Source organism: Chryseobacterium limigenitum (genome assembly GCF_900114875.1).
Classification (GTDB): Bacteria; Bacteroidota; Bacteroidia; order Flavobacteriales; family Weeksellaceae; genus Chryseobacterium; species Chryseobacterium limigenitum.
In genome coordinates this window covers 1-57,671 of sequence record NZ_FPKW01000003.1, presented here as the reverse complement: position 1 = coordinate 57,671, position 57,671 = coordinate 1, and the positions used below count along the sequence as shown (strand labels likewise).

57 protein-coding genes and 1 rRNA gene (1 of these 58 running past the window's edge) are annotated in these 57,671 nt (G+C 34.0%); 14 read left to right on the top strand and 44 right to left on the bottom strand.

All coding sequences use genetic code 11. The features are described from left to right. The 19 genes from BT156_RS05180 to BT156_RS05085 all read right to left on the bottom strand — a co-directional run. Positions 1-675: the 5' portion of a hypothetical protein gene (locus BT156_RS05180; protein WP_139255413.1), read on the bottom strand. It extends 393 nt beyond the left edge of the window; the window shows 675 of its 1,068 coding nt (coding positions 1-675); the start codon lies at positions 673-675; its stop codon lies beyond the left edge, outside the window. Between the two features lie 70 nt (positions 676-745). After that, a complete protein-coding gene (locus BT156_RS05175) occupies positions 746-1,927 on the bottom strand; it encodes an aspartate aminotransferase family protein (RefSeq protein ID WP_394332854.1) in 1,182 nt (393 codons plus the stop codon). Positions 1,928-2,357: 430 nt separating this feature from the next. After that, on the bottom strand, positions 2,358-3,074 hold the full coding sequence (locus tag BT156_RS05165; RefSeq protein WP_072407867.1) for a hypothetical protein: 717 nt from the start codon (positions 3,072-3,074) through the stop codon (positions 2,358-2,360). A gap of 70 nt (positions 3,075-3,144) precedes the next feature. After that, positions 3,145-5,241 (bottom strand): peptidase domain-containing ABC transporter, encoded by a 2,097-nt coding sequence (locus BT156_RS05160; protein WP_072407865.1) that lies wholly within the window; start codon positions 5,239-5,241, stop codon positions 3,145-3,147. After that, positions 5,228-5,749 carry a peroxiredoxin family protein gene (locus BT156_RS05155; protein ID WP_072407864.1) on the bottom strand — a complete coding sequence of 174 codons (522 nt, stop codon included), beginning with the start codon at positions 5,747-5,749 and terminating at the stop codon, positions 5,228-5,230. Before BT156_RS05155 ends, BT156_RS05160 begins: the two co-directional genes overlap by 14 nt. Continuing rightward, on the bottom strand, positions 5,749-6,393 hold the full coding sequence (locus tag BT156_RS05150) for a hypothetical protein (protein ID WP_072407862.1): 645 nt from the start codon (positions 6,391-6,393) through the stop codon (positions 5,749-5,751). Before BT156_RS05150 ends, BT156_RS05155 begins: the two co-directional genes overlap by 1 nt. 46 nt (positions 6,394-6,439) lie before the next feature. Beyond that, on the bottom strand, positions 6,440-6,661 hold the full coding sequence (locus BT156_RS21860) for a hypothetical protein (protein WP_139255412.1): 222 nt from the start codon (positions 6,659-6,661) through the stop codon (positions 6,440-6,442). Positions 6,662-6,672: 11 nt separating this feature from the next. Then, positions 6,673-6,837 (bottom strand): hypothetical protein, encoded by a 165-nt coding sequence (locus BT156_RS22020; RefSeq protein ID WP_170857270.1) that lies wholly within the window; start codon positions 6,835-6,837, stop codon positions 6,673-6,675. A 709-nt stretch (positions 6,838-7,546) separates the two neighbouring features. After that, a complete protein-coding gene (locus BT156_RS05135; protein WP_072407856.1) occupies positions 7,547-8,323 on the bottom strand; it encodes a hypothetical protein in 777 nt (258 codons plus the stop codon). Positions 8,324-8,325: 2 nt separating this feature from the next. Then, positions 8,326-9,153 carry a hypothetical protein gene (locus tag BT156_RS05130; RefSeq protein WP_072407854.1) on the bottom strand — a complete coding sequence of 276 codons (828 nt, stop codon included), beginning with the start codon at positions 9,151-9,153 and terminating at the stop codon, positions 8,326-8,328. 4 nt (positions 9,154-9,157) lie between these two features. Further along, positions 9,158-10,060, bottom strand: coding sequence for a hypothetical protein (locus BT156_RS05125; protein ID WP_139255411.1), 903 nt, complete (start codon positions 10,058-10,060; stop codon positions 9,158-9,160). Between the two features lie 350 nt (positions 10,061-10,410). Next, entirely contained in the window at positions 10,411-12,159 is a 1,749-nt protein-coding gene (locus BT156_RS05120) for an OstA-like protein (RefSeq protein ID WP_072407850.1), read from the bottom strand. Positions 12,160-12,162: 3 nt separating this feature from the next. Continuing rightward, a complete protein-coding gene (locus BT156_RS05115) occupies positions 12,163-12,636 on the bottom strand; it encodes a Fur family transcriptional regulator (protein WP_047399628.1) in 474 nt (157 codons plus the stop codon). 68 nt (positions 12,637-12,704) lie between these two features. Beyond that, the gene (locus BT156_RS05110; RefSeq protein ID WP_072407848.1) at positions 12,705-14,699 is read right to left on the bottom strand and encodes a KUP/HAK/KT family potassium transporter; all 1,995 of its coding nucleotides are present in this window, start codon (positions 14,697-14,699) and stop codon (positions 12,705-12,707) included. A 116-nt stretch (positions 14,700-14,815) separates the two neighbouring features. Beyond that, complete coding sequence (locus tag BT156_RS05105; RefSeq protein ID WP_072407846.1) at positions 14,816-15,796, bottom strand: pyruvate dehydrogenase complex E1 component subunit beta; 981 nt, start codon at positions 15,794-15,796, stop codon at positions 14,816-14,818. 106 nt (positions 15,797-15,902) lie between these two features. After that, on the bottom strand, positions 15,903-16,505 hold the full coding sequence (locus BT156_RS05100; protein ID WP_072407844.1) for a hypothetical protein: 603 nt from the start codon (positions 16,503-16,505) through the stop codon (positions 15,903-15,905). A 1-nt stretch (position 16,506) separates the two neighbouring features. Then, entirely contained in the window at positions 16,507-17,004 is a 498-nt protein-coding gene (locus BT156_RS05095) for an RNA polymerase sigma factor (protein ID WP_072407842.1), read from the bottom strand. Positions 17,005-17,107: 103 nt separating this feature from the next. After that, a complete protein-coding gene (locus BT156_RS05090; RefSeq protein WP_072407840.1) occupies positions 17,108-17,524 on the bottom strand; it encodes a DUF2147 domain-containing protein in 417 nt (138 codons plus the stop codon). Between the two features lie 152 nt (positions 17,525-17,676). Next, entirely contained in the window at positions 17,677-19,608 is a 1,932-nt protein-coding gene (locus tag BT156_RS05085) for an LTA synthase family protein (protein ID WP_072407839.1), read from the bottom strand. A 115-nt stretch (positions 19,609-19,723) separates the two neighbouring features. Here BT156_RS05085 and BT156_RS05080 point away from each other — a divergent pair, with 115 nt between their 5' ends. The 5 genes from BT156_RS05080 (at position 19,724) to BT156_RS05060 (ending at position 23,105) form a co-directional block, all read left to right on the top strand. After that, complete coding sequence (locus tag BT156_RS05080) at positions 19,724-20,437, top strand: CDP-alcohol phosphatidyltransferase family protein (protein ID WP_072407837.1); 714 nt, start codon at positions 19,724-19,726, stop codon at positions 20,435-20,437. 91 nt (positions 20,438-20,528) lie between these two features. Next, positions 20,529-21,293 carry a 3'-5' exonuclease gene (locus BT156_RS05075; protein ID WP_072407835.1) on the top strand — a complete coding sequence of 255 codons (765 nt, stop codon included), beginning with the start codon at positions 20,529-20,531 and terminating at the stop codon, positions 21,291-21,293. A 3-nt stretch (positions 21,294-21,296) separates the two neighbouring features. Then, positions 21,297-21,695: a putative signal transducing protein gene (locus BT156_RS05070; protein ID WP_072407833.1), complete on the top strand. Its 399-nt coding sequence runs from the start codon at positions 21,297-21,299 to the stop codon at positions 21,693-21,695. A 301-nt stretch (positions 21,696-21,996) separates the two neighbouring features. Further along, positions 21,997-22,602: a fumarylacetoacetate hydrolase family protein gene (locus tag BT156_RS05065; RefSeq protein ID WP_072407831.1), complete on the top strand. Its 606-nt coding sequence runs from the start codon at positions 21,997-21,999 to the stop codon at positions 22,600-22,602. A gap of 59 nt (positions 22,603-22,661) precedes the next feature. Beyond that, positions 22,662-23,105, top strand: coding sequence for a universal stress protein (locus BT156_RS05060; RefSeq protein ID WP_072407829.1), 444 nt, complete (start codon positions 22,662-22,664; stop codon positions 23,103-23,105). Positions 23,106-23,180: 75 nt separating this feature from the next. Here the strand turns inward: BT156_RS05060 and BT156_RS05055 are convergent, their stop codons facing one another. Next, positions 23,181-23,414: a DUF6341 family protein gene (locus BT156_RS05055; protein WP_072407826.1), complete on the bottom strand. Its 234-nt coding sequence runs from the start codon at positions 23,412-23,414 to the stop codon at positions 23,181-23,183. A gap of 42 nt (positions 23,415-23,456) precedes the next feature. On the opposite strand from BT156_RS05055, the gene BT156_RS05050 reads away from it, so the two are divergent. Both BT156_RS05050 and BT156_RS05045 read left to right on the top strand, forming a co-directional pair. Further along, positions 23,457-24,362: a DUF6427 family protein gene (locus BT156_RS05050; protein ID WP_072407824.1), complete on the top strand. Its 906-nt coding sequence runs from the start codon at positions 23,457-23,459 to the stop codon at positions 24,360-24,362. Between the two features lie 9 nt (positions 24,363-24,371). Next, entirely contained in the window at positions 24,372-24,956 is a 585-nt protein-coding gene (locus BT156_RS05045; RefSeq protein WP_072407821.1) for a DUF3109 family protein, read from the top strand. A 60-nt stretch (positions 24,957-25,016) separates the two neighbouring features. On the opposite strand, the gene BT156_RS05040 is transcribed toward BT156_RS05045, so the two are convergent. The 12 genes from BT156_RS05040 to BT156_RS04985 all read right to left on the bottom strand — a co-directional run bounded on the left by BT156_RS05040 (position 25,017) and on the right by BT156_RS04985 (position 38,418). Further along, entirely contained in the window at positions 25,017-25,703 is a 687-nt protein-coding gene (locus tag BT156_RS05040) for a hypothetical protein (RefSeq protein WP_072407819.1), read from the bottom strand. A gap of 118 nt (positions 25,704-25,821) precedes the next feature. After that, on the bottom strand, positions 25,822-27,156 hold the full coding sequence (locus tag BT156_RS05035; protein ID WP_072407817.1) for a trigger factor: 1,335 nt from the start codon (positions 27,154-27,156) through the stop codon (positions 25,822-25,824). Between the two features lie 137 nt (positions 27,157-27,293). Continuing rightward, on the bottom strand, positions 27,294-27,863 hold the full coding sequence (locus BT156_RS05030) for a hypothetical protein (protein WP_072407815.1): 570 nt from the start codon (positions 27,861-27,863) through the stop codon (positions 27,294-27,296). A 52-nt stretch (positions 27,864-27,915) separates the two neighbouring features. After that, positions 27,916-30,300, bottom strand: a complete 2,385-nt coding sequence (locus BT156_RS05025) for a TonB-dependent receptor (protein ID WP_072407813.1) — start codon at positions 30,298-30,300, stop codon at positions 27,916-27,918. Positions 30,301-30,597: 297 nt separating this feature from the next. Next, positions 30,598-30,954: a hypothetical protein gene (locus BT156_RS05020; protein ID WP_072407811.1), complete on the bottom strand. Its 357-nt coding sequence runs from the start codon at positions 30,952-30,954 to the stop codon at positions 30,598-30,600. A 250-nt stretch (positions 30,955-31,204) separates the two neighbouring features. Continuing rightward, a complete protein-coding gene (locus BT156_RS05015; protein ID WP_072408388.1) occupies positions 31,205-33,127 on the bottom strand; it encodes an ABC-F family ATP-binding cassette domain-containing protein in 1,923 nt (640 codons plus the stop codon). Between the two features lie 246 nt (positions 33,128-33,373). Continuing rightward, positions 33,374-34,705, bottom strand: a complete 1,332-nt coding sequence (locus BT156_RS05010) for a T6SS phospholipase effector Tle1-like catalytic domain-containing protein (protein WP_072407808.1) — start codon at positions 34,703-34,705, stop codon at positions 33,374-33,376. A 165-nt stretch (positions 34,706-34,870) separates the two neighbouring features. Continuing rightward, the gene (locus BT156_RS05005) at positions 34,871-35,548 is read right to left on the bottom strand and encodes a response regulator transcription factor (protein ID WP_072407806.1); all 678 of its coding nucleotides are present in this window, start codon (positions 35,546-35,548) and stop codon (positions 34,871-34,873) included. After that, the gene (locus tag BT156_RS05000; protein WP_228429988.1) at positions 35,517-36,350 is read right to left on the bottom strand and encodes a sensor histidine kinase; all 834 of its coding nucleotides are present in this window, start codon (positions 36,348-36,350) and stop codon (positions 35,517-35,519) included. Before BT156_RS05000 ends, BT156_RS05005 begins: the two co-directional genes overlap by 32 nt. Further along, positions 36,296-36,910 carry a hypothetical protein gene (locus tag BT156_RS04995; protein WP_072407804.1) on the bottom strand — a complete coding sequence of 205 codons (615 nt, stop codon included), beginning with the start codon at positions 36,908-36,910 and terminating at the stop codon, positions 36,296-36,298. The genes BT156_RS05000 and BT156_RS04995 overlap by 55 nt, the downstream gene beginning before the upstream one ends. Before the next feature lie 26 nt (positions 36,911-36,936). Next, on the bottom strand, positions 36,937-37,671 hold the full coding sequence (locus tag BT156_RS04990) for a hypothetical protein (RefSeq protein ID WP_072407802.1): 735 nt from the start codon (positions 37,669-37,671) through the stop codon (positions 36,937-36,939). Positions 37,672-37,797: 126 nt separating this feature from the next. After that, positions 37,798-38,418, bottom strand: coding sequence for a DUF5715 family protein (locus tag BT156_RS04985; RefSeq protein ID WP_072407800.1), 621 nt, complete (start codon positions 38,416-38,418; stop codon positions 37,798-37,800). A gap of 220 nt (positions 38,419-38,638) precedes the next feature. On the opposite strand from BT156_RS04985, the gene aqpZ reads away from it, so the two are divergent. Continuing rightward, positions 38,639-39,367 carry an aquaporin Z gene (aqpZ, locus tag BT156_RS04980; protein ID WP_072408385.1) on the top strand — a complete coding sequence of 243 codons (729 nt, stop codon included), beginning with the start codon at positions 38,639-38,641 and terminating at the stop codon, positions 39,365-39,367. Between the two features lie 54 nt (positions 39,368-39,421). Here aqpZ and BT156_RS04975 read toward each other — a convergent pair whose 3' ends face one another. From BT156_RS04975 to aceB, 7 genes are all read right to left on the bottom strand, one after another. Beyond that, on the bottom strand, positions 39,422-39,967 hold the full coding sequence (locus tag BT156_RS04975) for a hypothetical protein (protein ID WP_072407798.1): 546 nt from the start codon (positions 39,965-39,967) through the stop codon (positions 39,422-39,424). Between the two features lie 95 nt (positions 39,968-40,062). Further along, positions 40,063-41,046 carry a long-chain-fatty-acid--protein ligase gene (locus tag BT156_RS04970; protein WP_072407796.1) on the bottom strand — a complete coding sequence of 328 codons (984 nt, stop codon included), beginning with the start codon at positions 41,044-41,046 and terminating at the stop codon, positions 40,063-40,065. A gap of 173 nt (positions 41,047-41,219) precedes the next feature. Further along, entirely contained in the window at positions 41,220-42,023 is an 804-nt protein-coding gene (locus BT156_RS04965) for a UDP-2,3-diacylglucosamine diphosphatase (RefSeq protein ID WP_072407794.1), read from the bottom strand. Positions 42,024-42,047: 24 nt separating this feature from the next. Beyond that, positions 42,048-42,494 carry a 6-pyruvoyl trahydropterin synthase family protein gene (locus BT156_RS04960; RefSeq protein WP_072407792.1) on the bottom strand — a complete coding sequence of 149 codons (447 nt, stop codon included), beginning with the start codon at positions 42,492-42,494 and terminating at the stop codon, positions 42,048-42,050. Positions 42,495-42,587: 93 nt separating this feature from the next. Then, a complete protein-coding gene (locus BT156_RS04955; RefSeq protein ID WP_072407790.1) occupies positions 42,588-42,977 on the bottom strand; it encodes an acyl-CoA thioesterase in 390 nt (129 codons plus the stop codon). A gap of 131 nt (positions 42,978-43,108) precedes the next feature. Then, positions 43,109-44,389 (bottom strand): isocitrate lyase, encoded by a 1,281-nt coding sequence (gene aceA / locus BT156_RS04950; protein ID WP_072407788.1) that lies wholly within the window; start codon positions 44,387-44,389, stop codon positions 43,109-43,111. 111 nt (positions 44,390-44,500) lie between these two features. Beyond that, positions 44,501-46,075 (bottom strand): malate synthase A, encoded by a 1,575-nt coding sequence (gene aceB / locus BT156_RS04945; RefSeq protein ID WP_072407786.1) that lies wholly within the window; start codon positions 46,073-46,075, stop codon positions 44,501-44,503. Between the two features lie 90 nt (positions 46,076-46,165). Here aceB and BT156_RS04940 point away from each other — a divergent pair, with 90 nt between their 5' ends. From BT156_RS04940 to BT156_RS04925, 4 genes are all read left to right on the top strand, one after another. Next, positions 46,166-47,677 (top strand): helix-turn-helix domain-containing protein, encoded by a 1,512-nt coding sequence (locus BT156_RS04940; RefSeq protein WP_072407784.1) that lies wholly within the window; start codon positions 46,166-46,168, stop codon positions 47,675-47,677. 293 nt (positions 47,678-47,970) lie between these two features. Then, entirely contained in the window at positions 47,971-48,633 is a 663-nt protein-coding gene (locus BT156_RS04935) for a ComF family protein (RefSeq protein WP_317047190.1), read from the top strand. 22 nt (positions 48,634-48,655) lie between these two features. Next, the gene (locus tag BT156_RS04930; protein ID WP_072407782.1) at positions 48,656-49,297 is read left to right on the top strand and encodes a hypothetical protein; all 642 of its coding nucleotides are present in this window, start codon (positions 48,656-48,658) and stop codon (positions 49,295-49,297) included. 134 nt (positions 49,298-49,431) lie between these two features. Next, positions 49,432-50,121 (top strand): alpha/beta fold hydrolase, encoded by a 690-nt coding sequence (locus BT156_RS04925; RefSeq protein ID WP_072407780.1) that lies wholly within the window; start codon positions 49,432-49,434, stop codon positions 50,119-50,121. Position 50,122: 1 nt separating this feature from the next. Here BT156_RS04925 and upp read toward each other — a convergent pair whose 3' ends face one another. From upp to katG, 4 genes are all read right to left on the bottom strand, one after another. Then, on the bottom strand, positions 50,123-50,776 hold the full coding sequence (upp, locus tag BT156_RS04920; protein WP_072407778.1) for a uracil phosphoribosyltransferase: 654 nt from the start codon (positions 50,774-50,776) through the stop codon (positions 50,123-50,125). A gap of 83 nt (positions 50,777-50,859) precedes the next feature. Beyond that, on the bottom strand, positions 50,860-52,170 hold the full coding sequence (gene der / locus BT156_RS04915; RefSeq protein ID WP_072407776.1) for a ribosome biogenesis GTPase Der: 1,311 nt from the start codon (positions 52,168-52,170) through the stop codon (positions 50,860-50,862). A gap of 137 nt (positions 52,171-52,307) precedes the next feature. Next, positions 52,308-53,564, bottom strand: coding sequence for a hypothetical protein (locus tag BT156_RS04910; protein WP_072407775.1), 1,257 nt, complete (start codon positions 53,562-53,564; stop codon positions 52,308-52,310). Between the two features lie 136 nt (positions 53,565-53,700). Beyond that, positions 53,701-55,974, bottom strand: a complete 2,274-nt coding sequence (gene katG, locus BT156_RS04905; RefSeq protein ID WP_072407773.1) for a catalase/peroxidase HPI — start codon at positions 55,972-55,974, stop codon at positions 53,701-53,703. 345 nt (positions 55,975-56,319) lie between these two features. On the opposite strand from katG, the gene BT156_RS04900 reads away from it, so the two are divergent. Beyond that, on the top strand, positions 56,320-56,781 hold the full coding sequence (locus BT156_RS04900; protein WP_072407771.1) for a heme-binding domain-containing protein: 462 nt from the start codon (positions 56,320-56,322) through the stop codon (positions 56,779-56,781). A 9-nt stretch (positions 56,782-56,790) separates the two neighbouring features. Further along, the gene (locus BT156_RS04895; protein WP_072407769.1) at positions 56,791-57,204 is read left to right on the top strand and encodes a thiol-disulfide oxidoreductase DCC family protein; all 414 of its coding nucleotides are present in this window, start codon (positions 56,791-56,793) and stop codon (positions 57,202-57,204) included. 208 nt (positions 57,205-57,412) lie between these two features. Here the strand turns inward: BT156_RS04895 and rrf are convergent. Beyond that, positions 57,413-57,520: ribosomal RNA gene (rrf, locus tag BT156_RS04890) — 5S ribosomal RNA — on the bottom strand. Between the last annotated feature and the right edge of the window lie 151 nt (positions 57,521-57,671).

Genomic DNA, 57,671 nt, shown 5'->3' with positions numbered 1-57,671 from the left:
TTTGAAATCTTTGCTCGTTACTCTCTGCCAAACGATGTTTTGCGTTAATGGTGCAGAATAGATCTGAACATTTGCACTGATCGGCATACTGAAGTTTGTACTGTTATCAAACGTTACATTTGATAAATTCATGCTGAATACAGTATTTCCGCTTCTTTTTAAAGTAATATCAAATGTTTTTGGCAACCAGATTGTCTCAGAGTTATAACTTGTCTGGATATCTGTGTAAGAAGTAAGCGTTAATTCACTATCAACAGCAATTTGATTTTGCACTGACGGAAACTTCAACACTACTGCGTTAGCATTGGCAACTTTAGTCCATGTACCGCTTACTGGGTTATAAGTGTAAGTCCCTAACTTGTTAGCAAACTGTAATTTATTATCAATTAAAGCATCTCCGAATTGAGTTTCCCACTTTTCTACAACGTTGTTCAGGTAACTGTCATCATACTCCTGAGCCGTATTATTGAACATTGTGTACAACACATATTTTGAGAAATCTCCATCATCAATTACATTAAGCTTATCGTAAAAACCATTGATTGTCTTTTTGATATTTGCTTTGTCTTCTGCTACGGAAGTTGTGTGAGCTGTATCCTCAACCGAAGTACTACATGCCTGAATTCCAAAGATAGTTGCGACGCCCATCCCAACGAATAGAATAATTTTTTTCATAGTTATTATTTTTTGTGGCGCGAAAATATATCTTTTTTTCGGTTTATTCAAAACTTTAACATTCAAAAAACTATAAATCATTTAAAACATCAAGAATAATCTGGCACCCTTCCTTTATCTCTTCAAGAGAAAGCGTCAATGGCGGGGAGATTCTTAAATATTCATTTCTGTATAATTGCCAGAAAACAATTAACCCTTTACTCATGCATCTTTTTGCAACGTCCAAAGTATATTCTGGTGAGCTCAGATTTACGGCTAGCATCAGTCCTTTCCCGTTAATATTTTTAATTTTCGGATGCACTAAAAGTTCCCGGAATAATTTTTCTTTTTCTTCCACTTCATTCATTAAACCACTCTCTAAAACTTCTTTTAAAGTTGCATGACTTGCAGCTGCAATCAGCGGATTTCCCCCAAAAGTTGTGATATGGCCCAATTTAGGAGAGTGTGACAGTGATTCCATAATTTCTCTGGAACTCATGAAAGCGCCAACGGGAACTCCGCCTCCCATTCCTTTTCCCATCACCAGAATATCCGGAACGATGCCAAAATGTTCAAAGGAGAATAATTTTCCGGTTCTTCCAAATCCGGGCTGAATTTCATCTAAAATTAAAAGAGCTCCGACTTCTTCACATCTTTTTTTCAGTTTAATTAAATAATCCTCTTTTGGAACTAAAAAACCAGCTGCTCCCTGAATTGTTTCCAGCATTACACAAGCGGTCTTTTCTGTGATTTTACCGAAATCATTTTCATTATTAAATTCAATAAAAGAAATCATAGGCAATAACGGACGAAATTCTCTTTTGTGAGTTTCATTTCCTGAAACACTTAAAGCTCCGTGCGTATTTCCGTGGTAAGAATCTTTAAAGGAAACAATCTCCTCTCTTCCTGTATATCTTTTGGCCAGTTTTAAGCTTCCGTCGATGGCTTCGGCTCCACTGTTAACCAAATAAGTAATTTCTAAAGGATCCGGAGTAGCTTCGGCTAATAATTTACATAACGCAACAGGTTTTTCCTGAGCATATTCACCATAAACCATTACATGAAGATATTTATCCGCCTGTTCTTTGATTGCATTGACAATTTTAGGATGAGAATGTCCTAAAGTGTTGGCAGAAACTCCTGCCACGAAATCAAGGTATTTTTTTCCGTCCTTTCCAAAAATGTAGCTGCCTTCCGCCTTCTCAACTTCAAAACCTGCAGCAAATTTTGTCGTCTGCGCCTGATATGTAAAAAAATCTTTTTGTATTTCCATTGTAGTGAAAAATTTCAGCAAAGCTAAAGAACATTCGTTAAACACCGAAATTATCCTGATAGAATAATAGGTTCTTCTTATTCATTATTAGAGTTTGCGGATGTGTTATTAGGATTTCAGGATACGATAATAGGAACTTGGGATGTGTTATTAGGCTTTTCGGATTCAATAATAGAAGTTTCAGATACATTATTAGACTTTCAGGATGCGTTATTAGGAATTAAGGATGCGTTATTAGAGTTTCAGAATACAATAATAGGATTAGATGCTTCGACTTCGCTCAGCATGACATCGCTAATACTAAATGTCCTATTTTTAGCAACATTATTCTCAGCTTGACATTTCTAATATTATCCGTTTTATTATAACGTATGTTTTTAGCGATGTCATGCTGAGCGAAGTCGAAGCATCTGTGTAGTCATTATTTTTATTATGATTCTGTAAATTTCAGTTTTACGACTGCGTTGTAATATGGTTTTCCTGTTTCGCCTAATGATTTTAAATAAGCTTTAATATCTTTTACAAGCTGTATCACATTAATTGAATTTTTATATAAAATCTCATCTCTATTTTTACGAGCTGTAATCAATGCATTTCCTGCTACATTTACGGTATTGCTTAGGTTGGTTAAATTAGAATGAAAGGCTTTCAAGTGTGTGATCTGAATTTCAGCTTCATTGGGAGAATATTTGGCGTATGACTCTAGCTGGTCAGTAAAGGCACGTAAATTAGCAATGCGGTTGTCATAACTCATTTGTGAAGTTGAAATACTTTCTACCGTTGTAGTAACAGCACTTACTTTTTTAGCTTTTTGGTCACCGCGAATTTTTTTCGCCTGTGCAGCAATATTTTCTTTGTCTGTAACGGAAATATCTAATGATTTGGCATAGTTAAGTGCTTTTGTCATTAGCTTACCCAAGGGCTCGATTGCCGTTTCTCTGGCAGCAACAGCATTTTTGTAGACGGGTTGTTTTGCATTTAACTCTGTTATCACTGTTTGTAACGAATTACGAATAGGGTCTAGGTTTGAGAGTTTAATTTTTGAATTTGTAGGACTATATAAAGCTCCCATTTCTTCTAAGATCTGATAAACAGTATTGAAGTTTGCAATGTTTTTATTATGCCCCGTTTCGCTTGTACTTGCCATAATGTAAAGGTTTATAGGTTATTGAAACAAATATAATTAAAAACTAATGTATCAATATAATTGAAATAATTTAATTAGTAAACTTGGACAACTTCATGTCTTCTAGTCTTAGAATTTCATCTGAAATCTCAGTAAGATTTTCTAAATAATGACTAATAATTAAAACAATTTTATAGGGTTTTAATTTTTTTATTAAATCATAAATAAAGTCTCTATTCATTTTATCTAAAGAAGATGTTGGCTCATCGAGAATCAAAAACTGAGGATCATGATACAAAATTCTCATCCATCCTAATAGTTGCTTTTGTCCTCCTGACAAATTAATTCCTTCTTCCCCAACTAATGTCATGAGCCCATGAGGTAATGCATTAATAAATTTATCAAAACCTAATGCAACGATATTCTTTAACTGCAATTCATTAACTTGTTCATCCAATATAATATTATCAAGTATACTACCATTAAAAATCTGAATATTTTGAGGAACGATACCTATACATTTTCGCCAACTTTGAAAAGAAACTTCATTTAAGTTTACATCTTCATTAATTTTAATTTCTCCATTTTCCGGAATGTAGTTTTTTTGCAATATTTCAGAAAGGGTCGTTTTTCCGCTTCCACTTTCCCCTATCAAACAAGTTACTTTACCTTTTTTTAATGAAAATGTCATGTGATTAAAAAGTTTACTTCTTCCCTTAAATCGAAAATCAATCGCATTTATATGAATACTATCCAAAGAAAGAATATCAATTCCTGTAATGGGTTCTTTTTCTAATGAAGAATACTCAAACATTCTATCAAAAGCAACCTTTGCTTCCTGAATAGGTATAAATGCCAAAGCTAAATTTGTAATTGATGATAGCAAAGAACTTGAAATACCTAGTATTGCCATAAGCTCCCCTATCTTAATTTCGTTACTTAAAACATTATAAGAGGAAAAACTAAGAATACTTATAAGAAAAATCACAAGAAGTCCTCCCGAATATAATGTGATTTTTAAATTTAGTTTACCAAGCTCCGCTATTTTTGATTGAAAGTTTCCAAATGCATATTCATTTTTTTTTGAAAATATATTCTGTTTTGAAAATCCTTTTATAACATCAATACCTTGAATGCTATCTATATAGTTTGATTCATTAAAGCTGTAGGATTGCATAACATTTTTTTGTGAAGCAATAACTCTATTATTAAATCTAAAAATAATATAGAAAATAATCGGTGAAATGATAAGACACAGAAGAGCTAATTTCCAAGAATAATAGAAAAGAAAGCTTATAGCAATGAGAGCTCCTAAAACATCTACTATAGTATTTGTTATAAGAAGCTTTATTACGTTTTGGATACGTTGAGTATCATTAAGCCTTGCAACAAAATCTCCAGTTTTTCGGGTATCAAAAAACATCTTCGGAAGTCGAAGTAAAGAAGAGTAGAACTTTTCATTAATTCTTTCATTGAAAGTTTTACTCTGTTTAATAATATATATTTCTCGTAAGCCCTGAATCATTACCCTCGCAAGCAAAAGAAACCCCAGAAAGCCAATACTTAAAAATAATATTCCCAATTTTCTTTTGGGAAGTATGTCATCTATTAATTTCTGTAAAAAAACTGACATTGACATCCCTAAAAGTGTAAAAATTACCCCTAGAAAAATTATAGTATAAACAGATTCCTGATCTTCTTTGATAAGATTCCTGAACCATTGTTTTTTTTCTTTATTAGTATGCTGTATTTTTTTGAAACTTTGGTTTGGAGCTAGAGTAAGGCATGATTTTGACACCCATACTTTCTCTAATTCTTCTTTTGTCCAATATTCTATCCCTTTTGCAGGGTCTCCAATAACAAATTTAAAATCATTATAAAAATAACATATGACATAGTGCTCGTATTTATTCTCTAAAATAACATGCAATATTACAGGTTCCCCATGTTCTATTAAAGCCTGTATGTCTGCTTCACATCCCTCCGCATCAAAACCTATTTCATTAGCAGACTGATAAAGACCTAGTAAGGTAGTCCCTGTTTTGAAAGTCCCACTTTTTTCCCGTAAACTTTCTAAAGTAATATCTCCGCCATAATACCTTACCAAAGATTGAAGACATCCTACTCCACAATCGGTTTGGTCTTTTTGAAGGGAGAACGTCTTTTGAATTAACTTATTCTTTTTCATTAAAATCAGCTAAAATTTTTTCAATTTTTATGGCTCCTGTACTTCTGTGAATTAATTTATTTTCAGAATTATAGCCTAAAAAATAAGGCATCCCTTTCATAGCGAACTTTGTGTAGACTTTTGCCATTGGATCTTGGCACCAACTTATGTTTTCGGTATTTTCCAGTTTGTATTTTCGGGCAAAATCTGCTATCTCCTTCATAGAACTACTGCTAAACATAATCCAGTGGATATTTTTATGATTACTATTTATTTTAGAAAGAGCTTCCATTTCTGCCTGACAAAACTCGCAATCTGGGCTGAAATAGACTAATATCTTATTTCCTTCAGGCAAATTTTGGTTGGTAATTGTATTACCATGAATATCTTTTACGGAAAAAGTCGGGATATTTTGTAAAGCTTTTACTCTAGCTTTTTTATGCTGAAAATTATAGAATAGATACCCCATTAAACCTATTAACAAAACAGGAATAACAATAGCCAGTATTTTTAGGTTTTTATTTTTCATCAATATTGTGCATTAAGTATAAAGAAACAAACAACACCTACCCAAAAAAGCAAACCAATACCATAAGTAAGCGCTACCAAACCAAAAGATTTTACATAACTTATTTTTTCTTCCAAAAGTTCTCTTACACCCCAAGCCAAAAAGACCCAGTAAAATACCTCAAAGAGATTGACAAGCTGCAGCGGATAAGCCAGCCATTTTTCTGTAGACATATGCTCTTTTATATTGATTAATGACATGGGATAATACGTTTGTATATCTTCAAGTGTATAATCTGTATTGATCCAATGAAAGTTGATAAACTTGTAAAAGCCCGCAACGATAAAAATAGACTCTGCAATAAGGACCAAAAATACGAAATCGCCGAATTTTATCTTATCAATATGGGGAAGATCGAACAGTTTTAAAAAATTGAGACAAAAGGCAACCAATAATACTTTGATTCCGATGAGTAAAAGTGTTGCCACATAGCTTACCCACCACCATTTTTTTTGGCTTTCCATATAGTTTTGCACTACTGTACTTGGATAATCTTTCGTAAGAAAATCTATGATTTTTGAATCGGTAGAAATGTATGTTTTATCTAGATATGTAAGCAAGAGATAGCCTATTATTATGCTTACAAAAAATATAAAATTTTTCATAAAAAATACCTTTCATATGAGAAAGGTATAAAAATAAGATTTAGAATTATTTTTCTTTGAAATATTTTAAAATATTAGGTAAGAAACTAGATGTTCCAATACCCAATTCTTTTAATCTTGGAAATAAAAATCCTAATATTGGAGCAATTAAAAAAGCTAAAACCAAAAAAAATGGACTAACTGTTTTACTCTCTCCTTTAAAGAAAAAAAGACAAAACCCCACTATTAAAAAAACTCCAAAAACTATTAATTGATTTTTATATCTCATTATATTTCATTTTAATTTGCAATAATCGCACAAGCCGCCGACGCACCTACAAAAGCTCCTAAAATTCCGGCAGGTCCAGCACAACCAGCCGCACCCAATAGAAGCATTCCTTCCATGGAACCTAATCCACTTTCCATACATTGTCTAAAGCTTTTACCTCCTTGCAAATTCTCCATTTGCGAAACGTCTAATTTTTTCATCTTTTTTTAATTTAAAATGTTTGTAATTTATTTTTTGATTAAATACTTTTCTGCAGAAATTTTAATCCTGACAAATATATTAACAAAAACACATACTGCAATGCCCTGTTTTTAAGGCATTAATGCATCATATTTTGACACACCAAATAAAAAAATATATGAAATTAATAAATAGATTATTTTTTTTCTTGATATTAAATTAGACATAAATTATCATTAATATTTATTTCTAAAAATCTGATTTATTTTTTTTAATAAAAATCTCAATTTCTTTATAATAGTTATACAACTTTAACTAAAAATAGCATTTTTTAACAATTCTAATCTTTTAAAAGTGAAAGTGAAAAAATAAGCAAAGAACTAGAGGTAAGTCCCAATGAGTTTTTAAAAGGTAATGAGAGTTTTGTTCAAGTAAACCATGAGAATACTATTGAAACTCAAGCAAATGACAATAATACGGTTGGAAATGTAGTACAACATCAAACTATCAATTATAATCTTTCTGACAAACTGATAGAACAATATGAAACCCGAATATCAGAATATAAGGAAGAAATTGCCGTTTTAAAAGAAAGAATAAAAAATCTGGAAGCAGTGTTTTAATAGAATAAAAAAATCACCCTTAATAAAAAATTAAGGGCGATTCACCAAATCACAAAATATAATATATAATTTTCACTGTGTTTTATAAAACTTTTTCTACCGTTACAAAGCTGTTGCTGGTAACATTATAACTTGTAGTTCCTCCAATTTCAGAGATCGCTTCTAAAGTAATATACTGTCCCTGAACGGCATATACGGAGAAATCTAAGTTAATTTTCCTGTTTGTTCCATCATAATTTACAGTATTCTCCAGCAATTGGAATCTTTGGGCGTCGTTTATGTATAGTCCTGCTCCGAGCCTATTACTGAATGACCCTGCCGGACCTGTAAAATTTAAGTTCAAATTAATCCTATACAAACCTGTCTGTCTCACATATAACCTATTAATATTGGGAGCAGCTGTTGAAACATTTGTCTTAAGCCTTAATGGATCTGCCAAGAAATTGGGTTTATCGATTAAAGAATTAATGGGCAATAAAACAGATCCCGAAGTTGTAGAAACCGCATTGATCTGAAATCTTGAGATATTATCGGATTCCACTTCAAAAGCTTTGCTCCAAACCAAGCCGTCAAAAACCATCGCCTGTCCCGTACTTTTCACAAATAAAAGCATTCCGCGAAGTGCTTCTATTCTTACTGAAGGAGCATTGACACCGGTATAAGGAAGATCAACATCCGCATTTACCGCAGGAAGACCAAAACCTTTTATACCGCTGGCTTCACTCGTATTTGTCATATACATCATCACCAGATCGTTACCATTTGCGTTTGAGTCAGGGTTGGGAATATTCGTAAAATTAACCTGTGCACTGTAGCTATTTAATACAAATAAATACAAGCAGAATATATATTTTTTCATGACTAATAAGATTTGATTAAACGGGCAGCAATGTATGAGTTAATAGAATTCGTGTCTGTTCCGTAGGCAGCCAAAGCACCACCCGAAATTGCATTAGAGCTTATCTCGGGAACTACCCTCAGCTCTGCGCCCACGGGCAAAGAAATTGTCTGCGCAAAACTTGAAGTTTTATTCCCCTGTGTATCTATAACAAAAACGACGGAATAATTTGTTTTGGACACAACCGTTTCCCAGTCTGAAGCAGAGGTATATTTTACCTGTAATGTTAATTTAAACTCTGTAATTCCTGCCTGAAAGCCTAAACTTCCTCCTGTAAAACCAAGCGCCACACCTATATCATAGATTCCTGCTACTTTTATGGTTACTGTACTTGCGTTTTTTAATGTTAAATTATCTACAAGAACCTGACTCTTATTATCTGCAGCAAGATATCCCGGTGTACCACCCGCAAAACAAAATCCAATTCCGAAAGAAATACAAGGAATCGTTATTCCTGCCGATATTCCTAATCTCGAAATTTTAGGCTGAAAAATACCTTGTATCTGTCTGGAAGGATTCCATGAAAATCCGTCATATTTATAATACTGATCATCACTTTTGTTATAGATAAGTCCTCCTACAAGATTAGGATAATCATCAAATATATCTGTTGCTGCAGCATTATATTTCGGAAAAGAAGTATAAGTATTTGCATAAGGAAGTATCACTCCCCGAGTTCCATCCTGAATTTTCAATATGTTTTTCACACTACTTACATCACTTCCTATGACCACCTGGCCATAAGCGGAATATTGAAAAAACATTACGAGCATTATTAAAATTCTTTTCATCTTACTACATATTTATTTTTTCAACAATAATCTCTGATACAGCATTTCCGGTTTTACTCATGGCGAAAAACATATTGTCTCCGCCTAAAAGACCTGTACAAACACCTGTTCCAATATTTTGAGTCCCAGCAAGTGTTAATCTTAGTTTATCTCCGGCATTAAAAACACCAACATACGTGAATGCCAAAGACTGTCCCACATCAATTGACCCCGGAGCCAAAGTACTTACCGCCAATGCTCCAGCCGTCGAACTGCTTGCTGTATTATTAATGGGTCTCCAAGTGGCATCTGATGATGTACTAAGTTCTAAATTCAACTTCGATTGCAGATTAATAACAACACCTATACAAAGGGGTGTACTTATATCAATAGCACCACTTTTAAAGGAAATTTTATAGAGCCCTTTTGTATTAATATTAATAACATTGCTAGTTGCAGAAGCCAATGAAACATCGGAAGGAATATCATCGAAACTTGGACTGGCATTCGTAAAATTAACATTTTGCGAGGTACAGGTCCTAACAGTAAGGCCACACGCAAATCCACAAGTTCCGCAAGTTGAAGTTACAGTTCCTGTCCTGATAAAACGAGCCATTCTGTTATTCTTCATTGTTGAAACAATTTGGTCTGAGATCTTCCAGGTTGTACCATCATTTTGAACAATACTTCCCGTTTCTCTATTGAAAATTACAGATGCCTGTGTTCCGTTTCCCGTTGTACCTGCTGCGGAAACGGGAAGCAATGATGTTAAATTAGTTCGGGGTAAACGAGCAGCATAATTATCCTGCTTTACATGCAATTGTACTCTGGAATCGGGATTAAAAGAAGGATCTTTAGAAATCCCAACTTGCGCGTTATTTTTAAGACTATAAATCAAAAAAATAAAAAGAATAATTTTAGTTTTCATTAGTTTTTTATAAAATGTCATATTGACGTAATAAATATATGAAATAATATCAATTACAATGAAAATAATTCAACATATCATGTTAAATAATGAAAACAATTTACCTCATTATAAAGTGAAATATTAAATTATCAATGAAAAGCCAATAACAGTAAATATTTTACATTCACCATTTATAGAATAATGTTTAGAAAAAATAAGAAAATAAAAATTGAAAATAAGAAGATTTAGCAGCAATTTTAACAGTCTAATACAAAAATAAGTCACCATTTACTATATGAAAATGGTGACTTATTTAATTTTAACAAAGAGTTTATATCAATTATAAAACTCTGTCTGTACTTTATTATTTATTTTCGGATTCGTTTAGGCTTTTTTGCTTCTTCTTTTGCCTTTTCTTTATCTATTGCTTCCTGAGCTTTATCATAAAGAGAACTTTCGGTCTCGTACTTCGTTTCCTCGTTATTTGGTGTGTCTACCAATATGTCCTGCCATTTATTAATACGGTCTTTTGTATTCCAGTTAAAATCCGGGAATTTCCGTTTAGACGGCTCAATTTTACTCATTGGATAGGTATCGGAAGTGGCTCCAATATTACAGGAAACAATCTGCATCACTTTCTCTTCAAATATCGCGTCAATAATTCCGCAAGAAGTAAGAGAAATACCTATTCTTTCAGGTTTTTTAGTGGTCTGATCTACATCATCTGCATAACTTATGGCCTGTGCATTCCCTATTACCGTAGCTTCTTTGATATCATTATTCTGATAATGAACCGTCATGAATCTACCTTTAACCTGGTTAAATTCATCTTTAAAATTCAATGAATCAACCTTGCTGATTGCAAATGCATTTCCGATAACTTTTAAAGAATCTATATTTTCATTTTCAGTATTGAAATAGGCCTCAATTTTATCTCCGGTTACCTGTTTTATTCCGCTCCACAGAATTGGCTTGGTATACATGTGCATAATTCCGTCAGTTTCATTGAAAGCAAGAGAATCTGCCCTCCCCTGTGCATTAGATTTATAAAACCTTCCTTTTCTGAAAGCTCGCAAGAAACTTTTTTTCTTTTTAATATCCGCAGAATCCGGTCTTTGGAAAGAAATGATCTTTTCTGCTGCAAAATACATCGAATCTTTCTCAAAAGCTTTTACTGCGTAAGGGTTTTTAGTCATCATCGCAGAATCTTTCTTTTCAAAAATTTCTCCGTAACCGCCTTTTATCCATCTCCTTTCTTTGGGATCGTCTAAGGTTACATTTCCGGTTGCTTTTCCAAAACCTGTCAGCTGATTGAAGTACATATCGTCACCAGTCAGAATCTTATCGTTATAAAAAATCTTAGAATTTTTATTGAGAAAAGCTTCTTTTGTGTTCATTCTGTAAGTCCCTCTTTCGGTATACACACGGTTTTTAGGATTCTTACGGTTGGTGATAGTTGTAGGCCCAAAGAATTCGGCAACTTTAGTATTCTGATTTTGCTTGATATTGTCACCATCTATAATGTAGTCGGGACTGTCAATTTTTACATTACCAACAAAATCTATCAGTTTTGTATCCAGAAAATAGGTTGCTGACTTTGTGTACATTGTATTCTGAGCATCAGAAATTGTACCTCCCGTATTAAAATAAGCCTGATTGGCAAGCTTATCATAATATAGAGTTTCAGTTTTAATTGTCTGTTTCGGATCCGTAAGAACTACATTTTTTCTGGCAACCCCTTTTTGAGTGTTTCCATCATACTCCATTTCGCCTGCAGTAATTACAGAACCGTCCGGATTTTGAAGTCTTGCGTTACCTATAGCTTTTACAAAATTTTCTTCTTCATATAAAATCACTTCATCAGCAGTAAGAATAGAACCCTGATGCTCTAATTTTACATTACCCTTCATGTAACGGTTACCCTCATACTTTTCAGTATCTTTGATAATTTCATCAGCATTGATGATTTTTACCTTATCTTGAGGCTTTGCCTGCTGAATCTGTTGCGGATTTTTAATCGGATTTTGTAAATACGGATCTCTTTGCGCAGGTTTTTGTTTGTCTTGCGCAAAAGTAATCGTTGAAATAAAAACTAACAGGAAAAAAATCAGTCTCATTGATTAATCATTCTTGGTGCCATAAAAATATAGCGAATGAGAATCAATTTTTACGCCAAATGCTCCTTCAATTGCTTCTTTGATACCTTGAATCCTTGGATCACAAAACTCTATGATCTCTTCAATTTCCTTGTCTGAGTCTTTTTTGTAGATCACCAAATGGTCATGCTGCTTGTCAAAATAAGACTTTTCATAAGACGAAGACGTCAATGTTTTTTCTCCAAACTGGTGTTTACGGATCAATCCTGCATCAAGGAAAATCTCAATTGTATTGTAAATTGTGGCTTTAGAAACATGATATTTCTTCTGCATCATGAGAAGATACAGATCATCCACATTGAAGTGATGATCCATATTATAAATCTCTTCTAATATTGTATATCGTTCAGGTGTATTTCTGAAACCCTTTTCTAATAAGTAGTTTCTTAAAACATCTTTTATTAAAGCAATATTTTTTTCTTTCTGTAAAGTATCCATTAAAAAAATTATCTACAAATTTATCGATTTTTATTTAAATAAATATCAGACTATTCTGTTAAAGGATCTTAACTGTTATGTCTTAAAAATTCAGCCTGCTCAATTTTATTGTCATAAACTGTTAATTCCGTAATCGGAGCAGACTCTACAACCACGTTGTGAGAGGTAACACCCCAGGATTTGAAATCATCACTCCCAATATATTTCACAAAGTTGTAAATATTAAGCGTAATTTTCTGCTTAACCGTTAAAAGTATATCGTTGATATAGGTGTTGTCTATTACTACATATTTCAGGTCCGGCGGAATATTATGAGCCCTCAGAGAAGGATGGCTGCTTTTTGAAGGAATCGTTCCGTCTGCCATCAGATCTTTTAAAACCATACTGAAATAATCATTAATCCTTCTATCCACCTTAAATCCTAAAAGGAAGTTGATTTTATAAACCGTTCCTGGTAAAATTTCATCAACCGTATATTTAAATGTAAATGGATCTTCCTGATTTACAATACTTAAAATAAAATAATGATCGGCTCTTTTCGGTTGCTTTTTGATGATAGAATAGATGATTTTTGATTCCACCTCATCATTTCTTTTTGCTCGGCTTAGATAAGCAAGGTTGGTAGCATATTTAGGGATCGTTTCATCCAATTTCATATCCTTAATAATTGAAACGTAGCTATCTATTTTTACGAAATTGATGAATTTAGTCTTAATTAATCTTCCGTTATACCAAGCATACATACAAATTCCGATGAATCCGGCTAAGATAACGGTAATCCAACCTCCTTCGAAGAATTTGATGATGTTGGCACTAAAGAATCCTAATTCGATAGATAAATAGACTAAAGCGAAAAATAGAATTAACAATTTATTTATTCTATGTTTCAGCAACCAGAAAATTAATAATATGGTTGTCATTAGCATCGTTACCGTAATGGAAAGACCATAAGCCGCTTCCATTTTGCCCGATTCTCTAAAGTGAAGAACCACAATGACACACAAAATAAGAAGTCCCCAATTGATTCTTGGAATATACATTTGTCCTTTAACTCCGGACGGATAATCAATTTTTTGATTAGGCCATAAATTAAGAGACATCGCTTCAGAAAAGATCGTAAAAGAACCCGTAATTAATGCCTGACTTGCAATAATTGCTGCAGCCGTTGCTAAAATTACTCCCGGAACGATCATCCATTCCTCCATAATTCCAAAAAATGGATTGATTACTGAGAAACCTGGTTTTCCATAATTAGTTAACAACCAAGCGCCTTGCCCAAGGTAGTTTAAAATAAGCATGATTTTAACAAAAGCCCAGCTTACTCTGATATTTTTAGCACCACAATGTCCTAAATCAGAATAAAGTGCTTCCGCCCCTGTTGTACAAAGGAAAACAGCTCCAAGAATAACAATTGCGCTCGGAGAATTGGCAATAAGCTTATAAGCATAATATGGATTGAATGATCTTAAAATCTCAAAATTTTCAGTTAAATGCATTACTCCTAAACCTCCCAATACCAGGAACCAAACAACCATTACGGGGCCAAAAAACTTCCCGATAAAGCTTGTTCCAAATTGCTGTACTACGAAGATTAAAATAAGAATACCAATGGTAATCGTAACAACGGGTGTATGAGGATTATAAATTTCAAGACCTTCAATAGCCGACATTACGGTAAGTGACGGTGTTATCACTCCATCAGCAACCAATGCGGCAGCCCCAACAATTGCTACGAGATACAGCCAGCCTTTTTTAAGGTTTTTAACTAATGAAAACAATGCTAAAATCCCTCCTTCACCTTTATTATCTGCCCTCAAGGCAATGACAACATACTTTACGGTCGTCTGAAGAGTAAGGGTCCAGATGATACAAGAAAGCGCTCCTTCTATGTATTCATTGAAAGGCATAGTGCTACCTGCACCTCTTGCATTCACAATTGCTTTCATTACGTAAAGCGGTGATGTTCCAATATCTCCGAAAACAATTCCTAAAGAAACTAGAACTCCAAAAAAAGAAAGTTTTTTAATGTCAAAATGATGACCACCTTCTGTAACTTCTGCCATATCAACTTATATATTTTAAGTGCGCAAATTTATACTAAATTTATGATCTTGAGCACATTTCTTCATGCATAGAATAAATGAAAAAGCTCCCTTTCGGAAGCTTTTTTCTATTATATCTATTTAACGTACATCGCATTTTTGATCTCCTCTTTCACTTTTTCAAGCTTAGGGAACCATTCTGCAAATAATGCAGCTGAGTATGGAGCAGGCGCATCAGGAGTAGTAATTCTCTTGATTGGAGCATCCAAATAATCAAATGCTTTCTGCTGTACCATATAGGTAATCTCAGAAGAAATAGACGCAAATGGCCAGGCTTCTTCTAAAATAACTAATCTATTTGTTTTCTTTACAGATTCTAAAACAGTATCAAAATCTAAAGGACGAACTGTTCTAAGGTCAATAACCTCAACAGAGATTCCTTCTTTAGCCATATCTTCAGCAGCCTGAATAGCCAGCTTCATAATTTTCCCGAAAGAAACTAAAGTAACATCTGTACCTTCTCTCTTGATATCTGCTTTTCCGATTGGTAAATAGTACTCTTCTTCTGGAATTTCCATTTTATCACCATACATCTGCTCAGATTCCATGAAGATCACAGGATCATTATCCTGAATAGCTGTTTTCAACAATCCTTTCGCATCGTAAGGGTTTGAAGGAACTACTACTTTAAGACCAGGTACGTTTGCGAACCAGTTTTCGAAAGCCTGAGAGTGAGTTGCACCCAACTGACCTGCCGAAGCCGTAGGGCCTCTGAAAACGATCGGACAGTTCCACTGGCCACCACTCATCTGACGGATCTTAGCCGCATTATTGATAATCTGATCAATACCTACCAATGAGAAATTGAACGTCATATACTCAACAATTGGTCTGTTCCCGTTCATTGCAGCACCTACAGCAATCCCTGTAAAACCAAGCTCAGCGATTGGTGTATCGATTACTCTCTTAGGACCAAATTCATCCAACATTCCTTTTGAAGCCTTATACGCACCATTATATTCTGCAACTTCCTCCCCCATTAAAAAGATGGATTCGTCTTTACGCATTTCCTCGCTCATTGCTTGCGCAATTACCTCACGAAAAGTATATTCTGCCATATTTATTTGAAAAATTTAGACTACAAAAATAGTGTTTTTTTATTATTAACATAACAAAAACGACATAGCATTGAACGAAATATCGCTTTATTAATTTTATTTCAACCTAGTTTTCTTCTATTTTACTTAATTCTTTATAATTTTTTTTAAGGTTAAAAAGTATTTTGCCGTAGGTCTTTTTATAAATTATATACAATAAATATATCGCAATAATTAAAACCACTCCAAAAACTATGTAATTTCCAAGTCCAGGAGTCATCTGTTCAGAATTCGTAGTATGAGGGCTATTATGATTATATCCATCATTAAGTCCAGCCATGAAATCTTTAGTATTATGTTTAAAATCAATAATATTCATTAAAATAATCAAAAGGAAAGAAATTCCGGCATATCCAAAAACTACTTTTCTGATATTTAAAATACTTTTCATTAAGAATATTGAGCTTTCCTGCGTTTTCATTTTAAAATAAAAATAAATAATCAATGCAAAAAACACGGCAAATAATGCCATTCTGAAGGCAGGAAGTTGTCCATCAATGTATCCATAAACTGCCCAGAGGACAATTTCTATTAAGCCTATCAAACATAAAATTCTGGTGACTGAAACAGATTTTTGCTTTATCATGGTATAAATTTCTTTTTCTGAATAGTTTTTAAATTCAGTGGAATCTTTATTCCAGTCTTTTTTTAAAAGTTCTAATTCTTCCATCTTATTGTGTGTTTATTTTTAATTTTAAATTATTTTTAGCTCTATTCATTTTCACTCTGGCATTTCCTTCTGTAATTCCGAGAATCTCGCTAATTTCCCTGTAAGATTTGTCTTCCAGATACATCATAATCAAAGCTTTTTCAATATCAGAAAGCTCATAAATCGCTTTGTACATCTTTTTCAACTTGTGTTCGTCATCTTCATAGATTTCATATTCTATTTTTAATGATGAAATATCTACTTCAGCATGTTGCAGGTCTCTTTTCTTAGGCTTTTTAAATAATGTAATTGCCGTATTCAATGCTACGCGATACATCCATGTAGAAAATTTGGCATCACCTTTAAAACCCGGAAAAGATTTCCAAAGCTGAATCGTGATTTCCTGAAAAAGATCTTCATGATCTTGCTCATTATTTGTATATATCCTGCATATTTTATGTACAATCCTTTGATTTTCTTTCAAAAACTGTATAAATGTTCTTTCCAAATTTGTGCTCATATACTATAAGTGTGCAGTTTATTTTTTCGTTACAGATTTTTTCAAAAACAAAAACGACATCTCATTTAATGAAATGCCGTTATAAATTCTATTGTAAACTTGATTAGTTAACTTTCTGCCAAGTCTGCGTTCTACCCATTAAAGAGATTCCTATATATCCTCTCACATTTAATTGGTCTCCTTTTCGTGTAATTGTACACTTATAAGTTTTACCCGTTTTTGGATCTGTGATCGTCCCTCCTGAGAATTCATCACCGTCTTTTTTCAAACCTCTGATGATTTCCATTCCCAAAATTGGCTTGTTTTTTCTATCATCTTTACAGTCTACACAATTAGGATTTGCCGGTTTTATCAACAATTGAGAAACCTTTCCGTAATATTGATCTCCTTTTTTATAGATCTCAACAATAGATTTCGCTTGTTTGGTTTCATCGTCTACTGTTTTCCATTTACCCTCAATTTGTGCAAAAGATAATACACCAAATAAAGAAAATGCCAATGTTAATAATAATTTTTTCATATTTCTTACCGTTTTAATTCAAATAAAATATTTCTGTTATCTATTTATTGCTAAAAATATAAATTAATTTTAAACAAACAAAAACTTTTATTATCCTTGGCATATATAACAATAGATGTACCAATTTTCAGAATTAAACACGGGTTAAACGCCTAATACAGTTTTCTGTTAATGACTCTATCCATATAATCCTGATACCAAGCTTTGGCGATCTCCTGCCCTTTTTGTACTTCCGGATTACTTTTTAATTGATCCATAAGATTTTTTTCTAATCCTAAATCTGATTTATCAAAGATTCCTACTACATTTTTGCCATCAAAACGGTAAATATAATTCCCGATAATGAACTGCTCTACCCCTCCGTCTGAGTTTGCAATGATGGCCGGATATTTTCTATCGCTTACCAAACTTCTCCCCCAGCTTCTGATTCTTTTATTATAACCGATAAGATCAGCTAAAGTTGGGTAAATATCGATCTGTTGAGCTTCTTCAAGATTTACACCTTTTAAATTATATTCCGGATTTGGAGAATATAAAATAATAGGAACTGCGAAACGGTTCATTGCTTTTTGATATTCCGGATAATAAATTTCGTTGGTGTGATCTCCTGTGAAAACAAAAATAGTATTGTTGTACCAAGGTTGTTTTTTAGCCGTTTCAAAATATTTCTTAATTGAATAATCAGTGTACTGCATCGGCTCATGCATCTGATTGGTACCTTTTTTAAATTTACCGTTATATTTTTCAGGAATTTTGAACGGATGATGAGAAGAAGCCGTGAAAACTGTCGCCATAAAAGGCTGTTTTTTTCCTACATTTTTAGCAAAATACTGTAAAAATGGTTCATCCCAGATCGCCCACATTCCGTCGAAATCTTCATCATGATTGTATTCCGTTTTTCCAAAATAATGTTTAAACCCAAGAATATTTCCAAAACCTAAAAAGCCCATTGATCCATTCGGAGCGCCGTGATAGAAAGAAGTATCGTAACCCAGATCATTACAAACTGAAACAATCGACTGTATTTTCTGATTTGAATAAGGTGAGCTCGTAAAAGCGTCCGTCAAACTCGGAATCCCTGCCAAAACACTGCTCATTCCGTGAATAGACTGTCTTCCGTTCGCAAAAGTATTCGGAAAAATCAAACTTTGACCTGCCAGACTATCAAGAAACGGTGTGTAAGAAACGTAATCTTTTATCTTCGTATTTTGATTAAAAGCTCCGGAATATTCTCTGCTAAAAGATTCAACAATAAAAATGACAATGTTAGGCTTGTTAGCAACTTTCCTATCATAAATTTTATAAGGCTGAATATTTTCATTAATAAATTTTTCATCTACAAAATGAACTTCCTTAAAACTATTCGTATTTAATGTTCTAAAAAATGAAAAAGTACTGTTCAAAACAAGATTTCCCTGTGACGGAATTTTCACAAAACGGTTTGCATCCACCAAATTGATCGGTCTTGTACTGTGTTTGAAATCTCCACGAATTCCTCCAACGCACAAAACTGCCGTTAAACAAAGCGTAACAACGGATAAAATAAAGTAAGGAATCAATTTTACAGGTTTACTTTCTTCAATTTTCACTTTTTTGTAAAGGAAAATCCAAAGCCACATCAAAACAACAAACCATATTAAGATAAAAGGATTTTGAACGATTGAAGCCGTAAAAACTTTTAAAATATTGGATTCGTGCTGTGCCACCTGAAAAGCCGCCGAAGTTAATCTTGTCTGCGCAAATTTAAAGTAAACAAAATCACCAAAATTCATGGCATAGGCAATTCCGTTGGTAATAAAATACAGCCAGAAAAGCACTTTTTGATAGACTTTCTTGGTATTGATAACAATCGGAACCAAACTTAACAGAATAAACAGCGCATTTACATACAGAATCGCCGTTGTATCAAACGCAATCCCATGAAATGCCAGACCGAAATAATCTGAAACAGAATCAACTTTTATCAGTTCTTTATTGAAATACCAAAATAAAAATCTTGCAATCTGATAAAAAAAGTATGCTAAAAAAATCCGGTATAAAAGTACCAGAACTTCCTGTTTTCTAAATTCTTTAAAAAATTTCATCCGGCAAATTTACCAAATTAATGTAACAATTTAACAATCTACCACTGCAACAATTACTAGTACATTGTTAAATTGTTACATTGTTAAACTGATTTATTGTTTTAATTTTGCGATTATGAATTTCATTAAAAATAATCTTGCCAATGCATTAACGCTGGCTAATCTATTTGCAGGTTGCGTGGGTGCCATTCATCTTATTTTAGGTGATTATCAAACGACTGCGATCTGCCTTATTCTTTCTTCGATATTTGATTTTTTTGACGGATTTGTTTCCAGAGCTTTAAAATCAAACTCAAATTTGGGACTTCAACTGGATTCTCTTGCCGATATGGTGAGTTTTGGGGTGATTCCCGGATTGACAATGTATAAAGCATTAGAGCCTTTCGGGACAGAATTATTAGGACTTCATCTTCCTTTTGAGATCAAATACTTCGGATTGCTTGTTACAGTTTTTTCTTGTTTAAGACTTGCGATTTTCAATCTGGATGAGGAGCAGCGCTATTATTTTAAAGGATTAAATACACCAACCAATACTGTTTTGCTTTTTGGTCTGTATTATGCATTCAAAGAAACCAATTATTTCAGTTTCCTTTTCGAAAATGAATTATTATTGATTCTCTTAACCATCATTACTTCATGGCTGTTGATCAGTCCGATAAAAATGATGGCGATGAAATTCAAATCAAAAAAAATTCAGGACAATTATGCTAAAATCGTATTAATCGTTGGCGGAATTGCCATTTTAGCGATATTTCAGATCGTCGGGATTCCGATGCTTGTAATTTATTATATCTTAGTATCATTAGTATTTCAAAAACAACTTAATTAGTTATGAATTATAAGTTATTAGTGATAAGTTACATTCAACTATCTCGCTATCAACTCATAATTCATACTTTATAACTCATAACTTAATAAAAATGAATTTAAAACTGCATAAACCTCTTTGTATTTTTGACCTTGAAACAACAGGAACGAACATTGCTAAAGACAGAATCGTTGAAATCTGTATCTTAAAAGTAAATCCTGATGCTTCAAGAGAAAGCAAAACGTGGAAAGTAAATCCTGAAATGCCGATTCCTCTTGAATCCAGCCAGATTCACGGAATTTATGATGAAGATGTAAAAGATGCTCCAACCTTCAAAGAGATCGCATCAAAAGTAATGGAAATGATTTCAGGTGCGGATTTGGGAGGATTCAATTCTAACAGATTTGATGTTCCTTTGTTGGCAGAAGAACTTTTGAGAGCAGAACTTGATTTTGATTTAAGTAAATTCAAACTTGTTGATGCACAGACTATTTTCCATAAAAAAGAACCTAGAAATTTAGGCGCAGCTTATCAATTCTACTGTGGGAAAACTCTTGAAAATGCGCACTCGGCTGAGGCTGACGTGATGGCAACTTTCGAAGTTTTGGACGCTCAGATTGGAAAGTATGATGATATTCCGAATGAAATTGCTCCTTTAAGTGAATTTACATTCCACAATAAGAATGCAGATCTTGCAGGTTTCATCGGACTTAATGATAAAACGGAACCGGTTTTCAATTTCGGAAAATATAAAGGTCAGGGCGTAAAAGCTGTTTTCCAAAAGGATCTTGGATATTTCGGATGGCTTCAGAATGCTGATTTCCCGCTTTACACGAAGAAGGTTTTCACTAAAATACAATTGTCAGGTAAATTCTAAAATATGTCAGAATTAGTTAAGTTTAAATTTTACGAAACTGCTCTTGAAGCCAATAGAGACAAACAGATATTGGCTGAAAATGAGATCAACAGTTTCATCGCGAACGAACAGCTTATTCAATCCGATTGGTTGCTTTCGCAGGCAGTTGGGGGAATTCAGTTGCAGGTTTTTGAAGAAGACTTGGAGAAAGCCACTCAAATTCTGAACGATTATAAAGAAAATGAGAAGGTTTCGCTGGAAGTAGAACATACCATTGCAGATCCTAAGTTTGATTTTGTGTGTCCGAAATGTGGTTCAAACCATATTTACAGGGATGACAGCGCAACGAGCTTTTTTGGAGTTTCGCTTTTAACGAGTCATAAATTCATTTGCTATTATTGCGAGAATGAGTTTACGCATTAGAAATTAATACTTTAACACTCAATTTTGTCATTCTGAAAGAATCTCAACAAATTTATTGGATAATTTTTTCTTTTCAACAGTTTAGATCCTTCCAGGATGACGAACGGAATGATAATTTGATGTTGATATATTGAGATAAAGACTAAAACCCTAGCCCCGATTGCAGCGACATCCTTTTGTGCAGCGCAGCAGAACAAAAGATATAGCGGAAAGCGGGAAACAGCTTCAAAAAATAAGTAAAAATAATTGTGAGATTGCTTCGTCGCATTCGCTTCTCGCAATGACATAAATAAAAAGTAGTATGAAAATTATCTGCATCGGAAGAAATTACAGTGAACACGCAAAAGAATTAGGAAACGAAATCCCTGAAAAACCGGTTATTTTCATGAAGCCTGATACGGCAGTTTTGAAAGGAAACGATTTTTACATTCCCGAGTTTTCAAATGATGTACATTATGAATTGGAAGTTGTCGTAAAGATTTCAAAAGGTGGAAAATACATCCAGAAAGAAACAGCTCACAAACATTATGAGGAAATCGGATTGGGAATTGATTTCACGGCAAGAGATCTTCAAAGCGAATTAAAATCTAAAGGGCTTCCTTGGGAGCTTGCCAAAGGCTTTGACGGTTCCGCAGTGGTTGGAAATTTCTTTAAAAAAGAGAATTATAATCTTGAAGATTTACAATTTTCATTATTAAAAAATAAAGAAAAAGTGCAGGACGGGAATACAAAAGATATGATATTTTCATTCGATGACATCATTTCGTTTGCTTCCCAATATTTCACTTTAAGAGTTGGTGACCTTATTTTCACAGGTACTCCAAAAGGGGTTGGAAAAGTTGATGAAAATGATATTCTGGAAGGCTATCTTGAAGATGAAAAAATCCTGGACATCCGAATATTATAAGTAATTTAACATGAAAATTGGCATAATTTTTCTATCTTTAATAAACAAAATTAAAGGTTATGATAAATATTGTACTGCCCGTAGATTTTGGGGATAAAACAGATCAGCTTGTAGACGGAGCTGTAAAATTCGCAAAAGAACTCAACGGTAAGATTTTTTTAATTCATGTTGCACCTTCAGATATTGGTTTTGCCATTGGAGATATGGGGTTCCAGTATTTTCCTGAAGTGGAGGCTAATGAAATAAGAGAAGAGTTGGTTCAGCTGAATAAGATCGAGCAAAGAATTATTGCTCAGAATATCGACTGCGAGCATCTTTTGAAGCAAGGGATCGCCAAAGATATTATTTTAGAGTATTCTAAAGAAAAAAATGCAAACTACATCGTAATGGGTTCTCACGGAAGAAGTGGAATTTATGATGTATTTGTAGGAAGTTTAACCAAAGGATTGACGAAAGATTCTCATATTCCTGTTTTGGTGCTTCCGATCCATGAAACACATTAAATTTTAATCGTTATCCATAAAAAAACCGACCAAACACATATGTTTTGATCGGTTTTTTACTATATAACCAATTAATTAACCTTCTTTTTTGTAGATCGTAGGATCATAATAAGGGTTTTTACCCTCAGTTGGAGAATAGTAGTCTTTATCTTTGTCACCACCTAGTGTCGCCACTAATACATAGCACCAATACGTGAACAGTACGCAGCAAACAGTAAATAAGATCCAGTTTAAAACATTTCCGAAAGTGTCAAAAAAGCCGAAAGACCATTTGAAAACTTTGCTTAAGAATAGAAAGAAAGACGTCATTATTTTCCTTTTTTAAATTAACTTTGTACAAATTTATAAAAAATGTTTAAATTACTTTCAAAAGAAAGCAATATTTTTTCAATTCCTGTTTATATTGGTTTTCTTCTTTTAATCGTAATAGTATTTAACATCCTGAATTTCAATACAAATGAAACCATTATAGCCGGAATAACTTTTCTGGGAATTGCTTTGGCATATTTCTGTTTTCATAGCATTGCACTTAATTATCAGACTCATTTGCCTTTATTCTTATATACATTTTTTATTTTTGGACTTTATCCCGGCAATTTAGATATCGGAATTGCCGTTGCGCTTCTTACCAATTCGTTCCTTCTTTTGCTGTTAACAAGTACCGATGAAGACACGCGAAAAAAATCTTATGTACTGGTAGGTTCCATAGTTGCATTAAATTTTATTTTTCTGCCGACAACATGGCCGATGGCGGTTTTTGTGATCATTCACGTAATCGCTACTTCGCAGAGAATTGTTTTAAATGTTTTCAGGTTTATTTTAGGAGTTATATTAATCGCATTCAGTTATTTTTCCATTATGTTTTTTGTTGGATTTACATCCTGGAATATCGATTATTTCCCGTTTGGAAAAATGAAAATAGTAACAGATTATACAGAACTGTTTCCTTTAATTCCGATCGCTTTAATGCTGATATATGCAGTATATGACCATTTTCAAAACTATAATAAAAAGAGTCCGATAAGCAGATATAAATATACTTTTCTACTTGTATTTTCTTTGGCTCAGCTGGTTACTATTATTCTCTATATGAATAAAAGTTATGAATATTTATTACTATTGGCATTTCCATCAAGTATTATTTTAAGCAGGATGCTAAAGTTTTTACCTAAATATTGGATGCAGGAAGTAAGCTTATGGCTTCTCCTTATTAGTTTAGTTACCTTTAAAGCAGGAACTTATTTTGATTTATTTTAAAAAAAAATTATGATTCAGATAGACGAAAAATTGATTTCCGAGGATATATTTTCCGAAGAATTTGTTTGCAACCTTAGCAAATGTAAGGGTGCATGTTGTGTGGAAGGAGATGTAGGAGCTCCGTTAGATAAAAATGAGCTGGAAATTTTAGATTCAATTTTTGATAAAATAAAGCCCTACCTTACTCCGGAAGGTATCCAGGCTCTGGAAGAGCAGGGAACATGGACAACCGATCCTTCAGACGGGATGTACGTAACCCCAATGGTTGAAGACCGTGAGTGTGCCTATGTAACCTATGATATAAGAGGAATTACAAAATGTGGAATTGAAAAGGCCTATGAAGATGGCGCTATAGATTGGCAGAAACCGATCTCATGTCACCTCTACCCAATTCGTGTTACAGAATATTCTGCGTTTACCGCTTTGAATTATCACGAATGGAATGTGTGCAGCGATGCCTGTACATTAGGAAAAGAACTTCAGGTTCCTGTTTATAAATTCCTGAAAACTCCATTAATAAGAAAATATGGAGAAGAATTCTACGATGTTCTGAGCGAAGCCGCAGACGAATGGAAAAAAGAATACGGAAACTAAAAAAATAAAAACCGCAAATCAGTGATTTGCGGTTTTTTTATTGTTAAAAATTAAATATTTTTATTTAAAATCTGCATCTGTAACTCCAGAATTAATCACAATTTTAGTTGTTTTAATTGTGATTTTCTGACCTTTGCCTTCTGCTTCAATCTCAGCCGGGAATTGGAGGCCATCTACCGTCATATAGCTCTTAATTGTAGCCGAACCTTCATCAGAAGTAGATTTATGCAATAAAGAAGTTGAGGCATCAAAATAATATTTCCCTTTCTCAGAAGTTAAAACATTATAATCTTTTCCGTCTATATTCTCTATGGTAACAGCCGGGAATTTAGAAGCTTCATACCCTAATGCATCAATTGTTTTACTTTTTTTAAGTTCAGCAATTTTACCTGCAGGAATGTCATTTTTTTGCCCCATTTGGTCGAAATATCCTTTCTCACCGTCAAAAAGCTGAGTCATCGTTTGTCCCATTACTGATTGTACGGACTTGAACTTATTTCCCATCTTTTTAGTTGTCATAGAAATTTCCATTCCCTGTACAGAAAGAGTATTATCTGTAATTGTAGTTTTTACAGCTTCTAATTTATCTTTTCCACCCAAAGCTTTCAGATAATTATCAATAACTTCTTTAGATGTTAATTTTGATTTCACAGCTTCCGTTTTAGCAGAAGCAGCAGTTGTTTTTTGCGCAGCTACCGAGGTGGAAAAAAGCACGGCACAGAAAAACGGGATGATGATCTTTTTCATATATAAGTTAGTTTATAAAACGTAAATATATGAATATTGTCTGATATAAAGTAATTCGGGCAAAAAAACAAAACCACCAAAATAATCTGGTGGTTTTAAAATATGTATAAAAAATAAATTATTTTTTAAGTTCTTCCAAAAATTCGTCGTGAGAGATTGCAGTTTCTTTTTTAGATGCTTTTTCAAGAATTACATCTTTCAATTTAGTCATTGCAACTTCAGAAGAGATTTGTCTTACCTGCTCTTGGTCTTTCAACATTTCAACAGCATATTTTTGGATCTCCTCATCTCCTAGGTGGTGAATTCCGTAGATAGCCAACTGGTTTCTTACTAATTGCTCAGCTTGTGCCAAAACATCAGCATAATCCAACTGAATTTCGTTATCAGACATCAATTTACCTTCGATGATCTGGTAGCTTAATTGTTTTTTCTCAGTTTCAAGGATTTGTTTAGCCTGCTCTTCAGACTGGATGTTCTGGTTAGAGAATAATAACCATTTAACTAAGAAAGCTTCCGGAAGTTTTACTTCTTCTTTCTCTGTAATTTGCTCTAATACTTTGTTTACAAAGTGTACATCAGCATTTTGTTGGAAATATTCGTCTAATTCAGACTTCACTTTTGCTTTAAGCTCTTCTTCAGAAGAAACAGTTTCTGCTCCGTAAACTTTATCAAAAAGTTCTTGGTTAAGCTCAGCTAAGTTTAAAGAATAGAAATCTTTTACTTTAACCTCAATTTCGTTGTGGTGTAAGTGCTCAACTTCTTCTTTGCTGAATCCTAATTCTTTAGCTAATTCTTCGTCACCAGCAAGAGTTTCTTTAGAAACCTTTACAGATCCGTCCATTTTCAAACCTTTTACCAATTTGAAAGCTTCTTTGTTTTCAGCGGTAATGGTAGCGTTCTTTGGATGGTGGTGGTGCTCACCTTCAGCATCTTCTTCAACAACTTGAGAAATTTCTAAAGCGATGTAAGAATCTTTAGTGATTTTATCTTGAGGAACCTGCTCAGCGAAACGCTTCTGCATGTTTTCAATGCTTTTGTTGATTTCTTTTTCAGAAGCTTCTACTTTGTAGTGAGGCGCTTCATATTTAGCTAGATCTATTGTGAATTCAGGCTCGTACCCTACTTCAAAAGCAACTTCCAATTTTTCTGCGTTATGATTGAAATCATTTACAGGCTGAGGAACAGGCTGGCCAACTAATCTTAACTTGTTATCGTTTACATAGCTATTTAAAGCATCAGAAACCTGCTTGTTAATTTCCTCGAATGCAATACCTGCCTCATATTGTTTTCTAACCATACTTAAAGGCACTTTTCCTTTTCTGAATCCAGGAACTTGCGCATTTTTAGCATAATTAATCAACTGCTTCTCTACTTTTTCTTTGTAGTCAGATTTTTCCAATGTTACAGTAAGTAATGCACTTACGTCATCATGGTTTTGTGCGGTAACCTTCATTATTGATTAAAATTTTAGGTTGCAAAAATATGAATTTTTTATCAAAATACCCTACTAAAGATAAATTCTTATCCATCAAATATTTATAAATAACAAACCACTGAAAGTTTCAGTGGTTTTATTTTGAAAATTATTATTTAGTTGGTAAGGTTATAGGTAGCCTCAGCATCTGTTTCTCCACCTACGACACTTCCCCAGGCAGTTCCTGATTTGGCATCATTTACACTTTCAGGAGCGTGGATAAGGGTTAATTTTAACAATGGTGACGGAGAATCTACGACTTTCACTACATCCCATTTTGTTCTCAGACCTACTCTTTTCCCGTCATTTCTAAGATCGTTACCGTCTAATCTGGTAACTGCGATATTAGATTTAGGAAAATCAAAAATTAGGAAATGTTCATCTTTAGCATCAATAATCTCACCTGTAGCATCTTCATTCCCGTTTCTGAATTTTGCTTCAACAGTATAAGATTTCCCGTCCTTCAAAGGAATTGTAGGAATTCCTCCTGCTCCGATACTATAATCATACGTTAATGTATTTGTTGTTCCCTCTTCAGTAACCAACAAAACAATATTGGTAAGTTCTTCCTGAGGAAGATCATCCTCTTCTGCCGAGCCGTCTCTCTGACAAGAAATAACAGTGATCGTAATGAATAAAATTGCTAATAATTTGATGATATTTTTAGTATTGAATAGTTTGTTCATTTTTAAGAATTTTAAAATTGTAAAATTTTGATTAAATAAATTTTTGAAAACTTTAGAATCTGTATCTAAAATTTAAAATAAAGTTTCTTCCTGCCTCATCCGCGAAGAATCTAAGACGATTCAGATAATCTCTGTACGAAGTATTGAAAAGATTATTCACGATAAGTCCCGCAGAAAGATTTTTACTGATATTGATCCCCGTTTGGATGTTCCAAAGTGAATATCCGTTTGGCGGCGTACTGAAATCGATCTCTTTATCCACCAACTGTCCGTCTACATAAATTTCCAACGGAGCATTTCTGATCGGGAATCTGGTTTGTTTTAAAGAGGTTTGATTTTCAACCGTAAAATAGAAATTATTCCATTTTTCTTTCTTGAACTGCAATGTATTGGAGAAATTCGGCGGCATCATTAAGATCAACGGTTCGTTGTTGGTTTCGTCCTGTCCGTGAACATAACTTCCTTTTCCAACATAGGTAAGATCGTCCGTAAGTTTCCAGTTAATATCTAAATCTACACCATACATTTTGGCATCGATCTGTTGATATTGCCATTCCGGAAACACTCCCCTGATCGTTCCTTTGATACCAACCGGAACTTCATTAATAAAATTTTTAGTAATGAAAAAATAAGGGTTTACAGAAATAGTAAGACCTCTCAAAACATTGAATTTTGAATCTACCGTTAAATTAAACTGATGTCCCTGTTCGTTTTTCAAGGCCATATCTCCGATTTCAATGATTCCTGCAGAATGATGCAATCCGTCAGAGAATAATTCTGCAACGTTTGGAGATCTGCCCACTTTTGCATAATTAAATTTCAAATCAAAATTAGAGCTTGGACGATATTCCAAACCTGCATTGAAAGAAACATTGTTATAATTAAGCTGAGGACGCGTCAAAACTCTGTTCTGATCTGTTTTCACATAAAACTGAGGAAAACTGTCTGCATACAATTTCTCCCAATCACTTTTGTCGTACCATTTGGTAACATCGTAACGTGTGAAATCATATCTTGCACCTGCTTCAAAATTAAATTCAGAAGAAATTTTATATTTAAAAACAGAATAAAGACCTGCGGCATATTTATCATAATTAGGAATCAAACGTCTGGCTTTCGTCGCAGGATCTGAATAATTGTTTTGAAAACTGGCATCAATCCCAGTTTCCAGAGACCATTTTTCCCTTTCCAATAAATCATTAAGGTTAAACTGATGCGTCATCAATTCCAGATCCAGAGAAGGCGTGTCGCTCAATTCTCCTCTTCTGATGTCATATTCCTGTCTGTGGTTATACTGGTAACTGTAGGTAGCCGAAAGTTTTCCAATATTTTCAAATCTTTTGAAAGCTGAAACTTTTGCAATATGATGCTCAATAAGCTGTCTCGGATTATCAATATCATAGCTGAATTTACCCGAATAAATAGGCGGATTGGCATTCATCGCTCTGTCATAATCACCCGAAGTGGCAACGTGTGAATCTCTCAAAATCCCGATATTCTGATTCGTTAAATAATAATCAAATGAAATTCCTTTTTCATAAGAGTTATTCTGAACCGTAAAATTAAAGGAAGAAAAATCCATTCCCGTATTTTTCAGATTATAGTCGGGAGCGCTTTGGTCACCCAATTTTTTGATGCTTCCACCAGACTTTACAGCCCATCCGTTTTTCCAAACCTTGGCAACATCTACATCCAATCCCAGCCCTCTTCCGTTGGAAATTCCGGTAAGACCAACTGAACCTTTGATGGTATCTTTTTTAGGAAAAATCTCCGGTTCCATGACTACAACACCTCCGATGGCATCGCTTCCGTACTTTAAGGCAGAAGCGCCTTTAATCACATCAATATGTTGAAAATTATTAATATCAACATTCGGTGCGTGTTCTACTCCCCATTCTTGCTCGGCCAATTTTACTCCATTATTCAAAATAGCGATTCTGCTTCCGTAAAGCCCGTGAATAATCGGTTTTGAAATATTATTTCCGGTTTTTAATGCGGTAACTCCCGAAATTTTAGATAATAAATTCCCCAGATTTTCTGTAGAATTTCTTTCTATATCTGTTTTATCAAGAGTTTTTATAATTAAAGAACCGTTTTTTTTGTGACTTCCATGGATAGTCACCGTTTCAATATCCTGAATATGATGTTCAAGAGTAATTGCTACATGCATATCCTGAGTAACTGCTATATTTTCAGTATAATCATTACAATCAGGATGTTTAGCAATGAGTATATATTTTCCTGCAGGAATCTTATCAAAAGAAAACTTCCCTTTCTTGTCTGTTTTGGCTGTAAAATCCCCGATTTTCACCACTGCATTTTCCAGCATTGTTTTATCGTGAAAATCCTGAACAACACCTTCTACCGTGTAATTTTTTTGTGCGTTTGAAAATGCAAATCCACAAAGGATCAACATTAAACTATATATCAATTTCATTGTAAATAGATAGATTTAGTACCTCAATAAAGGTACATTTTCGTAAAAAATGTGAAGTTTATGGCTGATTAATCTTGGTTAAAGTAAAATTGATCTGATAATCTTTAAGAAAATCCTATAACTAATCATTCCTCCCTTTCAGGTCTACATTATCATCTATCTTTCTTTCACCGGGTTTCACCCGATGCTATTATTATTTCGCCACTTCGTGGCTGATTAAGATAAATTTAAAAGGAAAATAGCATCAATTTTAAAGCTAAACTTTAACCCATTAAAGCCTGAAAAGAATCTAAAAGACTATGAAATTGTGGGAGGCCCCCTAAGTTGAAAAGTGAATTTAGTCTGAGACCAGATTTTTTCCTGAACAGCAATGATTAATTCTACTTCATGCGTATAATGCTCAAAAGTAAAGTTAAACTCATCAGGAACCAAAGTATGTCCGGTAGCCAAGAAATGACAGGCCAAACAGTCGCCGGCTTTTTCTTTCACTACATTATTTGAAATCTTATGTTCCGTTTTTTTAAAGCTGAAATTTTTAAAAACTTCTTCGGAACTGTGATTGTGAAAATTTTGAGAAAACAGCGCAATGAAGTAGATCCCAAACAATAGCTTGGAGATAAAACTCTTCAGATTTCTGCTTTCTTTAAAAATCATCTTTCAAAAATATGAATAATAATTTAAAACTTAGATTAAAGTTTTATTAATATGCTTTGTGAAGCTGTCTAAAATATGTCGTTATGATTGCATTTTTGTTACAAATGGCAATGATAAAACTATTATTTTAGCTCCTTCGACTCCGCTCAGGATGACATCGCTAATACTAAACGTTATCTAAGCAGAAAATTTGCCCGTGTCATCCGGAGCGAAGCCGAAGGATCTTTTATTTTATTAATTCAAATAAAAATTAATCCAATTGAGAACCCAGATACTCCCATTCCTGAAGAGCTGCATCCAATTCTTCCTTAGTTTTATTATATTTTTCTAAGGTTTCTTCAGAAGGGTTTTCTTTGGTGAAGGTAGCTTCCATTTCTTCCACTTTGGTTTCAAGCTCAGAAATTTTCTCTTCTACTTTCTTTAATTTATTCTGAATATTTTTTTGTTCTTTGCTTACGATCTGAGATTTTTCCTCCACTTTTGGTTTTGGAGCTTCTTTTACCTCAACTTTCACATCATCGGCGTGAAGTTTTGCTTTTTCGGCAGAAATTTCTCTGATGCTTTCTTTTTGTCTGAATTCCAGATATTCGTTGATATCTCCTAAGAATTCTTTCATTCTTCCATCACGGAATTCGTAGATTTTATCACAAAGTCCCTGTAAAAATTCTCTGTCGTGAGAAATTACGATCAATGTTCCTTCAAATTTCTGTAAAGCGAGCTTAATAATCTCCTTAGACTGAATATCCAAGTGATTGGTAGGCTCATCCATAATCAACGTGTTGAAAGGACGTAACAACAATTTACAAAGTGCCAGACGGTTTCTTTCTCCCCCTGAAAGTACTTTAGTTTTTTTGGTCACAGCCTCTCCCTGGAATAAGAAAGATCCTAATAAATCTCTTACTCTAGGTCTGGTTTCTTCTGTTGCAGCGTCTTCCGCTTCTTCTAAAACCGTTTTATTTGGCGTTAAAACTTCTTCCTGATTTTGGGCAAAATATCCAATATTTACGTTATGACCTAAATTCCAGGTTCCTGTGTAATCTGTAATTTCGCCTGAAAGAATTTTTGCCAATGTTGTTTTTCCCTGTCCGTTCTGACCTAAAAGGGCAATTCTGTCTCCACGCTGTACGATGAAATTCACATCATCAAAGATTTGCTTTTTTCCATAAGCCTTTCCTAGCTTTTCAGCTTCAAAGTTTACTTTTCCGGGAACAACAGACTGTACAAAACGAATGTTGAATTTTGAAACGTCATCGTTCTCTACTTCAATACGTTCAACTTTTTCCAGTTTTTTGATCAAAGACTGCGCAAAAGATGCTTTAGAAGCACTTGCACGGAATTTATTGATCAATTCTTCTGTATGTTTAATTTCTGCATCCTGATTCTTTTTAGCCTGAATCAGTTTTTCTTTTCTGTCTTTTCTAAGCTCAAGATATTTGGTGTAATCAGCTTTATAATCGTCAACTTTTTTGTTGTTAACGTCAAAAGTTCTGTTACAAACCGCTGTCATGAACTGCTTATCGTGACTTACCAGAACAATCGCTCCGGGATAATCTTTTAAGAAGTTTTCAAGCCAAATGATAGATTCCATATCCAAGTGGTTGGTAGGCTCATCGAGAAGCATGACATCGTTCTTTTGAAGAAGCAGTTTTGCCAATTCAATTCTCATTCTCCAACCTCCGGAAAATTCATCCGTTATTTTTTGAAAATCATCCGCTTTAAAACCTAATCCGAATAATACTTTTTCTACATCACCTTCCAAGTTATAGGCATCGTGATGCATTAAAATATCATTAAGTTCTGTCATTTTGTTGATCAGATCCGTGTAACCATCACTTTCATAATCAGTTCTGATGGTCATTTGATGATTAACTTCTTCAAGTTCATTTTTCCAAGCATTGATCTGCTCAAAAGCCTGCAATGTTTCATCCCAAACAGTTCTGCCTTTCACAAAATCAAGATCCTGCTTCAAAAAACCAATCGTGATGTTGCCATCCGGCACTACACTCCCTTCGTAGAAAGTAATTTCTCCGGAAAGCATTTTCAATAAAGTGGATTTTCCCGCTCCATTTTTACCAACCAAACCAATTTTATCATCCTTTTTAATGGTGAAATTAACGTTTTGAAACAGATAGTTTCCCGAATGATGTAATCCTAGACCTTGAACCGAAAGCATGTAATGATAATTAAGAATTAATACTGAATATTTTTCGGGTGCAAAAATACGGAAAAAGAAATGAATAGCCCAGAAATAAAAAAAGCCGTTCAAATTGAACAGCCTTGCATTAATCTAAAAACTTATATGAACTTTATTATTTATCATTAAGAAATGATTCTTTTTTGAAAAAAAAGAGCTGCCCACCACAGACAGCTCACACCTAAATTTAAAACTGAAAAAGTACTAACATTTATTATAAAATCTTTATTTAATTAAAATGGACCGGCTCCAGTTATCATTATTCGGAATATTGCCTTCGTAGGCATAATCCGTAAGAACATCGTGTTCTAAAAAATGAATTTCCTTCTGAAGTTTTGATTCTCCTGCATTGGCATGTTTTATCGTGGCACTGCCGGGAACGTTAAGACTATCATTGAGCATTTCAACAAAAATCTCTTCTTCCGTTCTCAATAATAAAGCCTTTTCATACAAACCGAAATTGGACGAAAAATGAGTATAATTCACAAATCGCTCATAGTTATAGACCGGTTTTAGGTTAGGAGAAAGATCCTTAACATATTTCTCCAGCTCATCTGAAAATGACAGTAAAAACTGATGGATTTTAGGATCGATCTCAAAATTAGAATCATCAAAATCTGTATTAAAAACAGGTTGCCGGGCGTTAGTTTCTGTCAACATTAATTTTCCGTAAACTTTCGGAAGATCATTATAAACGAGATCTCTTTTCACATAAGCCTGCGAAAAAAAGTCTCCGGAATCTATTTCATAATTTTCTAAGAGTGATTCCCAAATTTTATTACCTTCTGCATCTGTCGCTGTATTTTTCACATTCGAAACATAATCATCCACCTCATCTTTAATTACAAAGTCATGTGAAACATATACAGATTGCGGGCCTTTCAAATATCCACCCCCTACGTCTGCATGGGCTCCGGGAACAAAAACTTCTTTCCAAACGGAAGTTCCGGTTTCGGACTTTGTGTCTTCCATACTTTTTGAATCTTTAAAAAAGCCCGTCAATGGAAAAAAATATCGGCATTCATTAACCGCGCATAACTGCAAAGCTCTTTCAACACCCGGAAGAAGACTTACGTTATAATCATTAAAAGGCGTAGATTCTACCGTATCGAAAACGCCTAAAAATTTAACTTTAAAATTTCCTGCTATTTTGGGATTTTGCTTTAATAATTCATAGCAAAAATTTCTTGCCAACATAGATCCTCTGCTAAATCCGTAAACATAGAAATGATATTCTTTCGTTTTATCCAACGTCACCTCATCCACAAAAACATTTGCCTTCGCCAATTTGTCATCAGAAGAGTATCCTGTGAATCGATAAGGATTTCTACAGGTTACCATCGCAAAATCGCTATCCTCAGCACCCGTTACGGTTCCAACTCCTTCAACGTAAATTTTCTTATTTCCATTAAAAAGTTGATACAATTTATAAACGTTGGTTATATTATTATGATAGCTTTCGTTCCTGCTTGTCGGCTTCTGAGGGGAAGTCGCATTAAGTCCGTTGTTTCCGGTTCCATCGAAAAAAATTCCGATAGAAACTATATCATTTTCCATCTTTATTGTTTTTTTTAATTGAGTTATTGAGGAAAAATTTAAGGCTAAAAAAACTTTTCAAACACCTTAAAAACCTCTCTGAATAACACTTTCAAAATAACATCGAAATGAAACAAAATGCTACAGTAGAAAACACCAAATAAAAAATTCCGTATTTCTACGGAATCAAATTCTTTCTAGTGAATAAATATTGTTGATGATGGCATAAATAACAATGCCGACTGTATTTTTGGCTCCGATTTTTTCTAAAACCCTTTGTCTGTGGCTTTCAACCGTCCTTGGGCTGATGAATAGCTTTTCAGCGATCTCGTTATTGGTGTGTTCCTGACAGATCAATTTAACAACATCCTTCTCACGCTCGGAAAGCTCATCATCCATTTCAAACAATGATTTTTTCTTGCTGGAACTGTTCATATAAGAAAACAACATCTGATGATCTTCAGAAGTGAAGAAAACTCCATTTTTATACACCATTGTGATGGCATCAATAAAGGTTTTTCTGTCGGAATTTTTAGGAAGGAAAGCGGAAACTCCAAGCTTAACCATATATCCTAAAATTGAACTTTTGTAATGAGAGGAAAGGATAATTATTTTGAGATCGGGATATTTTTCTTTTAAAATCTCCACCAATTCGAATCCGTTCATGGGCTGCATTTGTACATCTACCAATGCAATATCGGGAAATTCTTCTTTTGGTAAAGTCTCTAAACTTTCGATAAAAAGAGGTCCGTTGTTACAGGTCAAAGATACTGAAATATTTTTTTCTGTTGACAACAGCATTTTCACCCCTTCAAGGATCAGTTGTTCGTCATCAATTAGCGCTATTTTGATTTGCGGATTCATCGTTACATGGAATTTTAATAATTAAACGGCTTCCTTTATTTAAAACGTTCTTCCATTTATGGAGAGCATTCATGGATTTTATTCTAGACTCAATATTTTTAATTCCCATTCCTTTTTTTACGGCTTCGTACTCAAAACTCTGTCCGTTATCAGAAATTATTACACTCAGGTTTTTCTGATTATCTTTAATATAAATCCAGATTCTCGTAGCTTCAGAATGTTTCAGAACATTGGTTGTAAATTCCTGAATGATCCTGTACACCTGCACTTCAATGAAAATATTTTTCTTTTCAAATTTGGAGCTTACCGTTAATGAGATATTAACTCGATTGGCCAAATTGTTAATTAATTCTTCAATGTATAAAACCAATCCAACAGACTCTAAGTTTACAGGATATAATGAATGGGAAATACTTCTGGCAGAATCTATTAAAGAAGACATCTGACCGGAAATATTCTTTTTAATTAATTCATCACCTTTTGTGTCGAGATTATTCAGCCATAAAGAAAGAATATTCAGACGGTTTCCGATGTCATCATGAATCATTACTGCAATTCTTTTTCTTTCTTCTTCCTGCGCTTTGATGTTTTCTAAAACCAGTCTTTTCTGGTGAAGAACTTCAGCTTCATGCTGTGCATTTTTTTCTTTAATAATTCTATCAATGAAAAATTTATACGCCAGTAAAACGAAAACCACAATGATCAGCAAAACGACAATCAAAGTGATAAAAAAGCTGATATTTAAGGTTATTTCTTTAATTTTAAAAAGGTATAAATAATTGATATATAAAGGAAACAGCACAGAATATTATTCATACCCCAGATCATATAAACCTCATCATTAGAAAACGATTTCAGCTGACGAAGCATGAAAAATATAAACACCGAAACAGCATAATAAAGGAAGATAAAAGCATCTACCAATATAAATCTGTCATTATTGGTTTCGCTTTTTCTGATCTCCGTTAAGAGCGAATACCCTGCAAAACAGATCACTACAATATTTGAGATCACTTTCTTTAATTCGTTTGTTTCCACTTTATTTATAAAGAAAAAACATCCTACCAAAGCAACGATCGGAATGTACCAATACTTGGACAGGTTAGACTTCCTTATAAACAAACTCCCCAGCAGAAACAGCTCGCCGGATACGTAAAGAGGATACAGGAAATCTATATTTTTTAATTCAAAAACATAGATTGAAATTTTAATCGCAGCTTCTATTAAAAAAAGAAAAATGATATAATAAACATACCATTTTTCCGTGTTTTTTAAACGCTTAAATTTTATAAGTCCTATAAGCGCACTAATAAAAAGAAAACTGTTATTAAAATAAAGTATTACTTTAAAAGCATCCTCCATTTAATTTATTTTTTACTTGATTTTTTTTAAATATTACAAATTGGCGGACACGGCTGTGACCAGTCATAAGTATTCGAAATTGTTTGAACACTACTTCCATTATTTTCCAAATTCTCCTGATATTGAGAAATAAAGATTAATGTTACAAGCGTTCTCTGGTAAATATCAGAAAACTTAAGTCCAAATGAACATACAATTCTTGACAAATTTTCTTTTATTGGAGTAAGATCCTCTGCAGGCACCAAAAATCTCTTGAAAATTCTTGATCCTTTGAACTCGCTGCATTCCATGTAGAACCAAGTCATACCTTCCGTTCTCCAAGATTCTATTGCAGTTAATGCTTTGTCCTGATCCATAGTCGGCACATTTGATACCGGTAAAAACATATTAGAATTATGATCAATATTGCAAAGTTCTTTAGATAATACCGCATTTTTCACTACAGTATATTCCTGTTTTTCCATAAGCGTCAGGTCATTCGTTAATTCAGCCAGGAAACTGTACGGATGTTCTGTTACAGGAATTTTCTGTCCATTACTGTCAAGCGGACAAAGGATCAATACAAGTTTAGCACTATACACCCCTATTTCTGTACAGAAATTTTTGTTGTCATTCGTATTCTTAAGCCAATCAATTTGATCTGGAGTAAGCTCAAAAACAAAATTAGTTGGGATTAATTGTTGAATAATTTGATAATTTGCACAGCAGTTTGCCCAGTCTGCTAATGCCATTTCGTACTGTTCGTTGTTAAAAGTTGTCATAATTTGCATGGTATAATTAGTCGCATAAAATTATATAAATTAAACTACCTGTACAAATATCTCACTAATAATTGAAGATTTATTAACAATTCCCAAGTATAAAAAAATAATTACTGACATTTTGCTTTAATAATTCCTTACGGTAATATGATAGCAGCTTTGTTGCTTTTCTTTGATATAATAAATTCTGCCTGCATTAGCGTAGTAATTCAGCACTTTTTCCAAAGCGATTTCCATTTTAGGATTGTATTTTAAAACATCATTGAAACGGATGTAAGAGATATCGAAAGAATTTCCGTAGTTATGCGAGCTAATCCCTACAGAGGCATTAGCGTTGACTTTTCTTAATCTACACTGATCTTCCAGGGTTCTAGTCATAGATGAAACCGTAAAAGTATGCCCTTTTGTTTCTTTACTGAATCTTGCTCCCATCTTCTCAAGTGTTGCCTTGGCCTTAGAAACCATGTAAGCCCTGCTGTAATCCAGTTTTTGAATACGATATCCTTTTCCCTTCATTTTTATTTTATGAAATTTTCCGTTGCCGATATATTTCTGAATTGTTTTGGAATCCCAGAGCAATTTCACTCCAAAACTTTTTGAGGCATCCAAATGAGGTTTATAAAGAGGAGTCGCTTCCACTTTTAAAACTTCGGTGAGATCATAGCAAGGAATTGTCTTTTTTGCGGTCTGAGAATAATAGAAGCTAGATATAGCACAGACATAAGCCACACTCAAAAACTTTTTCATTAAGAATGATTTTTAAATTTATAAACGAAAAAATAAACATTTATGTTATACAATTCAATCATTATACCAATATTGTAAAATTAATTTCACCATAAACCCCAAGATACAATTGTTAATTTCGCAATCAAGTTTCATATTATTTTAAAATATTTTAAGAATTTTACTTTTCAGTTTACAATATTAGTTTTAAATTTGATTTACATTTAAAATAAACAACATGATAAAAAAACTATTTGCTGAATTTTTCGGCACATTTTGGCTTGTTTTCGGAGGTTGCGGAAGTGCAATCTTCGCCTCTCAGATCGCTCCGGCATCCAATGGTCAAATGGGAATTCTTTTAGTAGGAGTTGCCTTGGCTTTCGGACTTACTGTACTTACGATGGCATACGCTGTCGGACACATTTCAGGAGGGCATTTTAATCCTGCAGTTTCGTTTGGTTTAATGGCAGGAGGCAGATTTCCGGCCAAAGATTTACTTCCTTACATTGCCGCTCAGTGTTTGGGTGCTTTATTGGCTGCGGGATGCCTGTACGTCATTTTAAGCGGTTCCGAAACTCCGGATTTTTCCGGACCGGGGGCTTTTGCCACCAATTTCTATGGTGATGCCGTCTACTTCGGGAAAGGATACTCAATGGGAGCTGCATTTTTAGCAGAATTCTTACTGACAGCATTTTTCCTGATCATCATCATGGGAGCAACCGACAAATATGCAAACGGAAAATTCGCAGGAATTGCGATTGGCTTAGGTTTGACATTAATTCACCTTATTTCAATTCCAATCACGAATACTTCCGTAAACCCTGCAAGATCACTTTCGCAGGCAGTTTTCGTAGGTGGAAATGCAATGTCTCAGCTTTGGTTATTCTGGGCAGCACCAATTTTAGGAGGTGTAGTCGGAGGATTGATTTATAAATTTCTATTACAGCGCACAGATGCTGAAATTGCTTAAATATTAAAACGTATATATTACAAAAAATAAATCCTGTCATAGTGGCAGGATTTTCTATTTTATTTTTTTAATATCAAAAGGATTTTTAAAAATAAGTTCTTCATGTTTTCCTTTGATTTCCATTTTTTTCTGGAGCAGATTCAAAGCCATTTTTCGGATGAAAAGATTTTTATCATTTAAATTCCAATAAGAATCTCCATGTACTTTTTTAGGTTTTCGGATCAGATAAAACTCCGTTTCCCAAGTATCAACGTTGTGATAAAATTCAATAATTCCGCAATGTTCGGGAATTACACTGTGTTCTATCATTCCCATCGGAAGCAAAAAACTGAAAGCATTACAAATATAATCTCCACAGGAAATTTTATCATGTTTCAGAAATTTCTCGCCTGTTTTTATATTTAAATATGATTTTTTGAAGTCATTTTTAAAATCACTTTTTGAAAATTTGATCTCGATTTCATGACTAAAACCCTCTGCATCAATGATGAGCATGTCCGCCTCCCAATCAGAATGAAAATGATTGGTCAACACAATTTCCTTCTCAAAATCACAGTGAGAATGAATATACACATGAACAAGTTCTTCTATCTTTAACATGAATTTTTAAATAAATGATAAAAAATAATTGATAAATGATCAATTTAATGTCTCTAAAACTCTATCACTCTCAAACCCTCCAACTCAAGAACTCACTAGCTCACCAACAAACTGCATCCGCGAATATCAGAATGATCAATTCTTCCCAAAACCTGAAATTTAGAATCAGGAAGCGTTTTTCCTAAATCCTGTGTTGCAATAAAAGCACATGAATGCACATTCGCTAAATCTATAATATTGATTGCTCCGGTTCTCCCCTCTTTTTCATAATTAAAAGGATCTTCGGCATTTCTTACCAAAATTCTCATCCAGTTTGGACATTGATACACATTTTCGCCTAAAGAATACGCCTGAGAAAGAAGCTCCGTCATAGAATATTCAGAATAAATTTTATCCGTTTTAAAACCATCCTGAAGAATTTTCAGCAATTCGTCTTTGGTCATTTCTTCTTTACGTCCTTTCATTCCGCCGGTTTCTATTATAGTAAGAGTGTTGAAATTTTGGAGTGTTGGAGTGTTGGAGTTACAAAAATCCAAGAAATCTAAAAGCGCAAAAGAAACTCCGAAAAGAATGACTTTTTTATCTTTCAAAGTGTTTAAAAGCTCAAACAAATCTGAATGATTGTAAAGAAAATATCCGTTTTCAGGCTTGCCCGATTTCTTCATCAAATAATCTACCATATATATTAAGGATGAGTTTTGCTTTTCCAGATAACTTGGGAGCAGACCTAAAAAGATAAACTCTTCCGGCTTTCCGATAAACTGTTCAAAACTTTTATAAATACTTTCCTTATATATATTTTCGTCTGCAATGAAATGTTTAGACAAATTCATCTGCGTCGTTCCTGAACTTTGAAAAAACAGGCCAGCTGTCATATTTTTGTCTACAATCTGATGATTTTTAAACATCTCAATTGGCAGAAACGGAATTTTTGTCAGTTTTTTCACCTCATCCGGATTAATTTTCAAATAATCAACGAACTTTCTGTAGATCTCAATATTTTCATATTGATAACGAAACGTTTTCAATGCTGCATCCAAAAAATCCTGCTCTGACTGTATGCTGAATATATTTTCCAATCTTTTATAAAATTTTGCACTTTCCTTTTATTTCCTCAATTTGAAACAAAATAGTAAGCAAAGTATATTTTTTTTAATATTTTTTTAAGCTTAAATTTAATTTTTGGTCAGATTCTTGCAATTATCTACCCGGAATATGGATTAAAAACAGGATGAAAATTTATTTTCGTCCGTTAATTACCTCTTTTAGGGGTAATTTTTTTTGTTCCATCCGCAAAAGACTTTAATTCGAAATCCTTTTCAAAAACACCATACGTAAAATACGAGATCCAGTCTCCAAGATTGATATATTTTGCTTTTTGCTCCAAATCCAGCACCATCGGAAGGTGACGGTGACCATAAATAAAATAGTCTATTTTCTGAGTTTTCAGTTTTTCTTTTGAATAAATAATTAAAAACTCTTTTTCTTCGCCCAAAAACTCTTTGTCTTCATCACCGGATATCATTTTATTCTTTTGTGACATATACAAAGCAATCTTCATGGCAATATCGGGATGAAGCCATTTGAAAAACCACTGCGCAACAGGATTGGTAAAGACTTTTTTCATTCTTTTGTACCCTTTATCGCCAGGTCCCAAACCGTCTCCGTGAGCAAGCAGAAACTGCTTTCCGCCCATCTCAAAATATTGTTTTTTATAGAAAACCGTACAGCCAATTTCTTCTTCCAGGTAATCTTTCATCCAAAGATCATGATTTCCGACAAAAAAATAAATGTGAATGCCACGGTCTTTTAATTCTGCAATTTTGCCTAAAACACGTACATACCCTTTAGGAATTACATGTTTCCATTCATGCCAAAAATCAAAAAGGTCGCCCATTAAAAATAAAACCTGTGCATCTTCTTTAATCTCATCCATCCAACGGATAAATTTTTCTTCACGAATTTTGCTATCCTTAGGATTGGGAGCTCCAAAATGTTGATCTGAAGCAAAATACACCTTTTTACCAGGTTCTAAATTGATGGTAGTCTTTAACACCGATTGAGTTTTTTGTTGAATATATTATTGATTATCTTCTGCAAACCACTCTCCGTAAGAGTTTTCTGTTTCGTGAAGTTTAAGGTAAGCCAGAGAAATGCCTTCCGGAAGTTTTGACTTTATTTTTGCAGCAATCGCATACAACATATTTTCACATGTTGGCTGAAAGTTGCAATAAATCACTTTATGCCCCTGACTTTCAAGACTCTCACCCAATTCTCTGTGAGGAGATAATCCGTTGATCAAAACTGCATGATCCCAAACATCTACAATTTCAGGTTTTACAATACTTTTAATATCACCAAAATCAACTACCATCCCGTTTTTCGGGTTCTCCAAATCATTTACAGGCTTTCCTTTCACTGTTACAAACAGCTTATAGGAATGTCCATGCATATTTTTACATTTCCCATCGTAGTTATACAGCACGTGGGCTGTTTCGAATGTGAAAATCTTTGTAATACGTATCATAGTGCAAAGATAAGAAATTTGGTTTGAGTTTTGGTTTTGTCTGGTGGAAGTAAAACCAAATACACTGATTAATTAATTTAGAAAAAAACATATTTAAAAATCCAGCTTATCTAGCCAGTCTTCTTCCAAACGTTTAATTTTATGTGTTTCCAAATCAATCAAAATCCACAGTGTAAGCGAATCTACAACAAGCTGATCATTACAGTAAAATTCAACTTTTCTCGGCTGTTTTGCTCCTTCAGGAGCTTCGGGATATGTTTTCACTGTAATAGTATCGCCCAAATATACCTGCTTTTTGTACTGAATATGATGATCCAAAAGCATCCAGATATCTTCAGGATATACTGTTTTGTGCTTTACAAAATCCCAGTGTTCGCCTGCAATTTCTTCAACCCAATGCACATACTGAACATTATTAACGTGGTTGTTCTGATCAATATGTTCTTCGGTTACTTTTATTTCTTTTTGATATATTAAACTCATTATTTTTTACAGCTTCATTAATAATCAAATATAAGAACTTTAAATTTTCAATTTTAGTTTCAAGCTAAAAACCTTCCCAAAACTGAGAAGGTTCACATCTGAAAATTTTATTTAAATATGGAAAAAATGATCTAGTGAAACTGTGCTGTTTCCGTAGAATCTTTCATGGCAACTGTTGCTGAAGAACCGCTTGTCACCACATTCTGTACTTCATCAAAATATCCTGTTCCTACAAAAGACTGATGTTTTACCGCTCTGAACCCTTTTTTCTGCAGCGCAAATTCGCGTTCCTGCAGTTCAGAATATCCGGCCATTCCTTTTTCTTTGTACGCTAAAGCCAATTCAAACATTGCCGTATTCAAAGCATGGAAGCCTGCCAGTGTAATAAACTGGAATTTGTAGCCCATTTTTGCCAATTCTTCTCTGAAATTCAACATTTCATCCACAGAAAGTCTCGCTGCCCAGTTGAAAGAAGGCGAACAATTATACGCCAGCATCTTTCCGGGGAACTTGGCATGAATTCCTTCTGCGAATTTTCTTGCTTGTTCTAAATCAGGGTTTGAAGTTTCCATCCAGATCAAATCTGCGTAAGGAGCGTAGGACAAACCACGATCAATTCCCTGCTCTACTCCATTTTTCACAACATAAAAACCTTCGGAAGTTCTTTCTCCTGTCACAAATTTTTTATCCCTGTCATCAATATCTGAAGTCAATAAATCCGCTGCATCAGCATCTGTTCGGGCAATAATTAAGCTTGGGACACCCAAAACATCAGCTGCCAAACGTGCTGCAATCAATTTATTAATCGCTTCCTGAGTCGGAACCAAAACTTTCCCTCCCAAATGACCACATTTTTTAGCAGAAGACAATTGATCTTCAAAATGTACGGCAGCAGCGCCCGCTTCAATCATTTGCTTCATTAATTCGTATGCATTCAGATTTCCTCCGAAACCGGCTTCCGCATCTGCAATAATCGGAACTAAATATTCTTTATCTCCTCCTCCATTTACGGATTGGATTTGATCTGCTCTCAACAAAGCATTATTAATTTTCTTCACCACAGAAGGGACTGAATTTGCTGGATACAAAGACTGATCAGGATACATTTCGCCAGATAAATTAGCATCCGCAGCAACCTGCCAGCCTGAAAGATAAATAGCTTCCAAACCTGCATCAACTTCCTGAACGGCTTGATTTCCTGTTAACGCCCCAAGTCCGGCAACGAAATCCTGGTTGTTTAATTTGTCCCAGAACTTCTTAGACATTTCTGTCGCAATCGTATAGTCCAGTTTGTAAGAGCCTCTTAGTTTCAGTACTTTTTCAGCGGTGTAAGGTCTTTTTATACCGTTCCAACGAGGATTTGTAAGCCAGTCTTTTTCTATTTCCTGGATTTGTTCTTGTCTTGTTTTCATAATAATATTTTTAGGGTTTAGATATAAGGGTTTAGGAATCAGGGATTAGGTAAAGTGCAAATTCATAGTAATTTTTAAACTCTAAAACACTCTACTCTAAAACCCTCAAACTCAAATAAAAGGGTATGCTTTTAAGGTTAAAAATTCCTCGAAGTTTTCAGAGAAAATCAATTCATTAAAAAGCTCTTTTGCGAGATTGAATTTTCCGTTTTTGAAACGTTCTTCACCTACATATTTTTCGATAATCTCCATTTCTTCGAGTTCCCACTGAAGAATCATTGTTCGGGTTAATGTTCTGTCATCAATTAAAACCGCTTCATTTTTCAGCCATTGCCAGATTTGTGTTCTTGAAATTTCTGCCGTCGCCGCATCTTCCATTAAATTATAAATCGCGGCAGCCCCGACTCCCATTAACCAACTTTCGATGTAGAGAATTCCAACATTGATGTTTTTTCGGACTCCTTTTTCGGTAATTTCACCTTTTGGGATCTCCAATAAATCACCTTCATTGATTTGATAATTAAACTTTTTATCAATCTGATTTTCTGAAGGCATATACTGATCAAAAATTTTTTTCGCAACAGAAACCAAAGCAGGATGCGCTACCCAAGTTCCGTCATGACCGTTTTTTACTTCACGTTTTTTATCATTTCTTACTTTTTCGAAAGCTAAACTGTTCGCTTCATAATTATCTTTAATCGGAATTTGCGCCGCCATTCCACCAATCGCATGGACATTTCTTTTGTGACAAATTTCAATCACCCTTTTCGAATAAGCACTCATAAAAGGTGAAGTCATGGTCACCTGATCTCTGTCGGGAACAATAAATTGGGGTAGATTTCTGAACTTTTTAATGAAAGAAAAAATGTAGTCCCAACGTCCGCAATTCAAACCTGAGCTGTGCTCTTTTAATTCAAATAAAATTTCGTCAATTTGGAAAGAAGCGGTAATTGTTTCAATTAAAACCGTTGCTTTGATCGTTCTTTGTGGAATTTCCAGATAATTTTGAGCAAAAACAAAAACATCATTCCACCAACGAGCTTCTTTGTAATGCTCTAATTTTGGAAGATAAAAGTAAGTTCCGCTTCCATTTTCCAACAATTTTTTTATATTTCTGAAAAAATAAATTCCAAAATCAATTAACGAAGCAGAAGCTTCTTCACCATTAATTTCAATATGCTTTTCATTTAAATGCAAACCTCTTGGCCTAACTAAAATAACTGCAATTTTTTCATTGAGCTGATAAGATTTTCCCTGCTCGGTTGTAAAATCAATTTCTCTGTTGATTGCATCAGAAAGATTGATTTGCCCCTGCATACAATTACTCCAGGTTGGGGAATTACTGTCTTCAAAATCCGCCATAAAAGTTGACGCTCCCGAATTCAGAGCATTGATAATCATTTTTCGGTCAACAGGTCCGGTAATTTCAACTCTCCGGTCTAGCAAGTCATCCGGAAGTTGAGCGCAAACCCAATTCCCGTTTCGGATTTCTTCGGTTTCTTTTAAGAATTTTGGAAGATTCCCCTCATCCAATTCCTGCTGAGTTTTTTTTCTTTCTTCTAAAAGCTGTAACCGTTTAGGATTAAAATTTTGATGAAGTTCTACCAAGAAATCTACTAATTCCGAAGTAAAAAGCTCGTCAAACTGATTTTGTGATTTTATTTTTAGTTGAGTCTTAGTTTCCATAACTTATTGATTTTGTGATTTGACATTACAAACATAAATAAAAATATTTAATATTTAGCGAACGTTCGCTAAATATTTTAAAAAATTATTATGCGAATAATCGCTTCTATTATTTATATTTGGATAATGAATTCTGACAGCGACTTTATTAAAACGGTTTTCGGACTAAAACTGAAACAGCAAAGACAAAAGAAAAATTGGTCTTTGCAGGATCTTGCCCTAAAAACAGGTTTGTCTAAATCTTATCTAAACGAAATTGAAAATGGTAAAAAATATCCGAAACACGATAAGATCATTCAACTTTCAGAATCCTTAAATTGTACTTTTGATGATCTGGTTTCGACGAAACTGGATAAAAGTTTAGCGCCTTTTAATGAAATTCTACAATCGGATTTTTTTAAAGAAGTTCCATTAGAACTTTTTGGGATTAATAAGAATAATTTAATTAGTATTATCAGTGATGCACCTAAAAAAGTGACCGCTTTTATTAATGCACTGATTGAAATCTCGCAGAATTATAATTTAGGAAAAGAACGTTTTTATTTTGCCGTTCTGCGATCTTTCCAAGAGTTGTATGATAATTATTTCCCTGAAATAGAGGAAAAAGTAGTGCATTTTGCTGAAGAAAATCAATTAGAAATCAGTAAAAATATAAAAACTGAAGTATTAGAAAATATTTTGATTGAAAAATTTAACTATACCATTCAATCTGATAATTTTGAAACATTTGGAGCTTTAGATAATCTTCGTTCACTCTTTATTCCTGAAAAAAAATTACTGCTGCTGAATATCAAACTTGAAAAAGATCAGAAGACTTTTATTTTGGCAAAAGAAATTGGCTTTAATGTTTTGGAATTAAAAAATCGACCAAACACTTATTCATGGCTGGATTTCGGAAGTTTTGAGGAAATTTTGAATAACTTTTATGCTTCTTATTTCGCCGGAGCCTTATTGATTTCAAAAGAGCAAATCATTGAAAATACCTCTAATTTTTTCTTACAAAACAACTGGGAACCAACCAATTTTGAAAATCTTATTGAAAATTTCACCAATTCGCCCGAAACTTTTTATTATCGATTAACGAATGTTCTTTCTTCGGAATTGGGAATTAAGGACTTGTTTTATTTGTGTTTGGTTAAAAAGAAAAATACAGATAAAATACAGATTTTAAAGGAATTACATCTTAATCATCAACAGGCTCCACACGCAAACGCTACGAATGAGCATTATTGCAGAAGATGGATCGCTGTGAAAAATTTAGCTCATTTAAAGGAAAATGAAACATTGACTGGTGCCCAAATTTCACATTATAAAGATCAGGGTGTAAGTTATCTCGTGATTTCTACCTCGCAAAAAAACCCATTTTCTGACGGAAGTAACAGAAGTTATTGTTTGGGAATTTTATTGAATTCTCAGACAATTAAGAAAATTAATTTCATCAAATCTCCTACTTTAAAAACCGTTAATGTTGGAGTGACTTGTGAATCTTGCAGTATCGCAGATTGTGAAGTTAGACAAGCTCAACCCGTAAGATTGGAAAAAGAACATTTCAATCTTGAGATGAAAAATGCTATTGAAAAAATAAGAAAAGAGCTTCTATAACAATTTCCAAAAGTTTGCATCATTTATTTCTAACTATAATTATTTGTTTAAGGTTTTTAATTTTAACCAAAATTTAAAACAAGCGTTCCAAAACCAATATAATCAATTCAAATACAATGGATTATAAAATATAATTAATTTTTTATCGAATTAATAAAATTTATATTTATTTTTTACTAAAACAATAACACTACAATGTAAAAAACAACAATTAATCAAATAAAATTAAATTTTACACTAAAATTCACTTTCAATTGAATTGTTTTTTATTAATTTTACAAAAAAATTATTGATTGAAAGATATATTTCTTGATTTATTATTCCCAGACCGTTGCTTAGATTGTAGTAAAATTATTGAGAGTAATCTTATCGTCTGTAATATGTGCTTCGAAAAAATTCAGTTCACGCATTTTGATTATTTTGGAGAAAATATACTTAAAGAAATATGTAAAACACTCTTTCCTGTAGAAAATGCTTATGCTTTGATACAGTTTGAAAAAGAAAGTGTAAGCCGGAAAATTATACATGAATTAAAATATAAAAACAGAGAAAAAACAGGAGAAATTTTAGCTAATTGGGTCACGGAACGTATAGATTTCAAAAATAGTAAACCAGATCTGATCGTCAGCATTCCTCTTCATAAAAAGAAACTTAAAGAACGGGGATACAACCAGCTGCATTTGTTTGCTGAGACATTATCTGAATTCTATAACATTCCTTTTGATCATAAAGTGATTTTGAGGAGTTCTTATTCGAAAGCACAGGCTCTGAAGGATAAAAAACACCGCCTGAACACAGGAAATCTATTCTCGATGAATAAAAATATTTCTGGAAAACATGTCCTTTTAGTTGATGATGTTTTTACAACCGGAAATACAATCGCCACTGCAGCATGGGAAATCCTTAAAACAGGAAATAACAAAGTGAGCGTGCTGGTAATGGCGATAGATAAGTAATAATATAAATTAAAATCAAATAATGAAAAAGCTTTACACTCTTTTAATTTTTTTAGGAGTAATAACCAGTGCTCAAGTAGGGATAAACATTGATATGCCAACAAGAACTTTAGACATAAACGGAACTACCAGAATGCGAGTTATTTCTGATAAATCTGCAGATACAAGTTATACTCAGGTCTTAGCAACAGATACCAACGGAAATATAGACTATGTTCCTAAAAGCAGCCTGAATCAACAATATGTACCTCTGTTTAGCCTTACAACCTTGCCTGCTGCTTTGAATAACAGCAACACTCTTGCATCTACAATTTCTACACAATCAATAACATTAACTAAGACTGCTTTGGTGATGATCAATTTTTCTGTACCTGTTTATCTGTCAACTCCAGCTACCGACGGCAGAGCCCGTATTTTGAGAACCCATTTACTTGTAGATGGTAATATAGTGTCTAGAGCAAGTAATGCATATTCTAATGCGACTTCAACAGGAACAAATCTTAGCGGGTATTTTTACAATAGCGGTTCTTTCTCTATCGAACTGCCTGCGGGAACTCATTCTATAACATTGGAAGGTATATGCTTTGACAATACACCATGCACGCAGGGAGGAAATATGCCCGGAACAAATTTTCAGGCAGTTGCTTTATACAATAATTTTTAAACACAAGTATCTTTATAAATATCTTTTCAAAGCACAGTTAACTATTGTTACTGTGCTTGTCTGATCTAATGGATTATTGAAAAATTTTTCTATTATCTCAAATGTTTTTTATACTTTCAGGTAAACTATTGATTATGAAAAATTTACTTTTATTACATGGAGCTCTGGGGCACAGTAGCATGTTTAACCCTTATTTAGAAGAACTTTCAAGGTATTTTAATATTCATACGCCTTTATTTTCTGGCCATGGAAATACATCTTTGCCTGAAGGTGGAATAACTATTGAAAAATATGTGCAGGAAATAGCAGAATATTGTGAAACGGAAAATTTAGATGATGTTTATATTTTCGGGCACAGTATGGGAGGTTATGTTGCACTTTGTTATGCTTCTGAAAATCCAAAAAATGTAAATTCAATTATCACATTGGGAACCAAATTTGACTGGACGGAAGAACAGGCTTTAAAAGAAAGTAAACTATTTAATCCGGAACTTATTCTTGAGAAAATTCCAAAATATGCGGAACAATTGGAAATTCAGCATGGCTTTCAATGGAAGCAATTACTTTCGGATATTGCCAAAATGATGGTTTGTTTAGGTAAAAATCCACCATTGAAAGATAAAGTTTTAACTAAAATTGAAACTTCGGTTCAGATCATGGTCGGCGATAAAGACAACATGGTGAGTCTGGAGGAAAGTATTGATGTTTACAAAAAGATCCCAAACGCAAAATTGGCCGTACTTCCAGATACAAAACATCCTCTGGACAAAGTACAACCAATATTATTATTTGATCTAATGAAAGATTTCTGGAAACTCTCTTAGATTATCTCTGAAGCTTTTCTCCGTAGCTTAAATCTCCTGCATCTCCTAATCCCGGGCTGATATAACCTTTTGATGTTAAGTTTTCATCAATGGCTCCTACCCAAATTTTTGCGTCAGGATATGCTTTTTCGATAGTTTCAACACCTTGTCTTGAAGCAATTGCTGCAACAATATGAAGTTGAGACGGTTTCCCGTGAGTTAATAAATCTTTGATCGCTTCGATTAAAGATGCGCCAGTTGCCAACATTGGATCTCCAACAATCAGAGGTCTTCCTTCGATGCTTGGACACGTTAAATAATCCTGTTTGATTGAAAAATAATCGTTCGCATCGTGTTTTCTATAGGCAGCAACAAATCCGCAGTCTGCTCTGTCGAAATAGTTTAAAATCCCCTCAAACAAAGGAACACCTGCTCTCAGAATCGTTGTAATAACGGGCTGAACAGCAATCTCTTTAACCCTAATTGTATCTAAAGGAGTCTGAATTTCAATTTCTTTTGTTTCCAACCCTTTACTGATCTCAAAAGCAGCAATTTCTCCGATGCGCTCCATATTTCTACGGAATCTCATTCGGTCTTGCTGAATATCAACATTACGAAGTTCATTAATCCAAGAATTAATTAACGAAAATTGTTCTGACAACACAATTGTACTCATTATTCTGAAAAAGCTTTTATTTAAAAATGTTAAATTTAATATGAATAAAATCCCTCTTAGAAAAATCTAAAAGGGATATATTTTTATTTCTGTCTGAAATACACTTCGATTGGAACTCCGGTAAATCCGAATTCTTTTCTCAATTGATTTTCAGCAAATCTCTTATATGGTTCTTTTACGTACTGCGGTAAGTTACAGAAGAATACAAACTGTGGTGACGGCGTAGGAAGCTGAACGCAATATTTAATCTTAATAAATTTCCCTTTGTTTGCAGGTGGTGGAGTACGTTCGAAGATGGGAAGCATGATTTCATTTAATTTTGAAGTCTTTATCTTCTTCTTACGGTCTTCATAAACCAACATTGCCATTTCTACAGCTTTCAGAATTCTCTGTTTCGTTAAAGCTGAAACAAAAAGAATTGGAATATCGCTGAACTGACCGATTTTATCTTTAATCGACTGCTCAAAATCACGTACTGTATTCGTATGTTTGTCTTCAACAAGATCCCATTTGTTGACAACAATAACGATCCCTTTTCTGTTTTTCTGTGCTAAACCGAAGATATTCATATCCTGAGATTCCCATCCTAAGGTAGCATCTACCATGATGATCACAACATCTGAATATTCAATAGAACGGATAGATCTCATTACAGAATAGAATTCCAAATCTTCGTTTACCTTAGATTTCCTTCTCATTCCGGCAGTATCAACCAATACAAACTCGTGTCCGAATTTATTGTAAAGCGTCTGAATACTGTCTCTTGTAGTTCCTGCAACATCTGTTACGATATTTCTATCAGCATCCAATAAAGCATTTGTTAAAGTAGATTTTCCAACATTCGGACGACCCGCAATGGTAATTTTAGGCAAACCTTCGAATGGATCTTTATAATCTGTTGTAGGAAAATCTTTAACAATATCATCTAAAACCTCTCCTGTTCCGGAACCTGTTGCAGACGATAAAGTATAATATTTATCGATTCCTAATTGGTAGAATTCTGTAGCATCAATCTCTTCTTTAGCTGAATCTACTTTGTTAATTACAATATAAACCGGCTTATTTGCTCTTCTTAAAAGTTCGTGAATTTCGTAATCTGTATCGGTAAGACCTTCTTCTACGTTCATCATAAAAATGATAGACGTAGCTTCATCAATAGCCAACTGAACCTGTTTTGAGATTTCCTCCTGGAAAACATCGTCATTGTTCACATCATACCCACCTGTATCAATAACGGTGAAATCTACTCCGTTCCAGTCTGATTTTCCGTAGTGACGGTCTCTTGTAACACCAGCCGTAGAATCTACAATAGCTTCTCTTCTTTCCAGTAAACGGTTGAATAATGTGGATTTTCCTACATTGGGACGCCCAACGATAGCAACAATATTTGACATAAAAAATGTTTAATAATCCTTCATAATAAAGGACAAGTTATTAATGAGTTACTCCAACTTTTGGAGCTCAATTTTTTGCAAAGATAAGGCTTTATTATTTAGTAATAAAAAACCTCTCGAAATGAGAGGTTTAAATATTAATATCTTGAAATCACTACCCAAGCAGAGCCAGTACTCTGAACTACAATACCTCTTCCTAAGTCTGTGTTATTTAAGTTATAATTAGTGAAATTACCTCCATTAATTCTAAATGTTCCGGTTATCGTTACAGGTCCGTTTGTGTCATTTATTAAATTATAAACTTTGCCCAGATTTGTAGCAGTCGCAGCAGGAAGTGAAATATTTCCCGCAATTAAAACTGTATAATCATCAGCCAATATAGCACCTGAAGACACGTTTCTGATTTTTGAATTAAGCGATGAAGCATCTTTCCAGGATAATACAGCATTTCCCGCTCCGTCAGTCACCAAAACCTGATTTGCCGAGCCATTCGTTCTTGGAAAAGTATATTCTCCTTCTGTGGTTCCTACTGTATTTGAAAATCCAAAGGTAACTCCAACATTTTTATTGATTGTAACTGTCGAAGATTCTGCACTGTTTTTGCTATGAGACAACGAGACATTACTTCTGCTAGAATCATTATATCCCCAAATTGAAGAGATAACAGAAGCATCAGAATTATTGGCAACCATACCGGCATTACCACCTGTAGAATTTGAGAAAGCTGCTACGCTACCACCGCCTTGTCCGTTATTAGACTGAAGATTGCTCACTCCATTATATAACGAAAGAACACTGGTATTACTTGCCGATAAAAGATCATTATCATTGGCATAATACATTAAATTTATAGGTGTTCCAAAATCTGTTGAATTGGTTTCAATCCCAAAATAATTGGTACCATCGGTATATTTGGATTTAAAATCTCCTACAACATCCAACTGTTTTGTACTTGCTAAAATTGCCGAATTTGTCCCGATTGCCACTTTACCCTGTTGGTAAATGTTATCCGTGTTTAATGTTGACTGGCTATTAGTTCCCTGAATTTTCCAAGGTTCAGAAGGGATTCCGGATGTAATCTTAATCCATTTGTCTAAATCTCCATTAAAATAATAGTAACCTGTAGAGGTAACATCTAAAGTCTGCCCGCCTGGAGAAGGATCTGCAGTTGTGACATAAACCAAAGCACCCGTTTGTAAAGGAGTATACATTTTAGCTTTTAGTAAATCTCCGGAAATTCTTGGGGCGATAATTCCATCTAATTTTGCATTGTTTGCAGGATCTCCGACTACATCTAGCGTTGCATGTGGAGTTTCGGTATTAACCCCAACTTGAGCATTAACAATAGTAAATGCACCTACCAAAAGTAAGGCAGGAAATAATTTTTTAGTCATTTAAGTTTGTTTTTTCTTCAACAAATATAGCTTTTATTTTAAAAATCAACTGATTTTAATCATCAATTAATACATAATCCATAAAAAAAGACAGCCAAAACGACTGTCTTCATAAATATTATGTTAAGTATTAAATTTAGATCAAATCAAATCTATCAAGATTCATTATTTTAGTCCATACTGTCACGAAGTCTTTCACAAATTTCTCCTGAGCATCAGAACTTCCGTACACTTCCGCCAATGCTCTCAATTCAGAATTTGAACCGAAGACCAAATCTGCACGGGTAGCTGTCCACTTCGGTTGACCCGTTGATCGGTCAGTACCCATATACAATTCATTATCTTCTGAAATAGCTTTCCATTGTGTGCTCATATCTAAAAGATTCACAAAGAAATCATTGGTTAAAACTCCTGGACGGTGAGTGAATATTCCATTCTTGGAACCATCGAAATTCGTATCTAAAGAACGCATTCCACCAATTAAAACAGTTAATTCAGGAGCTGTAAGCGTCAATAGCTGAGCTTTATCAATTAATAAAGCTTCTGTAGAAACAGTATATTTTTTCTTCAGATAATTTCTGAAACCATCTGCCGCAGGTTCTAAATATCCCATTGATTCAACATCAGTCTGCTCTTGTGAAGCATCCATACGACCGGGAGCAAAAGGAACAGTACTATTTTGTCCGGCATCTCTTGCTGCTTTTTCTACCGCTGCAGTTCCTGCCAAAACAATCAAATCTGCTAAAGAAATCTTTTTATTTCCTGCTTGAGCATCGTTAAATTCTCTTTGAATATTTTCTAATACACTCAAAACTCTTTGTAACTGAGCCGGATTATTTACCTCCCAATCTTTTTGTGGAACCAAACGAATTCTTGCTCCGTTTGCACCGCCACGTTTATCACTTCCTCTGAAAGTTGATGCAGAAGCCCAAGCAGTAGAAACCAATTCAGAAACACTTAATCCTGAATTTAATACTTTATTTTTCAGAGATTCAATATCAGAATCATTTACTAATTCGTGATTCACTTCAGGAATGGGATCTTGCCAGATCAATTCTTCAGCCGGAACATCAGAACCTAAATAACGAACTTTTGGGCCCATATCTCTGTGCGTCAATTTGAACCAAGCACGAGAAAAAGCATCTGCAAAAGCATCAGGATTTTCAAAAAAATTTCTTGATATTTTTTCATACACAGGATCAAATCTTAGCGAAAGATCTGTTGTAAGCATTGTTGCTCTGTGTTTTTTATTAGGATCAAACGCATCAGGAATGATTTCAGCCCCATTTTTAGCAACCCACTGATGAGCTCCTGCCGGGCTTTTTGTTAATTCCCATTCGTTTTCAAATAGATTTTTAAAGAAAAGGTTGCTCCATTCTGTCGGTTTTTCAGTCCATGTAACTTCTAGTCCGCTAGAAATCGCATCTGCACCTTTTCCTGATTTGTAAGAACTGTTCCAACCAAAACCTTGTGATTCTATTCCTGCCGCTTCAGGTTCTTTTCCAACATGGTCTGCCGGACCTGCACCGTGAGTCTTCCCGAAAGTATGTCCACCTGCAATTAATGCCACGGTCTCTTCATCATTCATGGCCATTCTTCCGAAAGTATCGCGAATATCTTTTGCAGCTGCGACTGGATCAGGATTTCCGTCCGGGCCTTCAGGATTTACATAAATAAGTCCCATTTGTACTGCAGCCAAAGGCTTTTCAAGATTTCTGGAGTGATTAACCTCCGAATCATCTTCCGCAGGAAGAACACCGTGACCTTCAACACCCGGAGAACCATGACCATAACGCAAATCTCCTCCAAGCCATGTTTTTTCTGTTCCCCAATACACATCCTGATCCGGTTCCCAAACGTCTTCACGACCTCCCGCGAATCCGAATGTATTGAAACCCATTGATTCAAGAGCGATATTTCCTGTAAGAATTAAAAGGTCTGCCCAAGAAATTTTCTTACCATATTTTTGTTTGATTGGCCAGAGCAATCTTCTTGCTTTATCCAAACTTACGTTATCCGGCCAACTGTTCAAGGGGGCAAAACGCTGTTGTCCAGCTCCTGCTCCTCCTCTTCCGTCACCTACACGATATGTTCCGGCACTGTGCCAAGCCATACGGATAAATAATGGCCCGTAATGTCCGAAGTCTGCAGGCCACCAATCTTGGGAATCTGTCATTAATGCGTGAAGATCTTTTTTAACACTCTCAAGATCGAGACTTTTAAAAGCTTCAGCATAATCGAAATTTTCGTCCATAGGATTTGACAAAGACGAATGTTGTCTCAGAATATCAACTCTAAGGTGATCAGGCCACCAATCCTTGTTATTGGTTCCACCTCCAGCAACATTTTCTTTTTTCATCGTTCCGTTGTGAAATGGACATTTGCTGATGTCATTTAAATCTTTTTCCATTGTAGTTTAATTTTTTATGTTGATTTATACAGTTTTAATATTTCGTTTATTAATATTTATACAAACTTACAACGCTTAAACAATAAACACAATCTATCAATAATATTTTTACAATAGTTAAAAACTATAATGATTGATTAAATATGGATTTTCATTCAACTTATGTATAAAAGATGTAATAATGCATTTAAGTTAATAAAAATTAGCTTTAACTTAAATAAAAATCAATAATTAAAGTTCATATTTAGAATAATTCAACTTATAGTTGACATTTCAATATTTTTCATATTTTTTATTATTAAAATTTTAATAACTTTATCTACTTAGAAACCTGAATTTCGGCATATGAAAAAAGTAATTGTAGTTCTTCTTGTTGCATTTATTATCATTCAGTTTTTTCCGATTGATAAGAAAAACCCGCCACCTACTCCAGGAATGGATTTTTTAAGAATAAAAAAAACACCGCCCCAAATCGCAAAATTAATAAGTACTTCTTGCTATGACTGCCATTCCAATGAATCAAAATATCCTTGGTATTCTGATATTGCTCCATCTTCATGGTTGTTGAAAAATCATATTAATGAAGGAAGAAAGCATTTAAATTTTTCTACCTTTGCTACATACGAACCTAAAAGACAAGCTCATAAGCTGGAAGAATGCATTGAAATGATTGAAAAAGAAGAAATGCCTTTAGATTCGTATTATCTTGGTCATCAGGATGCTAAATTAACTATGGAACAAAGGAAGGAATTAATTAAATACTTCAAAAAAGTAAAAGAGGAAACCGAAAGAGCAATGGTATTTTAAAAATAAATCATGGACGAAAATTGGCAAAATAAGCATATTGTATTTTTTGACGGAGAATGCGGAGTCTGCAATTTCTGGGTACAATGGATTTTGGAAAGAGATAAAAATGATCAGTTTATGTTTGCTTCACTGCAATCAGATTTTGGGCAAAGTTTTTTGTCTGAAAGAGGACTTGAAACTAAAGTTTTCAACACCATGTATCTTTGGAAACCGAATCAATACTATTTGATAAAATCAAAAGCCGTTTTACAAATTGCATCCATACTAGGTGGAATTTATAAGCTCACAGGAATTGGAAAAATATTCCCCGCATCTGTAAGTGATCGTATTTATGATATTATCTCCAGAAACAGAATGAAACTTGCTAATCAGAAATGCTATTTGCCTACCCCACATCAAAGAGGAAAGTTTATTGAGGTCTAAATAAAATCAACTATTGATTGAGAATTTTGATTATCTTTTAAATTATTATACGCCAATGGTTACTTTACTTCGCTATGCTCAGCACATGCTCGCTTCTAGCTTCTATGAAAAATACTAATCATTTATCAATGATGATTGATGATTGATTTCTTCCTGTATAGACATAAAAAAAGTCTCATTCAAATTAATGAATGAGACTTTTAATAAAAACTGGCGGCGACCTACTCTCCCGCTTTCGCAGTACCATCGGCGCTGGTGGGCTTAACTTCTGTGTTCGGAATGGGAACAGGTGAGCCCCACCGCTAAAACCACCCTAAAGGCGTTATATAAGGTTCGAGGGTTTAGGAGTTAGGGCTTAGTATTACACTAAATCCTGATACCTGGTTCCTGATACCTATTTTTAATCGATAAAAACAGTCACAAAGACAAAACCTTTCTTGCACTTGCAAGTCTCTTGAGATAGGTTT

Bases quoted from the DNA above. Each gene is read 5' to 3' on its own strand.
- BT156_RS05175 (WP_394332854.1), bottom strand. From the start codon at position 1,927: ATGGAAATACAAAAAGATTTTTTTACATATCAGGCGCAGACGACAAAA.
- BT156_RS05165 (WP_072407867.1), bottom strand. From the start codon at position 3,074: ATGGCAAGTACAAGCGAAACGGGGCATAATAAAAACATTGCAAACTTC.
- BT156_RS05160 (WP_072407865.1), bottom strand. From the start codon at position 5,241: ATGAAAAAGAATAAGTTAATTCAAAAGACGTTCTCCCTTCAAAAAGAC.
- BT156_RS05155 (WP_072407864.1), bottom strand. From the start codon at position 5,749: ATGAAAAATAAAAACCTAAAAATACTGGCTATTGTTATTCCTGTTTTG.
- BT156_RS05150 (WP_072407862.1), bottom strand. From the start codon at position 6,393: ATGAAAAATTTTATATTTTTTGTAAGCATAATAATAGGCTATCTCTTG.
- BT156_RS21860 (WP_139255412.1), bottom strand. From the start codon at position 6,661: ATGAGATATAAAAATCAATTAATAGTTTTTGGAGTTTTTTTAATAGTG.
- BT156_RS22020 (WP_170857270.1), bottom strand. From the start codon at position 6,837: ATGGAGAATTTGCAAGGAGGTAAAAGCTTTAGACAATGTATGGAAAGT.
- BT156_RS05135 (WP_072407856.1), bottom strand. From the start codon at position 8,323: ATGAAAAAATATATATTCTGCTTGTATTTATTTGTATTAAATAGCTAC.
- BT156_RS05130 (WP_072407854.1), bottom strand. From the start codon at position 9,153: ATGAAAAGAATTTTAATAATGCTCGTAATGTTTTTTCAATATTCCGCT.
- BT156_RS05125 (WP_139255411.1), bottom strand. From the start codon at position 10,060: ATGAAAACTAAAATTATTCTTTTTATTTTTTTGATTTATAGTCTTAAA.
- BT156_RS05120 (WP_072407850.1), bottom strand. From the start codon at position 12,159: ATGAGACTGATTTTTTTCCTGTTAGTTTTTATTTCAACGATTACTTTT.
- BT156_RS05115 (WP_047399628.1), bottom strand. From the start codon at position 12,636: ATGGATACTTTACAGAAAGAAAAAAATATTGCTTTAATAAAAGATGTT.
- BT156_RS05110 (WP_072407848.1), bottom strand. From the start codon at position 14,699: ATGGCAGAAGTTACAGAAGGTGGTCATCATTTTGACATTAAAAAACTT.
- BT156_RS05105 (WP_072407846.1), bottom strand. From the start codon at position 15,796: ATGGCAGAATATACTTTTCGTGAGGTAATTGCGCAAGCAATGAGCGAG.
- BT156_RS05100 (WP_072407844.1), bottom strand. From the start codon at position 16,505: ATGGAAGAATTAGAACTTTTAAAAAAAGACTGGAATAAAGATTCCACT.
- BT156_RS05095 (WP_072407842.1), bottom strand. From the start codon at position 17,004: ATGAGCACAAATTTGGAAAGAACATTTATACAGTTTTTGAAAGAAAAT.
- BT156_RS05090 (WP_072407840.1), bottom strand. From the start codon at position 17,524: ATGAAAAAATTATTATTAACATTGGCATTTTCTTTATTTGGTGTATTA.
- BT156_RS05085 (WP_072407839.1), bottom strand. From the start codon at position 19,608: ATGAAATTTTTTAAAGAATTTAGAAAACAGGAAGTTCTGGTACTTTTA.
- BT156_RS05080 (WP_072407837.1), top strand. From the start codon at position 19,724: ATGAATTTCATTAAAAATAATCTTGCCAATGCATTAACGCTGGCTAAT.
- BT156_RS05075 (WP_072407835.1), top strand. From the start codon at position 20,529: ATGAATTTAAAACTGCATAAACCTCTTTGTATTTTTGACCTTGAAACA.
- BT156_RS05070 (WP_072407833.1), top strand. From the start codon at position 21,297: ATGTCAGAATTAGTTAAGTTTAAATTTTACGAAACTGCTCTTGAAGCC.
- BT156_RS05065 (WP_072407831.1), top strand. From the start codon at position 21,997: ATGAAAATTATCTGCATCGGAAGAAATTACAGTGAACACGCAAAAGAA.
- BT156_RS05060 (WP_072407829.1), top strand. From the start codon at position 22,662: ATGATAAATATTGTACTGCCCGTAGATTTTGGGGATAAAACAGATCAG.
- BT156_RS05055 (WP_072407826.1), bottom strand. From the start codon at position 23,414: ATGACGTCTTTCTTTCTATTCTTAAGCAAAGTTTTCAAATGGTCTTTC.
- BT156_RS05050 (WP_072407824.1), top strand. From the start codon at position 23,457: ATGTTTAAATTACTTTCAAAAGAAAGCAATATTTTTTCAATTCCTGTT.
- BT156_RS05045 (WP_072407821.1), top strand. From the start codon at position 24,372: ATGATTCAGATAGACGAAAAATTGATTTCCGAGGATATATTTTCCGAA.
- BT156_RS05040 (WP_072407819.1), bottom strand. From the start codon at position 25,703: ATGAAAAAGATCATCATCCCGTTTTTCTGTGCCGTGCTTTTTTCCACC.
- BT156_RS05035 (WP_072407817.1), bottom strand. From the start codon at position 27,156: ATGAAGGTTACCGCACAAAACCATGATGACGTAAGTGCATTACTTACT.
- BT156_RS05030 (WP_072407815.1), bottom strand. From the start codon at position 27,863: ATGAACAAACTATTCAATACTAAAAATATCATCAAATTATTAGCAATT.
- BT156_RS05025 (WP_072407813.1), bottom strand. From the start codon at position 30,300: ATGAAATTGATATATAGTTTAATGTTGATCCTTTGTGGATTTGCATTT.
- BT156_RS05020 (WP_072407811.1), bottom strand. From the start codon at position 30,954: ATGATTTTTAAAGAAAGCAGAAATCTGAAGAGTTTTATCTCCAAGCTA.
- BT156_RS05015 (WP_072408388.1), bottom strand. From the start codon at position 33,127: ATGCTTTCGGTTCAAGGTCTAGGATTACATCATTCGGGAAACTATCTG.
- BT156_RS05010 (WP_072407808.1), bottom strand. From the start codon at position 34,705: ATGGAAAATGATATAGTTTCTATCGGAATTTTTTTCGATGGAACCGGA.
- BT156_RS05005 (WP_072407806.1), bottom strand. From the start codon at position 35,548: ATGAATCCGCAAATCAAAATAGCGCTAATTGATGACGAACAACTGATC.
- BT156_RS04995 (WP_072407804.1), bottom strand. From the start codon at position 36,910: ATGGAGGATGCTTTTAAAGTAATACTTTATTTTAATAACAGTTTTCTT.
- BT156_RS04990 (WP_072407802.1), bottom strand. From the start codon at position 37,671: ATGACAACTTTTAACAACGAACAGTACGAAATGGCATTAGCAGACTGG.
- BT156_RS04985 (WP_072407800.1), bottom strand. From the start codon at position 38,418: ATGAAAAAGTTTTTGAGTGTGGCTTATGTCTGTGCTATATCTAGCTTC.
- BT156_RS04975 (WP_072407798.1), bottom strand. From the start codon at position 39,967: ATGTTAAAGATAGAAGAACTTGTTCATGTGTATATTCATTCTCACTGT.
- BT156_RS04960 (WP_072407792.1), bottom strand. From the start codon at position 42,494: ATGATACGTATTACAAAGATTTTCACATTCGAAACAGCCCACGTGCTG.
- BT156_RS04955 (WP_072407790.1), bottom strand. From the start codon at position 42,977: ATGAGTTTAATATATCAAAAAGAAATAAAAGTAACCGAAGAACATATT.
- aceA (WP_072407788.1), bottom strand. From the start codon at position 44,389: ATGAAAACAAGACAAGAACAAATCCAGGAAATAGAAAAAGACTGGCTT.
- aceB (WP_072407786.1), bottom strand. From the start codon at position 46,075: ATGGAAACTAAGACTCAACTAAAAATAAAATCACAAAATCAGTTTGAC.
- BT156_RS04940 (WP_072407784.1), top strand. From the start codon at position 46,166: ATGCGAATAATCGCTTCTATTATTTATATTTGGATAATGAATTCTGAC.
- BT156_RS04930 (WP_072407782.1), top strand. From the start codon at position 48,656: ATGAAAAAGCTTTACACTCTTTTAATTTTTTTAGGAGTAATAACCAGT.
- BT156_RS04925 (WP_072407780.1), top strand. From the start codon at position 49,432: ATGAAAAATTTACTTTTATTACATGGAGCTCTGGGGCACAGTAGCATG.
- upp (WP_072407778.1), bottom strand. From the start codon at position 50,776: ATGAGTACAATTGTGTTGTCAGAACAATTTTCGTTAATTAATTCTTGG.
- der (WP_072407776.1), bottom strand. From the start codon at position 52,170: ATGTCAAATATTGTTGCTATCGTTGGGCGTCCCAATGTAGGAAAATCC.
- BT156_RS04910 (WP_072407775.1), bottom strand. From the start codon at position 53,564: ATGACTAAAAAATTATTTCCTGCCTTACTTTTGGTAGGTGCATTTACT.
- katG (WP_072407773.1), bottom strand. From the start codon at position 55,974: ATGGAAAAAGATTTAAATGACATCAGCAAATGTCCATTTCACAACGGA.
- BT156_RS04900 (WP_072407771.1), top strand. From the start codon at position 56,320: ATGAAAAAAGTAATTGTAGTTCTTCTTGTTGCATTTATTATCATTCAG.
- BT156_RS04895 (WP_072407769.1), top strand. From the start codon at position 56,791: ATGGACGAAAATTGGCAAAATAAGCATATTGTATTTTTTGACGGAGAA.